The organism is Nocardioides albidus (assembly GCF_006335005.1).
Taxonomy (GTDB): domain Bacteria; phylum Actinomycetota; class Actinomycetes; order Propionibacteriales; family Nocardioidaceae; genus Nocardioides; species Nocardioides albidus.
Window position 1 is genome coordinate 49017 of sequence record NZ_VDMP01000013.1, and the last position, 55491, is coordinate 104507.

The window sequence follows — 55491 nt, forward strand, 5'->3', positions numbered from 1 at the left end:
GTGTCCTCACCGGCCCCCGGGGCGCCGTGGCCCGTGGCCTGGACGGCGACGCGCCGCCCCTCCTCCCCCGCGATCCGTACGGCGGCCGCGACGTCCGCCGCGTGCCGGGCCGCGACCACGGCGGCCGGGCGGTGCACCACCGCCGCGTTGAAGGCGGCCGACGCGGCGGCGCCGCCAGGCTCTCCGGGGGCGAAGACGTCGCCGGAGACCTCACGGGCCAGTCGTTCGCGCAGGAATGAGGTGTCCATCTGTTCCTCCTCGTTCGCCGCCGCACGGTGCGGGCGGGCTCGAGGACGACGCTCGGCCTAAGGGGGCCTCAGGGACATGAGGCATCCACGTCGATCCCCCTCAGATCTCGAGTCAGATCTCGAGTCAGATCTCGAGTCAGATCTCGATGAGGCCGCGCCGGTGTGCGACGGTGACCGCCTCGGTGCGACTGGACGCGCCGAGCTTGGCCATCACGTTGCTCAGGTGCACGCTGGCGGTCTTCTCGCTGATGTGCAGTCGTCGCCCGATCTCGCGGTTGGTCAGCCCCTCGGCGACCAGTCCGAGAACCTCGCGCTCGCGCCCGGTCAGCACGCTCGTCGTACCGCGCGCCGGCCGGTCGAGAGCGGTCCGCCGCTGGGTCGCGCAGATCGCGTCCTGCAACGGGCGCGCACCCATCCGGGCTGCGCTCTCGGCAGCGGCCGCGAGGAGCGGCGCGGCCGACTCCCGGTCGCCGCCGACGAGCCGGGCCTCGGCGAGGCGCCAGCGGCAGCGGGCCAGCTCGGGCTCGTGGCCGTACCCGAACGCCGCGAGGGCGGCCTCCCACTCCTCGACGGCGGGCTCGCCGCGGAGCCGGGCGGCCTCGGCCACGGTGCGCGCGTGCCACGCCCGGCCCTCGGGGCCCAGGTCACCGGGCCGGCCCCGTCCCCTCGCGACCAGCTGCTCGGCCCGCTCGGTCCACGCTGCTCCGGCCGCCTCGGCAGCGGCCGCACCAGCGCCGTCGCGCCGCAACCGGCAGGCCGCTGCTTCGTCGGCGAGGGCGCCGAGCGCGAGGGCTGCCAGCCAGAGCCCGCCGTACATGCGGTCGCCGACCACAGCGTCGAGGTGGGCCAGTGCCCTCCCGGCGACCGCAGCGGCCGCCGACGGCTCGCCCGCCCAGGTGAGCCGCTCGGTCTCGCAGCCACCGGCGACGAGGGCGACCTGCGGGTCGACGTCCCAGCTGTCCGCCAGCCGGTCCAGCCGCAGCGCCGCGTCGTCGCGGCCACGGGCGACGGCGGCGTAGCAGCCGACGGCGGCGAGACGGGCGGCCGCCGTGTCGGGCCGGCGTTGATCGGGGACGGCCGCGGCGGCCAGGCTGGCGTCGAGGTCGCCGCCGACGTACAGGGCGATGGCCTCGAGCACCCGCATCTCGACGCCCGGGTCGCTCCACCGCAACCCGGTCTCCTCCGCCCGCGCCAAGGCCGTGCGCAGCACCGGACGCGCCCCGGCGACGTCGCCGCCGTAGTAGTGCAGCGACGCCAGGGTGTAGTGGGCGCGCAGCTCCGCGGCCAGCTCGCCGTGCTCGCGAGCCAGGAGCACGGCGGCGCCCAGCTGGTCGGCCGCCCGCGACGGGTCGCCGCCGATCTCGTCGAGGAAGGCCACGGTGGTGAGGGCGTCGACCTCGAGGCGGGGTACGGCGGCTGCGCGGGCCCGGTGAAGGGCGCGCTCGGCCACCGGGCGGGCGGCGTCGGTGCGACGTGAGGAGAGCAGCGACCGGGCCAGCATCACCTCGGCCAGGGCGGCGGTGCCCGCGTCGACGTCCTCAGCGGCGGCGAGCGCAACGGCCTGCTCGGCCGGGACCTGCAGCTCCTCGGTGCGGTCGAGGGCGATCAGCTGCCGGACCAGCTCGGCCCGCGCCTGCACGGCTCCGGTGGCGTCGCCGACCGCGTCGGCGAGGTCGACGGCGAGACGGGCGAGGTCGACCGAGCGGGCCGGCTCCCCCGCCAGGCCGGCCGCGACGGCAGCCCGGACCGCGACCCGGCCGCGCGTCGTACCGCTCAGGGCGTCGGCCTCGTCGACCTCGGACCAGGTGTCGAGCACGTACTGCAGGTGCTGCAGTGCGGCGTCGGGCGCGGTGGCCGACAGGGCGTCGTCCGCCGCGCGCAGGGACCACGCCAGCGCCTCGGGCCGGTTGCCGGCCAGCACGTGGTGGCGGGCGACCTCGCCGGGCGACGCTCCGGCGGCGGCGAGGGCGGCGGCGTAGCGGGCGTGCAGCCGCAGGCGCACGCCGGGCAGCAGGTCGTCATGGATCGCGGCGCGGAGCAGGTCGTGCGCGAAGGCATAGCCGTCGCCCTCGGCGGTGAGCAGGCCGGCCTGGACGGCGGCGCGCAGAGCCTCGTCGACCTCGGCATCGGGGCGCCCGACGACGACGCGCAGCACGGCGTCGGGCACGGGGCCGGCCGAGCCGGACGCCGTACGGACCACGGCCCGTGCCGTCTCGTCGAGCGGTTCCAGGCGCCCGACCAGCAGGTCCGCGAGGGCGGTCGGCACGGCGTCGAGGCGGCCGGTCTCCGCGAGCTCCTCGGCCAGCGCCTGCACGAAGAACGGGTTGCCGGCGGTGCGGCGGAACACCTCGTCGGCGACGTGCGGCTCGGGCTCGACTCCTCCGACGTGCCCCAGCAGGGTGCGGACCTCGTCCGGCGCGAGCGGTGCGAGGTCCACCCGGCGGACCGGCTCCAGGCGGCCGAGCTCGCCGACCAGCCGCCGGATCCGCGGCCGTGCGGCGAGGCCGTCGGTCCGCAGGGTCGCGACGACCGCGATCCGCTCGGTGGCGGCGCGGGTCAGCAGGAACCGCAGGAAGTCGGCCGACGAGGCGTCCATCCACTGCAGGTCCTCCACGACCACGGCCACCGGGCCGTGGGCCCGGCCGGCCGCGGCCAGTCGGGTCGCCATGGCGTCGTAGGTGCGCAGCCGGCGGGCCTCGTCCGGCGCACTGTCGGCGAGCTCGGTGAGCAGCGCCTCGTCGCCGAGCGCGCGAGCCAGGTCGGTCAGCGCGAGGAGCGGAAGGCCGGGCTCGCCGAGGTCGACGCACTGGACGCGGACCACGCGTCCCTCCCTGAGACCGTCCTGCAGCGAGCGGACGACGCGGCTCTTGCCGACGCCGGCCGGGCCGGCGACGAGGACGGCTCCGGGACGGCCGTCGGCCGCGGCGGCGACGACGGCGCGGAGCAGCTCCAGCTCACGCTCGCGCCCGACGAGGGGTACCTCGCTCCGCGGCCGCACCATGGCCGCCATCATCGCAGCGGATCGGGCGGTGCGGGGCGGCTTTCAGAGCCGCTGCGGGCCCGACCGCCTCAGGCGGTCCAGTCGAGCAGGATCCCGCCGGCGGTGATCGCGACCCACCACCACACGAACGACATGATCCCGAGCGCCACGGTCCGCTTCGGGTGCGAGCTCCACCAGACGAAGCACAGCACGAGCATCGCCACCCAGGTGAGCATCAGCACCGCGACGGCCCAGGCGGGCGCGAGCAGCCCGGAGGCGGCGTACAGGAAGAACGACGAGACCAGCAGGATCAACCCCACGAACGGCCACGGCGAGATCCGTCGTCCGGTGGCAGGGTCGATCGCCACCGGACGGATCCGGCGGCGACGGGAGAGAGCCAACGGACTACTTGTCCTCGGCGTCGTCGTTCCAGACCGGGTCCTCGTCCCACGCCTCGGTGCGCTCGGCCGCCTTCTCCAGCGCGCGAGCGGCCTCGGCCTCCGTGGGGTAGGGCCCCAGACGGTCCTTGTTGGGACAGCCCTCGACACCCTCGACCCGGTGGTGGGTCAGGCAGAACCAGTACTCGTTCTCCTCGGACATGGTCCGAACCTACCGCGAGCGTCACTACTCTCACGGTCATGCGTCCGCACCCAGTCGCTCTCGTGCTGCCCACTCTCCTCACCTGTTCCGCGCTCGGCGTGCTCCCTGCGGCGATGGTCTCCGCCGCACACGCGGAGTCGGTCACCGTCGCCGATCCCGGCGGCAACGTGCCGCCGATGCTCGCCATCGAATCGGCTCGCTTCTCGAACAGGAAGAAGCGGGTCAAGGTTGTCGTGTCCGCACCCGAGTTCAGCCTGCAATGGGTGTCGTGGGCGAGGCTCGAGGTCCTGGTCGGCAAGCAGAAGGGCAATCCGGGCTACCGCTATCACTACCAGCTCTCCTGGGATCGCGACAGCGGTGGCATGACCCTGTACGAGAGCCGGGCCGGCACGGACGGCAGCCTCCGGATCAAGTGCCGCGGGAAGCGGTTCCATTCCGACGAGGCGGCCGGACGTATCACGATGTCGTTGCCTACGCGGTGCCTCAACGGTGGCGCCAAGGTGCAGATGGGATACCAGCACGGCAGCACCCAGACCCAGTACGGCTGGGACGCGGTCCCGAGCGTCGACGACGCCGTCGACGACTACGGTCTCGGCCAACTGCCGACCTTCACACGGTGGCTGCGACGCGGCTGATCCGCAAAGCAGCAGTCACGACGCGCCGAGCTTGCCGGCCAGACGCTCGACCCGCAGCACGTCGTACTCGTGCTCGGGGTCGCCCGTCATCGCCGCCGCGAGCCGCAGGTGCGGGAGCGCCTCGGCGTACCTCGACTGCCGCTCGAGCGCGCGTCCCAGCGCGTGCCGGCTCCACGCGTCGGCCGGGTCGTCCGCGACCAGCGCGGCGAGCTCGTCGACGGCCTTCTGCAGCTGCGCGCGCATGAGGAACGCCCACGCCCGCAACGACCGCAGCCCACGGTTTCCCGGCTCCTCCTCGAGCGCGGGCTCGAGGACCTCGAGCGCCTCGCGCGGGGCGCGACGGGACAGGAGGTCGTGGGCGGTGCGGTACGCCGCCTCGTGGCGCTCGGTCGTACCCGGAAACACAATCGGCGGCAGCACGTTGATCTCGGGCACGTCGCTCATGTCGTCTTCAACTGTCCCGCGAGTCACGTTGTTCCCTACAGTGGTGCGTGGACGGGCTGGCCGGGCGACCGCGTGACCCATCGCCGCGAGGCGACGGGCCCCGAGGAAAGTCCGGGCTCCACAGAGCAGGGTGGTGGGTAACACCCACCCGGGGTGACCCGCGGGAAAGTGCCACAGAGAACAGACCGCCTCGCCTCTCGTGGGCGGGGTAAGGGTGAAACGGTGGGGCAAGAGCCCACCAGTGCGCCGGGCGACCGGAGCAGCTAGGCAAACCCCACCCGGAGCAAGACCAGACAGCACACGACGGTCCGGATCAACCGGGCTGAGAGGGCTGCTCGCCCGAGTGTGCGGGTAGGTCGCTCGAGGCTGTCGGCAACGGCAGCCCTAGATGGATGGTCGCCCCTTTGGAAACAGAGGACAGAACCCGGCTTAGAGGCCAGCCCGTCCCCAAGACCGCCGACTCATCGGCTCGCGAGCAGTCCCGCGGCGAACACCGCGACCGCCACCCGCCAGACTCGATCTTGATGGGCTGCTGTCCTGCCGAGCAGTCCGTTGCGCTCCTGGACGGCGAGACCGGCGAGCAGTGCGGCGAAGGCAACGGCGTGGGGCTCGATGTCGTCGGCATCGAGCTCGGAGGTGGACCGGAGGATGTCGACAACCACCTGCCTGCATCGCAGCGCGCCGTGGCCGTCCGGTATCGGCCCCGAGACCGGCCGCATGGACATGACCTCGGCCAGAGCGGGCTCTGCGCGGGAGAAGCGTCGATAGGCGTCGGCGTACTCCCCCAGCCCTTCCCGCAAGCCTCGGTCGGCCGAGGGGAGCGAGGCCGCGAGGAGTTCGAAGCCCTCCAGTGCCACGGCGTTGACCAGGCCGTCGCGGCTCCCGAAGAGCTGGTTGAGGGCAGCGATGTTGGTGCCGGCGGCGCTCGCGACCCGGCGCGTGGTCATCGCGTCGAGGCCCTCTGTCCGGACGATCTCGAGGGCGGCTCTCCGGATCTCGTTCGCCAACTCCTCCGTGCGGATACGAGGTCGGGGCATAGGCCTCTCCTAGGTTGTGTATCACTGATACGTTTCTTGCCATGACCACTCCTCTCCCCCGTGTCTCGGATGTCATCGAGACGATGCCGATCGCGCGGTTGCTCGGATTGACGGTCGAGTCCGCCGCACCGGACCAGACCGTCATCAGCATGCCGGTGCGGCCCGATCTGACCTTCGACGGCGTTCATTGCCAGGGCGGAGTCGTCGCGATGCTGGCGGACTTCGCTGCCGTCCGCGCTGCCTTCGCCGCCGTCGTCGCGGAGGGGCGTTTCGTCGCGACCACCGCCATCGAGGCCCACAATCTCCGACCCGCCCGGGGCCAGCGGCTCGTCGCAGTCGGGCGCCTGATCGGGCGACCCGGTCGGACGATGGTCGCGGCTGCCGACGTGTACTGCGACAGCCCGGACGGCGAGCACTGCCTCACCGGGCTCTTCACCGCCACCGCCCTCGACCCGAGCGCAGCAACGCGACGCGCTGGCTAGAGACCTGCCCACCATCAAGACCGGCGCGGCGCGGGCTCAGCCAGCAGGCCCTGGGACGTCGTCGAGCCGCTGACCGAAGGACCGACATGACGACCTCTCCCGACCAGACGTTCCTCCAAGCCGCCGAGATGTTCGCCGCCTTGTGCGACCGGATCGCGGAGCCCGATTGGACCCGCCCGGGGCTGGGCGAGTGGGACGTCCGCGCGCTCGTCGGCCACACGCTGCGGGCGGTCACCACCGTCCACCAGTACCTCTCGAAGCCCCACCCGTCCGCGCCCACGTGCGGGAGCACCGGCGAATACTTCGCCCTCGCCCGGAGCATTCCCGGGGCGGACAGTCGCGCGGTGGCCGAGCGTGGTCATCAAGCGGGCCGCGACCTCGGTCCACGACCGGTCGACACCATCCGCGCCGAGATCGCCCGGACCCGGACCTCGCTCGAGGAGACTGTCGACGACGGAGCTGGGTTGGACACCGTGGTGGAGACGGTGGTCGGAGCCATGCGGCTCAGCGACTACCTGCCCACCCGCACCTTCGAGCTGACCGCGCACAGCATCGACCTCGCCACCGCCTGCGCTCTTGCGCTGGAGCCTCCCGCCTCCGTCATCGAGTCGGCGGTCCAGACCGCAGCGAGCGCGCTGACCCACAGCAGCGACGGCGTTGTCGTTCTCCGTCATCTCATCGGCCGCCCCGCCGAGGGATTCCGGCCGCTCTTCGACTGACGGGCCGCTTCCCCTTCCCCCGCTCCGTAGGCTCGGCCCCACACGTTCCACGGCAGCCCGGGAGGCGTCATGTCACGTACTGCTCGCTCCATGACGAGCCTGCCCAGGTCCGGACGTGCCGCGGTCGGCGCGACGGTCGCCACCGGCGTGCTCGGCGCGCTGGCATCCGCGCCCGAGCGGGTGCACCGAGTGTTCCGCCGGCGCTTCCCGACCGTGGCGGTGACGGGCATGACCGGCGTGGGCAAGACCCAGCTGGCCGACCGGCTCGCGCGGCGCAGCTCCGGCAGCGCCGCGGCCGAGGTGGGGTCCGCGGTGATGGAGCGGCGTACCCGTCGCTCGCGCCGGCTGCACGGCTTCCGGTTCCTGGTCGTGCCGGGTGACAACGCCGCGACCCGCCTGGGCGCGCTGGACGAGGTCTTCCACGACGAGCCGGTCGACGGCGTGATCCACGTGGTCGCCAACGGCTATGCCACGCCCCGCCGCGCCGCGGGTACGACGGGAGCCGCGAGCGCGACCCGGGAGGAGCAGCTCGCCGCCGAGCTCGAGGACTGGACGATCACCGCCCACCGCATCGCCTCGATGGCGGTCCGACGGTCCGCGCCGGTCTGGCTGGTGATCGCCGTGACCAAGGCGGACCTGTTCGCCGACGAGCTCGACGACGTCATCCGCTACTACTCCCCCGGCAGCGGCTCGCCGTTCGGCGACAAGGTCGACGAGCTGCGCGCGCTCGCCGGCGGCGCACGGCTCTCCGTCGACGTGCTCCCCGTGTCGAGCCAGCCCGAGGGCGGCTCCTCCCTCACCGCGAAGCGGGCCGGCGCGATGGTCGATGCCCTCGCCACCCGGCTCGCCCAGCTCAGCGGCCACGTCTGAGGGTCAGATCGCGCGGACGCCCCAGTAGGCGCACATCCCGGCGAACAGGATGAGGGTCAGGTTCGTCGTCCGCAGGCCGATCGCCGCGGCGACGCCCAGTCCCGCGAGCTCGGCCGCACCGACCTCGACGTGTCCGTCGCTGATCATCATCGCGACGATCAGCGCGGACAGGGTCGCGGGGCCGACGTACTCGAGCGCGTGCAGGACGGGTGCCGGCAGGGCGCGCCGGGCGAGGCCGATGATGAAGACCGCGCGGCAGGCGAAGGTGCCGAGACCGACGGCCACGATGGCGAGGAAGGCGCTCACGCGCGCCTCCGGTCGGCGAGCACGCCCGCCACGATCCCGGCCACGGCGCCCACGAGCAGACCCGCCCGGTTGGGCAGCCCGGCGCAGGCGACGGTGACCACCGCGGCGACCAGGACCGCGACCCACTTCGGGGAGCTGTCGAGGCCGGGGATCAGCATCCCGGTGAACATCACCGGGACCGCGAACTCCAACCCCCACCCGGTCGGGACCACCGGACCGAGGACCAGCCCCAGAGCGATGAAGAGGAACCACAGCACGCAGAACGAGAGGCCCACGCCGAGGTAGTAGCGCCGGAACGCCGCCGGCGGATCGTTCTTGCGCCGCTCCGCCAGCACGAAGACCTGGTCGATGAGCAGGTACGAGCCGACCCACCGGAACCACGCGGGCTGTCGCTGGAAGGTGGGCGCCAGGGCGACGGAGTACATCGCATGCCGCGCGTTGACGACCAGCGCGGCCGTCACCGCCGCCGCCCAGGCCGCGCCCGAGCCGAGCAGCGTGATCAGGGTGAGCTGGCCGGCGCCGGCGTAGATGATCGGCGCGGAGCTCCACCCGGTCACCGGGCCGATCTGCGCCTCGGTCACGGCCACCCCGATGACGAAGGCGAACGGGATCGCCGGGATCAGCATCGGGAACGCGTCGATGACGCCGCGACGTATCACGGGACGATCGTGCTGGCCGTGTCCCGCCCCACGCAAAACCGCGTCGTCCGGTCACTACGATCACCGGGTGAGCGCGAACCTGGTTGCCAAGAGCCTGGCCGGCGGTCACGCTCACCGGACCCTCTTCGAGTCCCTGGACCTGACGGTCGCACCGGGCGACGTGGTCGGCGTCGTCGGCGCCAACGGCGCGGGCAAGACGACCCTCCTGCGGATCCTCGCCGGAGCCCTGGCTCCCCTCGAGGGCACCGTGTCGACCGCGCCCAGCGACGCCTTCGTCGGCTGGCTCCCCCAGGAGCACGAGCGCGTCGAGGGCGAGACGGTCGGCCAGTACGTCGCCCGCCGCACCGGGGCCGCCGCGGCGACCGACGCGATGGAGCGGGCCGCGGCGGCGATGGGCGCCGGCGACGACTCGGCGGCGACGGCGGACGCCTACGCGCACAGCCTCGACCACTGGCTGGCCTGCGGCGCGCCGGACCTCGACGAGCGGCTGCCGCCGGTGCTGGCCGACCTGGGACTCGACGTCGGCCCGGACGCGCTGATGACCTCCCTGTCGGGCGGGCAGGCCGCGCGGGCCGCGCTGGCCGTGCTCATGCTCAGCCGCTTCGACCTGGTGCTGCTCGACGAGCCCACCAACGACCTCGACCTCGCCGGGCTGGAGCGCCTCGAGACCTTCGTCCGCGGGCTCCGCGCCGGGGTGGTGCTGGTCTCCCACGATCGCGAGTTCCTGTCGCGGGTCGTGACCCGCGTCGTCGAGCTCGACCTCGCCCAGCACCAGGTGGCCGTGTACGACGGCGGCTACGACGCCTTCCTCGAGGAGCGCGCCATCGCCCGGCGCCATGCCCGGGATGCCTACGAGGAGTTCGCCGAGAAGAAGGCCGACCTGGTCAGCCGGGCGCGGGTCCAGCGGGAGTGGAGCTCCCAGGGCGTGCGCAACGCGATGCGCAAGTCCCCCGACAACGACAAGGTCCGTCGCCGGGCGCAGTCGGAGTCGTCGGAGAAGCAGGCTCAGAAGGTCCGCCAGATGGAGTCCCGGATCGCGCGCCTGGAGGAGGTCGAGGAGCCGCGCAAGGAGTGGGAGCTGCGTTTCTCGATCGGCGCGGCGCCGCGGTCGAGCTCGGTGGTCGCGACCCTCGACCGGGCCGTCGTGCGGCTCGGGGACTTCACGTTCGGGCCCGCCTCGCTCCAGATCAGCGCCGGCGACCGGATCGGGGTCACCGGCCCCAACGGCGCGGGCAAGACCACGCTGCTGCGCCTGTTGCTCGGCCGACTCGCCCCCGACGACGGCCGGTCCGGCCTCGGCCCCTCGGTCGCCGTCGGCCAGATCGACCAGGCCCGGACCGGACTCGACGAGGACCTCCCGCTCGGCGCCGCGTTCGAGAAGGCCGTGCCCGACATGGCGCCGGCCGACGTACGCACCCTGCTGGCGAAGTTCGGCCTCAAGGCCGACCAGGTCACCAGCCTCGTCGGCCGGCTCTCACCGGGCGAGCGCACCCGGGCCGCGATGGCGCTGCTGCAGGCCCGCGGCGTCAACCTGCTCGTCCTCGACGAGCCGACCAACCACCTCGACCTGCCGGCGATCGAACAGCTCGAGGAGGCCCTCGAGTCGTACGACGGCGCGCTGCTCCTCGTCACCCACGATCGCCGGCTGCTCGACAACGTCCGGCTCGACCAGCGCTGGCAGGTCGAGGGCGGCCGGGTGACGGCCGGCCACCCGGCCTGAGCGTCCCTTCCCGGGGATCAGGCGCCGGTCGGCGTCTTGCTCATCAAGGTGACGAGGTCGAACGCCACGGTCGCCGCGGCCACGCAGGTGATCTCCGCGTGGTCGTAGTCGGGCGCGGTCTCCACGACGTCGGCACCGATGATGTTGAGCCCGTCGAGCCGGCGCAGCACGTGCAGCAGCTCCCGGCTGTTGAGACCGCCCATCTCCGGCGTTCCGGTGCCGGGCGCGAACGCGGGGTCGAGCACGTCGATGTCGATCGAGATGTAGACCGGCGCGTCGCCGACCCGCTGACGGATCGCGTCCGCGGCGCCCTCGATGCCGAGGAAGTCGAGGTCGCCGGCGCGGATGATCCGGAAGCCGAAGGAGGCGTCGTCGACGAGGTCCATCTTGTCGTAGATCGGGCCGCGGATGCCGATGTGGATCGACTTGTCCTCGGCGAGCAGACCCTCCTCGAAGGCCCTGCGGAACACGGTGCCGTGGGTGATCGGCGCCTTGAAGTAGGTGTCCCAGGTGTCGAGGTGGGCGTCGAAGTGGACCAGCGCGATCCGTCCGTGCTGGGCGTGCGCGGCGCGCAGCATCGGCAGCGCGACGGTGTGGTCGCCGCCGAGGGCGACGATCCGCCGCCCGGCCCGGCCGTGGACATCGCGGGCCATGTCCTCGATCTGCTGCATGGCCTCCTCGATGTCGTACGGCGTGCAGGGCACGTCGCCCGCGTCGACGACCTGGATCTCCTCGAGCGGCGCCGTGTCGAGCTCGACGTGGAAGCGGGGCCGCAGGTGGCGGGAGGCCTGCCGGATGCCCATCGGCCCGAACCGCGCACCCGGTCGGTACGACGTGCCGCCGTCGAACGGGACGCCGAGGATCGCGACGTCGTAGTCGGGCACCGACTCGACCAGCGGGATCCGTGCGAACGTGCCGAGGCCGGCATAGCGGGGGACCTTCGTCGCCTCGAGGGCGCCGATCGGCTTGTGTTGGCTCATGCGGAGACCTCCGTCTCGGGGGTGAGGGCGGGCGCCGGCTGCCGGCGCAGGACGCGGAGCAGGGCGAGGTAGATGAAGGCCGTGGCGATGCTCCCGACGACCCACGACGTGTCGACCGCTCCGGTCTGCTTCGCGATCGCGCCGACGTAGAGCGTCGTCGACATGAACGGGATCTGCACCAGGCAACCGAGGACGTAGCTGAGGAGGGCGGGGACGTTGAAGGCGCCGTACCCGCTGTTCGGGTCGCTGAACGACTCGGGGTCGTAGTGCCCCCGGTGCACCAGGTAGTAGTCGACCAGGTTGATGATGCTCCACGGCACCAGCAGGTAGGCGAGGACCAGGATGAAGTTGGTGTAGTCGGCCATGAAGTCGTCGGAGACGGTCGTCGAGGCCACGAACACGGCGATCGCGAGCACCACGGCGGTGGCGTGCCGGGCCGACGCGCGCGGCGCCCAGCCCAGCCGGAAGGTCTGGATGCACGTGAGCACGCACAGCGCCGAGCCGTACATGTTGATCACGCCGGCGTCGATCGCGCCCAGGAAGAACGCCAGCATCACGAAGACGAACACGGCGCGCGGCATGATGTTGTCGAGGTCCGCCAGGACGCCGTCGGCGCCGAGGCCCGCGACCAGGAACGCGCCGACGGTCATCGCCCCGATGACGCCGAGCACGGTGCCGGCGTAGGTGTACCAGAACGCCGCTCGGGTCGAGGTCGACGAAGGCAGGTAGCGGGAGTAGTCCGAGACGTAGGGCGCGTAGGACAGCTGCCAGACGCCGACCACCGACGCCATCCCGAGGAAGCCGGCCCAGGTGAAGGAGCCGCCGGACGCCGTGAGACCGGTGCCGCCGTCGGCGGCCTCGATGCCCGTGTAGACGAGCGTGAGCACGAGCGCCAGGCCCGAGAGCCAGACCATGATCCGGTTGAAGCGGAGGATGAGCTGGTAGCCGACCACGACGGCGGTCAGGGTCAGCGCGGTGCTCAGCAGCAGCCCGGGCGTGGCGCCCAGTCCGGTCCACACGGCGCTCAGGGTCTGCTGCGCCAGCACCATCAGCGACACGATCCAGCCGACGTAGATCAGCACCACGATCACGGTGATCGGGACCGAGCCGTACATCCCGAACTGCGCGCGGGCCTGGATCATCTGGGGCACGCCGAGCTTCGACCCCTGGGCCGAGTGCAGCGCCATGAACACGGCGCCGACCACGCTGCCGACGACGATCGCGAGGACCGTCGAGCCGACGTCGAGACCGAAGATGGTGGGTCCCAGCAGGCCGGTGACGACGGCCAGCGGGATGATCTGGACGGTGAACCAGAAGGAGAACAGGTGCTGGACCTTGCCGGTGCGCTGCGACTCCGGCACCGGTTGGATCGTCAGCCCTTCGACGAGCGTGCTTTCCTGCGACATGGCGGGTTTCCTTCGCTGATCGATCGTCGGGTGGTCACGCGTGGTGCTTGACCATGACGTGCTTGGTGCGGGAGTAGTCGTCGAGCGCGTACGCCGACAGGTCGCGTCCGTAGCCGGAGGACTTGAAGCCGCCCCACGGCATCTCCGTCGCGAACGCGAGGTGGTCGTTGACCCAGACGGTCCCGAAGTCCAGTCTGCTCGGAAGGCCCGCTGCCCTGCGGGCGCTCTCCGTCCACACCGAGGCCGACAGGCCGTACGGCGTGGCGTTGGCCGCGGCGACGGCCGCGTCCTCGTCGGTGAAGGTCTCCACCGTGACGACCGGGCCGAAGATCTCCTCGGTCGTGCAGGCCGCCCCGGCGGGGATGTCGACGAGCACGGTCGGCTCGACGAAGAAGCCCGGCCGGTCGAGCGCCTTGCCGCCGACGGCGGCGCGGGCTCCGTCGGCGTACGCCTGCTCGAGGGCGGCGACGACCCGGGTGTGGTGCTCGCGGGAGACCAGCGGACCCATCTCGACGTCCTCGCCCTCGGTGGGGGCGCCGACGACCATCGCCTCGACGCGCTTGACCAGGCGGGCGACCAGGTCGTCGTGCACGGCGGCGTCGACGATCACCCGGCAGGCGGCGCCGCAGTCCTGGCCGGAGTTGCCGAATCCGGCGAAGACGACGCCGTCGGCGACCGCGTCGAGGTCGGCGTCGGCGAAGACGAGGACCGGTGCCTTGCCGCCGAGCTCGAGGTGCACCCGCTTGAGGGTGGCGGCAGCGGCGGCGGCGACGGCCTGTCCGGCGCGGACGCTGCCGGTGACCGACACCAGGTCGACGTCCGGGTGGGTGGCGATCGCGGCGCCGACCACGGAGCCGTCGCCGGTGACGACGTTGAGCACGCCGGCGGGCAGGATGTCGGCGACCAGCTCGGCGAGCCGCAACGTGGTCAGGGGCGTCTGCTCCGACGGCTTGAGCACGCAGGTGTTGCCCGCCGCGAGGATCGGCCCCAGCTTCCAGGCCGCCATCAGCAGGGGGTAGTTCCAGGGCGTGATCGCGCCGACCACGCCGACCGGCTCGCGCAGGATCGTCGAGGTGCTCCCCTCGACGTACTCCCCCGCCGCCAGCGCGACCTGCGCGCGCACGGCGCCGGCCATGAACCGGAAGGTGTCGGCCGTGGCGGCGACGTCGTCGGCCGCGAGGCCCGCCGGCTTGCCGGTGTTGCGCGACTCCAGCTCGGCGAGCTCGGCCGCGTGCTCGTCGACCGCGGCGGCGATCGCGAGGAGCGCGTCGGCGCGGTCCCTCGGCGTACGCCGCCCCCAGTCGGCGCACGCTCGGCGGGCCGCGCCGACGGCTCGGTCGACGTCGGCGGCCGTGCCCCGGCGGGCGTGGGCGATCACCTGCTCGGTGGACGGATCGACGACCTCCTGGGTCGCGGGCCCGTCGCCCTCCCAGGCTGCACCGTCGATGACGTGGGCGAGGGCGGTCACGACAGGTCCGCCCCGTGGATGTCGAAGCCGCGGTCGACGACGACCTCGAGCAGGTCCACGTAGGAGTCGATGTCGTCGTTGGCCTGCCGCGGCGCCGGGCGGTAGTTGAGGGCCTGCTGCACCTGCGGGCTCTGCAGGTAGGCGCCGGAGACCAGCGTCGACAGCGCCTCGAACTCGGCGATGTGGCCGGTGGAGATCAGGTCGAGCGCCGCCTCGGCGTCGAGACCGTCGGCGAGTTCGAGGGCCCGGCCGAAGGCGGGGACCAGGTCGGGCCGGAAGCCGAGGGCGCGGTCGATCAGGTCGGTCGGTACGCCGGCCGCCGACGCGGACGGGAAGTCACCCGAGCCGGGGATGAGCACGTCGGCGAGGACGGCGAGGCGGTCGCGGGCAGTGGGATCGAGCATCACGGTGTCCTTTGCAGTCCGTCGTGGACGTCAGGAGGCGGAGACCTGGTTGTGCCGGTTGTCGGCGAGGTGACGGGCCGCGCGCAGGGCGATCGCCATGATCGTGGCGGTGGGGTTCACGCCGGTCGACGTGACGAAGTTGCTGCCGTCGAGCACGAACAGGTTCGGGATGTCGTGCGAGCGACCCCACTGGTCGACGACCGAGTCCTTCGGGTCCTCGCCCATCCGGGCGCTGCCCAGCAGGTGCCAGCCGCTGTCGCGGACGACCCGGTCGACGTGGATGCTGACCGCGCCGGCGGCCTCGTGCGCCTCGACGGCGCGGGCGATGTGGAAGTCGAGCAGCCGGTCGTTGTTCTCGGTGATCTGGTAGTTGATCTTCGCGGCCGGGATGCCGTCGGAGTCGGTGAGCTCGGGGTCCAGGACGATCTCGTTGCTCTCCTCGGGCAGGTCCTCGGTGGTGATCCCCCACTCGAGCGTGCGTCCGAAGGTGCTGCTGAGCTTGTCGTGGAAGCTGCTGCCGAAACCGTCGCGCCAGTCGGTGCCGGGCTCCCAGAGCACCCGGTTGAGCGGGCCGGGGGTCGGCATCAGGTTCCACTTGCCGCCGCGCACGAAGCCGCGCGACTCGTCGGTCTCGTAGAACTCCAGCGACTGCAGCGACTGACCGGCCGGGCCGAGGTGGCTCTCCAGGTCCTCGTCGTAGGTGCCGTAGACCGAGGCGTAGGGGTGGATCATCAGCCGCTTGCCGACCAGGCCGGAGGAGTTGGCCAGGCCGTCGGGGTGCGCCGAGGAGGCGGAGTTGAGCAGGATCCGCGGGGTGCCGATGCCGTTGGCGGCGAGGATCGTGATGCCGGCCCGCTGGTGGTGCCAGTGGCCGTCGCGGTCGACGTACTCGGCTCCGGCGACCAGGCCGTTCTCGTCGGTGGTCAGTGTGCGCACCCGGGCGCCGGTGATCAGCACCGCGCCGGCGGCGATCGCGTCCGGCCAGTAGGTCAGGTCGGCGCTGGCCTTGGCGCCGGCGGGGCAGCCGGACTCGCAGGCGCCGTACCGCTGGCAGGCGGGCCGGTTGCGGAAGGCGCGCGACGAGATCGCGTTGGGGGCCGGCCACCAGTGCCAGCCGAGCTTGTCCATGCCGCGGGCCGCACGCAGGCCGGCCTTGCCAATCGGCAGCGGCGGCAGTGGGAAGGTGTGGGCGTCGGGGTACGACGGGTCGCCCTCGAGCCCCGAGGCGCCGATGTGGTGGGTGACCTCGTCGTAGAACGGGCGGAGGTCTTCGTAGGTGAACGGCCAGTCCTCGGCCACCCCGTCGAGGGTCTTGACCCGGAAGTCCGAGGGGAGGGCGCGGACCCAGTGCCCCGAGTACAGGATGCTGCTGCCGCCGACGCCGTTGAACAGCAGCGGCTCGAGCGGGCTGTTGTCCGCGTTGATCGGGTAGTCGGCGTCGTTGCCCCGGCGGTTCGGGCTGGGGTGCCACTGCTTGAGGCGGGCCAGCTCCCAGGACGGCTTGTCGCCGGTGAAGTCGTCCGGCAGGTTCCAGTCGCCCTGCTCGAGGCAGACGACCTTGAACCCGCGCCGGGCCAGCTCGTACGCCGCGACCGCGCCTGACGGTCCGGCACCGACGATCAGGACGTCGGCATCCTCGACTGCTGACTGCACGGTGACACTTCCTCTTCCGGATCGGTGAGCGCTGCTTCCCGTGGGATCAGCCTGCCTGCGACCCAGGTCACAGGTCTGCCCACGATCCGCCACAGCCGGCACGAGAGGTTTCGTGCGATCGCACAAGGCCCGGGAGGGTCAGGAGCGGGGCGCGGCGCCCTTGGCGGGCGCGAGCAGCGACTGGGCGCGCAGCGCGAGCCACAGCTCGGCGATGTCGGCCGTCTCGCTGGTGGTGCGGCCGGTGATCTCCTCGACCTTGCGGATCCGGTAGAGGACCGTCTGCCGATGCACCCGCAGGGCGTCGGCGGTCCGCTGCCACGAGCGCTGGTTGCCGAGGAAGGAGTCGAGCGTCGCGAGCAGCGGGGTGTCGTGGACGCGCTCGTACTCCAGGAGCGGCCCGAGGACGCGGGAGACCAGCGCTGCGGCGTCGTCCAGGCCGCCGACCCCGATGATCGGGCTGGCGTCGCCGTAGTGGAAGGTCCGCCCGATGCTGCCCTGCGCGGCCCGCAACGCCCACGTCGCCTCCCTCAGCGCCTCCGGTCCGCGGTCCGGTGTGCGCATCGGCGCGCTGACGCCGATCAGCGCCTGCGGGCCCAGGTCGGCGCGCAGCACGTCCTGCACCTCGCTCGCGCCGGAGGCGAGGATGTGGAGGATCCCGGACCGGAGGGTCACGACGTGGCCGATCCCGTTGCGCCACAGCGCGATGTGGATGTCGCGCAGCCGGCCCGCGTCGTCGCCGCTGACGGCGTACAGGCGCGATCGGGCGACGTCGATGCCGGCCGCCTTGAGCTGACGACCCGCCGGACGGGACTCGGCCCGGCCCTCGAGCACCTGCGCGAGCAGCTCGGCGCCCAGCCGGCGGCGGTGCTCGACAGCCACGACGCTCTGGGAGAGCTCGAGGGCGAGCACGGTGACCGCGTGCTGCATGAGGATCGCGTCGACGGGGCTGCGGCCGTGCGAGACCAGCACCATCAGCGCACCCTGCTGCATCGGCATGTCGATCAGCCGCAGCTCGCGACCGTCCGGCAGGGGGACGACCAGGGCGCCGGCGCGCAGGTCGGCCCGCGTGCTGGCGATCTCGTGGAGCGCTCCGGCGAGGACCGGGTCGAAGCGGGGGTCGCCCGGATACCACGGCTCCCCGGACGCGCGATGGCACACGTGCACCTCGCAGCCCAGCACCTGCGACAGGGGCTCGCGGAGCACCGACGAGCTGTCGTCGGTGCTCACCATCCGCTGCACGGTCCGGTAGATCTTCTCGGTGCGCACCAGGCGGTCGGACTGCTCGAGCAGGTTGGCCGCGGCGACCGCCTGCGAGATCGCCACGAACGGCATCGGGAACTCCACCGACAGCACGCTGAGCCCGAGCCGCTCGCTGGTGGCGAGGAGCTCGTCGGTGAGGGGCGGGCAGAACATCTTGTCGCCGATCGCCAGCGCGCTGGCGCCGGCCTCGACCAGCTTCTCGATCAGATCCTGCTGCTCGGCGCCGCCCTGCGGGAAGGACATGCCGTTGGTCAGCAGCAGCTCGCCCCCGGTGAGCCATCGCCAGGGCTCGGGCAGGTCCGAGACGTGCGTCCAGGACACCGAGCGGCCCACGCCGCCCTCGCCGGAGATCAGGTGCAGTCGCAGGTGCTGCATCTCGAGCAGGTCCGCGACGGTGATCGCCATGGGCCGAGGATAGGGCTCCTCAGCGCTCCGGGATGTCCGGCTGCGGGAAGACCCGCGGGACCAGGTCGAGGCCGCGCACGTGCTCCGCGATCTCCCCGCAGGTGGTGACCCACAGCTCCGGCATCGCGGCCATCGTCTCGAGCAACGACTCCAGCGCCCGGATCCGGCCGAGCCGGCCGCTCAGGAACGGGTGGATGGTCAGCGTGAAGCACGACTCGTAGCGGTAGGCCTCGGTCAGCTCGCCGGTCCACATCGACAGCGCCTTGGCCGGGTCCTCGATGACGCCCGGGCCGAACACCTCGGGCACGAACGCGAACTGCTCCCAGTCGTCGAGCGCCCAGGAGACGGGGATCTCGACGATCGAGCGGGCTCCCTCCCCCGGCCGCTCGGCCAGCTCGTAGGGCAGGTCGGAGTCCATCAGGCTGGAGTCGTAGAGGAAGCCGCGATCGAGCAGGATCTCCGCCGTCGAGTACGACGTCTCCCACAGCGGCGCGCGATAGCCGACGGGACGCACCCCGAGCACCTTCTCCAGCGACTCGATTCCGCGGTCGATGATCGCGGCCTCCTCGGCGTACGACAGGCCGGCCATCGCCTCGTGCAGGTAGCCGTGGTGGGCGATCTCGTGGCCCGCGTCGCGGATGCGCCGGAGCAGGTCGGGATAGCGCTCCACGGTGTAGCCGGGGGCGAAGAAGGTCGCCTTGAGGTCGAAGCGGTCCAGCAGGTCCAGCACGCGCGGGACGCCGGTCAGCGCGCCGTAGGCCTGGTGGCTCATCACCGACAGCCGGTCCCGGGTGCCGGGGTCGATGGTGAGCGCGACGTCCTCGGAGTCGAGGTCGAAGCCGAGATTGGCGGCGGCGCGGAAGCCCGTCGGCCAGGCGATCGGGGCGGCGGGCAGGGTGACGTCGTTCATCACGCACGCGCCCTCGTGCTGCCGCCGTTGGCGGACAGGGTCTGGCCGACGAACGCCTTGAGGCCGGGGCGGGCGAGCAGGGCGACGGTGGCGGCGATCTCCTCGGGACGGCCGATCCGCCCGGCGGGGATCGCCCGGCCGTACTCGGCGTGCATCTCCTCCAGGCTCAGGCCGGCGTCGTCGGCGTCGACCTGCAGCTGCGGGGTGTCGATGATCCCCGGTGCGACCGCATTGACGGTGATGCCCTCCGGCGCGAGCTCACGGCCGAGTGACTTGGTGAGCGCGATCAGGCCCGCCTTCGAGGAGGCGTACGCCGTGGCGTTCGGCCAGCCGATCACCCCCCACTCGGAGGTGATGATCACGATGTTGCCGCGCCCCTGTCGGCGCATCCCGGGCAGCACCGACTGCACGCAGCGGTAGGTCCCGGTCAGGTTGGTGTCGATGTTGCGCCACCAGTCGTCGAGCGACTGGTCCAGCAGCGGGCTCATCGACATGTACGCCGCATTGCAGACCAGGACGTCGACCGGGCCGTGCTCCTGCTCGACCTTCGCGAACGCCGTCCGCACGGAGGTGGCGTCGGCCATGTCGGCCACCACCGGGAAGCCACCGGTGAGCTCGACGACCTCGCGCATCTGCTCGGTGTCGGCGCGGCCGTTGACGCCGACCGTGGCACCCTCGGCGGCCAGCCGCAGGGCGATGGCGCGGCCGATGCCCTGGGTGGCGCCGGTGACGACCGCGATGCGGCCCTCCTGGTGGCGCGGGGGCTGGAAGTCGGTCATCAGATCACTGCTCCCATGTTGGGGGAGATGACTTCGCCGAAGCAGAAGCCACCCTCGTCGACGAGGAACTGCACCGCCTGCGCGATGTCCTCGGGCTGGCCGAGGGCGCGGGCCGGCAGCGAGGCGAGGTACTCCGGGGTCCGTTGCGGCGCGGGCAGGAGCGGAGTGTCGGTCGGTCCCGGCGCGACCGCGTTGATCCGTACGCCGTGCCGGGCGACCTCCGCGCCGAGGCTGCGGACGAAGCCGAGGATCGCGCCCTTGGCGGCCGAGTAGTGCGCCTCGCTGTCGGTGCCGCCGATGCCGAGCTCGGAGGAGATCGCGACGATCGCGCCCTCGCCGCGCTCGATCATGCCGGGCAGCACCTCACGCACCGGGTTGAGCAGTCCGCCGACGTGGACCCGCATCATCCGGCCCCAGCGGTCCTCGTCGATGTCGGAGAACGGGACCAGCTCGTAGTGGCCCGCCGCGGTGACGAGGGCGCCGATCGGCCCCACCTCGGCCTGCACCCGGGCGAGCGCCGCCCGGACGATGTGCGGGTCCGAGACGTCGCAGACCACGGCGTGCTCCAGGTGGTCGGCGCGGCGCATGTCGATGCCGACCACCGTCCAGCCGGTCTGCTCCAACGCCCGGCACACGGCCGCACCGATGCCCGAGGCCGCGCCGGTGACGACGGCGACACGCGCGGTCACGACCGCTCCCCCACGGGCCCGCTGATCCTGTTGCGCCGGCTCGCGTAGACCGCGACGCCGACGATGCCGAGCGCTACCAAGCTGATCACCATGCTCCAGTTGATGTACCAGGGTTGACCGGGCTGCGTGCGCGGCCAGAGGACGTTGACGATCTCGAAGGCGAGCCAAGCCGCGGCGGCGTACGTGACGATCCCACCCCAGCGGCCCAGGGAGAAGGGCCCGGGCACCCAGCGACCGCTCAGCCGCAGCAGCGCGGCAGCGAAGACCGGCACGGCGAAGGCGATATAGGGCCCGAGGACCGAGAAGTTCACCAGCACGTTGTAGAGGTCGGAGCCGGCGAACAGCAGGAACAGTCCGGAAACGACGGCGGTCAGGCCGATCGCACGGATCGGCATCCGCTCCGGGCCGGCGAGCTTCGCCAGCGCCTCGGCGCCGGGGAGGGCACCGTCGCGGGCCATGCCGTAGACCGCACGCGAGACCGCGGACTGCACCGCGAGGAACGCCGAGACGAAGCCGATCACGAACATGATGAGCAACGGCTTGGCGATCGAGGCGCCGAGCTGCGCGGTCAGCGTCGCCGAGACCGGGTCGCCGCTCTGCGCGCTGAGGACGGCGGGCAGGTCCGGGATCGCGAGGATGACCGCCACGGCCGAGAACATCACGATCGAGCCGACCAGCAGCAGGCCGAACACGATCGCCTTCGGCACGTTGCGCTCCGGCTCCTCCACCTCCTCCGCGATCGACCCGGCCGACTCGAACCCGAGAAAGGCCCAGCCGACGAAGGCCATGGCGAGGAGCATCGTGCTCACCGTGCCGCCCTCTGCGTCCGGCAGGCCCTCGAAGAGGGTGGAGACCGGGTTGACCCGGTGGAAGACGAGAAGCACGATGCCGAGCACGACCGAGCCGACGATCTCGCACAGGATGCTGGCGATGATCATCACCTTGAGCACCTGGCGCCCGATCATGTTCGCCGCAGTGCCGAGCCCGATGATGCCCAACGAGACCGCCGCGAGCTGCAGCCGGGTCGGTTCGACGACGTCGAGCACCCCGAGCAGGAAGCCCGCGGCGGCGTACGCCATCGTCGAGAGGGTCAGCGTCAGGCCCCACAGGTAGGCCCACGCGGCGGTCCAGCCCCACGCGGTGCCGCGGGCGTGGCGGGCCCACTGGTAGACGCTGCCGGCGTACGGCCAGCGCGAGGCGAGCTCACCGAAGACCAGCGCCACCAGCATCTGGCCGGCCAGCACGATCGGGAACGCCCAGAAGAACCGCGGGCCGGCGGCGAACAGGCCGAGCGCGAAGATCGCGTAGAGCGCCACGATCGGCGAGATGTCCGCGAAGGCCAAGGACAGTGCGGAGCGGAAGCCGAAGCCGCGGTTCAACGTGTCGTGGGACGCGCCGGGCGCTCCCGCTGCTGCGGCGGCGGGGCGCTGCGAGGTCTCTGGTCCCACGATGTCCTCCTCCGTGGCGCCCGCGGCGGGCACCAGGTGGCGCCATCATGGCGACGGAGGGCAGGACGGGGCAGCCTCGGTCAGGTAACAGATCGCACGCCCGAGTTCATACATTCGCACAACCGGCGGATCGTGCCCGGGCCTGCTCGGAACGCACGAGGCCCCCGGCACCCAAAGGGTGCCGGGGGCCTCGCGAAGCGTCAGACTGATGTCAGACGGCGCGGACGTTCTCCGCCTGCGGGCCCTTCGGGCCCTGGGTGACGTCGAACTCGACCTGCTGGTTCTCGTCCAGCGACTTGTAGCCGTTGCCCTGGATGGCCGAGAAGTGGACGAAGACGTCCGGGGTGCCGTCGGCTGGGGCGATGAAGCCGAAGCCCTTCTCGCTGTTGAACCACTTGACGGTGCCCTGAGCCATGATTTTCTCCTTGGTGTTCGGTGTTCACCCGACGACGTGTCGGGCTTGGTGCTGAAGACATCCGTCTTGCCTGATGCCCAGCTGAACCGAAGACCAAGAGCACAAGATGAACTGCATCCACTGTGGCTGCAGAAGGCTCCCCGAGAGGAACCACTTCAACACTGGGAACTCTAGCACCGGATCGCGTCACGTCTAGGATCGAGACACGGTCGGCGATTCGACCGCCGGACGAGGGAGCCGTACCCGGAGCGCGACAAGACGGCCACGAGAGGTGTGGCTGCCATGGCGTGGCTGGTGTTGATCGTGTCCGGCGGACTCGAGGCGGTGTGGGCCACGGCCCTGTCCCGCTCGGAGGGATTCAGCAGACCGGTGCCCGCCGGTGTGTTCGTCGTGGCCCTGATCGCGAGCATGGTCGGGCTCGGCTACGCGATGCGCACCCTGCCCGTGGGGACGGCGTACGCCGTGTGGGTCGGGATCGGCGCGGCGCTGACGGCGGCGATCGCGATGGTCAGCGGCGAGGAGAGCGCGAGCGCCGTGCGGATCCTGCTGCTGCTCGGGCTGGTCGGCTGCGTGGTCGGGCTCAAGCTCGCGCACTGAGCCCCCGCCCGCCGGGCTCGGCCCGGCGTCCGGAGCCGAATGCGGCGCTGCGGCTCGGGTACCACCAGGTCTCAGCAGAACAGTGGCAGGACAGACGACCGCTCACCTGGGGGAACCATGACGACCAACGTGCCGGATCTGGAGGACACCGACGAACACGAAGGGGCGGGCCTCGTGCTCATCCTGGCGCTGCTCGCGCTGTCCGCGGTGCTGGTGATGCTCTTCACCTGAACGCCCTGCCGGGACCCGTCCGCGCGGCGGTAGCGTTCGGCTCCATGAGCGCCCTCGCCGCACCCGACCCCGCCGTCCGCACCGCCGCCGCCGAGCGGCTCGCCGGGCTCGCGACACCGGCCGGCGCACTGGGCCGGCTCGGGGAGCTGGGCGTGTGGCTGGCCGCGACCCAGGGCGCGGTGCCGCCGCCGCTCCTCGACAACGTGCGCCTGGTGATCTTCGCCGGCGACCACGGGGTCGCGCAGCACGGCGTGTCGGCCTATCCGCCGGCGATCACGCCGGCGATGGTGCGGACCTTCGTCATGGGCAAGGCCGGCGTCTCGGCCCTCGCCGCCGCGCACGGCGTGCAGGTGCGGGTGCTCGACATCGGCGTCGACGACGACCTCGAGGGCGTGCCGGCGCACGTGCAGGCGCACAAGGTACGACGCGGCAGCGGCGCGATCCACGTCGAGGACGCGCTGTCCGCGGACGAGGCCGCCCGCGCGTTCGAGGCCGGCCGGGCCGTCGCCCGCGAGGAGATCGCGGCGGGTGCGCAGCTCCTGCTCTCCGGCGACATGGGCATCGGCAACACCACGCCTGCCGCGGCCATGGTGGCCGCGGCGCTCGGCCTGCCCGCCGTCGAGGTGACCGGGCGCGGCACCGGCGTCGACGACGCCGCCCTCACGCACAAGCAGGTCGTCGTCCAGCAGGCCCTCGACCGCGCGGGCGACCGTGTCGAGGACCCGCTCGACGCACTGGCCGCGCTCAGCAGCGCCGACCTGGTGGCGACCGTCGGCTACCTCGTCCAGGCCGCGGAGAGCGGCGTACCCGTCCTCCTCGACGGGCTGATGTCGGTGGCCTGCGCGCTCTACGCCGAGCGGATCGCGCCCGGTGCAGCCGCCTGGTTCGCCGCCGGGCACCGCTCGACCGAGCCGGCCCAGGCCCTCGCGCTCGAGAAGCTCGGCCTCGAGCCGGTCCTCGACCTCGGGCTGCGGCTCGGCGAGGGCTCCGGTGCCGTCGCCGCCGTCCCCGTCCTCCGCTCCGCGGTCGCCCTGCTGCGCGACGTCGCCCTCCTCGCCGACCTGATGCCCCCGGAGTGAGCGTCGCCGTGGCCGGTCGCAGCCTGCGGCTCTCGATCGGGATGCTGACCGCGCTGCGGGTGCCCGCCGTCCTGAGGGTCTCCCCCGGCGTCGCGACCGGCGCGCTGCTGCTGGCGCCGGTCGCGGTGCTCCCGCTGGGCGCACTGGTCGGCGGTGTCGCCTGGGCCGGTGGCCGTCTCGACCTGCCCGCGCTGGCGGTCGCCTTCGTCGCGCTCGCAGCCCTCGCCGTCGGCAGCCGCGCGCTCCACCTCGACGGGCTCTCCGACGTCGCGGACGGGCTGACCTCGTCCTACGACCGCGAGCGGTCGCTGGCCGTGATGAAGAGTGGTACGGCGGGCCCGGCCGGCGTGGCCGCCGTGGTGGTCGTGCTCGGAGCCCAGGCCGCGGCGCTGTCGTCCTATGTGTCTGTCGCCGATGGGCTGCGTCCCGCCGTGATCGCCGGCGGTGCGGTGTGCGCGTCGCGGGCCGCCCTGTGGATCACCGGCTGCACCCTGGCTCCTCCGGCCCGGCCGGACGGACTGGGAGTCACCTTCACCCGACGGGTGCCCGTGCTGGTCGCCGTCGTCGGCTGGGCCGGCCTCGCCGGCCTGGCCGCGCTGGTCGACCCGGTGCGGGGGCCCGTCACGGTGGCGACGGCTGCCCTGGTGGTCGCCGCGCTGACGGCCCACGCCGTACGCCGGTTCGGCGGGGTCACCGGTGACGTCTTCGGCGCCGCGATCGAGCTGGCGCTCGCTGTCCTCCTGATCGGGCTCGCGGGCGCCTGACGGACCCCTGAATGAGGCGACGGCCCCGCCCCCAAGAGGGGGACGGGGCCGCGCCGGAGACCTGCAGGTCACTTCGTCTTGAAGTGCGCCTCTCCCAGCAGGGACGCACCGTCGAGGGTGGTCACGCTCACCTTGTAGCAGACGCCCGCACCGGCCGGGGTCTTCCAGTTCTGGATGAACTGGCCGCCCGTGGTGTCGTAGCGCAGCGCCGTCGCGCCCGCGTTGGAGACGGTCTCGACCGCGTCCTCGGCGCCGGTCGAGCAACTCTCCCTGACCACCACGACCGACGGCACGGCCGAGCCGGCCGGGGTGGTGATGACCGAGAGGCTGGTCTGCTCGACGCTGCCCTCGAACACCTCGAACTTCAGCGGCACCGTGCTGCCCGCCTTCACCGTGTTCCACACCCGTGCGGCGCCGACCGGGGTCATGTCCGCCGGCGCCGAGAAGCCCTGGAGGCTCCACTTGGCGGTGATCCTCGCCTTGGCGCTCGACGTGAGGACCGCCGAGGCGAGGCTGTAGTTGCCGGCGTCTGCGCCGCTCAGCTCGAAGCTGCCCCGGACGTCCCAGCTGCCCATCAGCGCCGTCGGCGTGCCGTCGGCCTTGACGAAGTCGAGCGTGGTGCCGTCCTTGACCACGACGGCCACCGTGTCGCCCGCGACGGCGTCGGAGAGGTCGCTGCCGGCCAGGGTCGCGGTCGCCGTACCGTCCCAGACCTTGTCGTTCGCGGTGAAGCTGCCGGTGACCGGACGCGCGGTGATGTCGGCCGCCGAGGAGAGCGTCGCGGCGTTGGCCAGGACGTAGTTGGCCGCGCCCGCTCCGGTGAGCGTCGCCGTGCCGGTGACCGGCTTGTCGTCGCCGACGTTCTCGTCGGCGAAGCGGGCATCGGTGATCGTCAGGTCGATGTCGCCCTCGATCGGTCCGGAGTCGGGGATGCCGACGACCGCCGCCAGGGCGGTGCCCGTGACCGTGGCGTCGGCGTTGCCGTCGTACACCTTGTCGTCGACCGTGAAGGATCCGTCGACGTTGCGGGCGGTGATGCTCGCCGCGTCGGTCACGGTCGTGCCGGACAGGACGTAGTTGCCCGCGTCGTCGCCGACCAGCGCGATGGTGGCGGTCACCGTGATGTCGGCGCCGATGCCGGCCTGCGCGAAGGACGCGCCCGTCACCTCGATCGCGACCTGGTCGCTGCCGACCTTGCCGGCGAGCGCCAGCGGGGTGACCGCGGTGGCGGCCGTCGTGGCGTCGTAGACCTTGTCGCCGGCCTGGATCTCGCCGGTGAGCACCTTGGGCGCGATGACGGCGTCGTCCGTCCCGACACCGGTGAGGACGTAGTTGGCCCGGTCCTCGCCGGTCAGGGTGCAGCCGGAGGCGGTCGCGGTGCGGGGGCCGGCGTCGTCGCTGTCGAAGCTCGCGCCGTCGCAGGCCAGCGCGACGTCGTCGCCGTCGACCACGTCGGTGAGCCCGGCGGACGTGATGGTGGCCGTGGCGAAGCCGTCGTACTCCTTGTCGGACACGACGATCGATCCGGTCACCGCTCGCTGCGCGATGACCATGGTGGCTGTGGTCGATCCCTCGTAGTCGGCGTTGTCCAGGGTCGCGGTCACGTCGTAGTCGCCCGCGGCGGTGGGGGCGACCACGTCGGAGCCCGCCTGCCGGTAGCCGATCGTGACGGTCGCGAGGTCGGCCGGGCTGGTCGTGGCGCTCGCCTGCTTCGCGGTGCCGTCGTAGACGTGGGACAGGCCGCCGAGCGTCACGGTCGCTGTCGCCTTGGCGATCGAGAACGTGCGAGTCTCGGACGGCGCGGCGAGGTGGTCGGCGTCGCCGGCCTGCGCCGCGGTCACGCTGCAGGTCCCGGCGCCGGTGATCGACAGGGTGCTGCCGCTGACCGAGCAGGCGCCCGTCGTCGAGTAGGACACGGCCAGGCCCGAGCTCGCCGTGGCGGTGAGGGTCACGTCCGGGTCGCCGTACACCTTGGCGGGGAGGACGCCGAAGCTGATCGTCTGCCCGGCGCGGGCGACCGTGAAGGACCGGGTGACCGGGTCCGCGGCCGAGTAGCCCGCGCCGCCGGCCTGCTCGGCGACGATGGTGCAGGTGCCGGCGGCGGTGAGGGTGATGGTCGTGCCGCTGCTCTCGCAGGCGCCCGACGCCATGAAGGTGACCGGCTGGCCGGAGGCGCCGCCGGTCGCGTCGACCGTGAACGGTTCGTCGCCGAAGGTGCGGTCGGGGGGCTGCGGGAAGTCGATGGTCTGGGTGGCCTGAGCGACCTTCACCGTCGCCGAGACATCCGGTCCGGAGCTGAGCCCGGCGCCCTCGCCCTTGTTGTTCTTGCACGATGAGGCCGTCCACAGCCGCGGTCCGGCCGGGGTCTGCGCGACGGCCGCCTGGACCCGCACCTGGAGGTGCTGGGAGGAGCCGAGGTTGTCGTCCTTGCTGGCCGCCTCGAAGGCGAGCCGGCCACTGCCGTCGATCTGGGCACTCCAGACTCCGGGGGCGTCCTCGTCGATGGCTCCGACCACACTCGGGGAGGCGAACGATGCCGGCAGGAGGATCCGGACGGATGACACGTCGGGGTAGGTCGCGCTCCCGTCGATCCTGACGGTGAACGTCTGGAGGCCGGGGAGGACGGTGTCCGGCTCGGCCGCCGAGACGGGAGTCAGCGGGGTGACCGACAGCCCGAAGGCGGTGGCCGCGTGCGCTGCGGGCGGCTGGAGCACGGTCAGCCCGGAGAGGGCGACCGCGGCCGTGAGCACGGCCGCTGTGGACGGCCGGCGGAGGCTCGAGCGTAGGAACTTCATGGGGGGTCCGATCGTCGGTGGCTGCGAGGCACGACGGATCCGGAGCTGTCGTCCGGCACGGGTGCTTCCGACCGGGCAACGACCCCCGAGGGCCCGCGACGCGGGCGTTCCGGACAGTCACCAGAACGCTAGCCGACCGGCTCGGACGAGCTGGGCGTTTTCCGACAACTCGGGCCATGCCGACCAGGATCTTGTCCTTCCCCGGTCCCGGATCGTCTCGGCGAGCCCTTGGCCTCAAGGCCGCGTCACAGCCGCAGGACGCGCCCCGCGATGACCAGGTGAACCTCGTCGCAGGCCTCGGCGACCCGCTGGTTGATCGTGCCGAGCAGGTCGCGGAACAGGCGCGCGGAGCGGTGCTCGGGCACGACGCCGAGGCCGACCTCGTTCGTCACGAGCACCACCCGCTCCCCCGTCGTGCGTAGCGCGGCCAGGATCCCGTCGAGCCGGTCCAGCACGTGCGCCTCGACCTCCTCGACCGGGGCCTCCCACAGCCCGGCGTCGTCGATCACGCCGGTGAGCCAGGTGCCGAGACAGTCGACGAGCACCGGTGCGGACGCGACCGCGAGCACCCGGGCGATGTCGCGGGTCTCCTCGGTCGACCAGGTCGCCGGGCGGCGGGCGCGGTGGGCGTCGATGCGCGCGGCCCAGTCGGCGTCGTCGTACGCAGGCCCGGCCGCGACATAGGTGACGGTGGGGGCGGCGGCGAGCAGGGACTCGGCGTGGCGGGACTTGCCGGAGCGCACGCCCCCGGTGACGAGGACCTTCGCGGGGCTCACGGGAGCGTGAAGGCGACCTTGCGCGCCGCGATGTCGGCGGTGGCGAGGGTGACCCGCACGTCCTCGCCGAGCGGGAGCGCCTGTGCGGAGGTCACCGGCGCCTCGACGCCGACCTCGGCGAGCATGACGACCCCCGACCTCCCGTCGTTCTCGTGCACGCTGGTGACGACGCCGTCGAACGTCTCGCCGACCCGGTCGGCGAGGATCGCGGCCTCGATCAGGTCGAGGACGGCCCGCTCGTAGGCACCCGCTCGGCGCGCGGAGTCCTGCAGGGTCTTCGGGAGGCCGGGCAGCGCGGCGCTGACCCAGTCGGGGACGGGCGTGCCCGCGCAGATCGCGAGGCAGACCTCACCGACGTACCGGTCGCCGAGGCGACGCAGCGGGGCGGTGACGTGGGCGTACTCGGCGGCGATGGCGGAGTGGCGGGTCTGCTCGGGCAGCTCGCCGTCGAAGGCGGCGTACCCGCTGCCGCGCAGGAGCCGGGTGCAGGCGACGACCATCGCCTGGTGCTGGGAGACCGACGGGTCGAGCGAGCGGATGAACGCGGGATAGTCCATGTCCTCGGGCCAGTCGATGCGCAGCCCCTTCGCGACCCGGCGCAGCCGCGCCACGTCGCGCGGGTCGGCGGGCGGGAGGGTGCGGAGCATGCCGACCTTCGCCTCGACCATGAGCGAGGCGGCGCTCATGCCGGTGAGCAGGGAGATCTGGGCGTTCCAGAGCTCGACGGGCAGCTGCTGGCGGAACACCAGCCGGAAGCCGCCGTCGGTCTCGTCGACCTCCTGCTCCGGCAGCGGCAGGGAGACGCCGCCGCGAGCGACCTCCTGCTTCTCGCGCAGCCTGCCGACCTCGCGGAGCAGCTCGAGCACCTCGGTCCCCTTCGTCGGCTCGCCGGCGGACCGTGCGTCGAGCGCCTTCTGCGCGTCGACGTACGACCACCGGGCCATCGAGCGCACCCTTGCCCGCTCGACGCGTACGTCGGTGGGGGTGCCCTCCGCGTCCAGCGTGATCGTCCACAGCAGGGCCGGCCGGACCTGGTCGGGCAACAGGGACGCCGCGCCCTCCGAGAGCTCCGGGGGGTGGAGCGGGATCCGCGTGCCGGCGCCGTAGAGCGTCTCGCCCCGCTTGTTGGCCTCCAGGTCGACCGGGTCGCCCGGCGTGACGAACGCGGCGACGTCGGCGATCGCGTAGTGGACGACGTAGCCGTCCGCTCCGGAGCGCTCGATGTGGAGGGCCTGGTCGAGGTCCATCGAGCCCTCGGGGTCGATGGTGAGGAACGGGATGTCCGTGCGGTCCAGGTCGGGGAGGACCACGTCGGCCGCGGCGCGCTCGGCAGCCGCCGTCACCTCGGCGGGGAACTCGCCGGGGAGCTCGAGCTCGGCGGCGATCGCCGCCAGGCCCTCCTGGATCTCCGGGGAGCTCGCCCTGACCCGGACCACGAGATTGCTCGGCATGGCCTCGACCCTATCGTTGGCGCCGTGCTGATCCTCCTGCCGCCGAGCGAGGGCAAGGCCGTTCCCCGGCGCGGCCAGCCGCTCGACCTCGACGCCCTGTCCTCGCCCGCGCTCACCGACGCGCGACGCGACGTGCTCGACGCTCTGGTCGCGCTCTGCCGCGACGACCAGGCGAAGGCGGCGGAGGTGCTGGGCCTGTCCCCCGGCCAGGCCGACCTGGTCCAGCGCAACGCCGCGCTGACCGCCGCACCGACCGCGCGGGCGGACCGGATCTACACCGGCGTCCTGTACGACGCCCTCGACGTCGCCACCCTGTCGGCCGCGGCCAAGCGGCGCGCCACCGCGCGGGTCGCGGTCGCCTCCAGCCTGTTCGGGATGGTCCGGCTCGCCGACCGGATCCCGTCGTACCGCCTCTCCGGCGACGCGTCCCTCCCCCGGCTCGGCCCGGTCGCGGCGGTGTGGCGCGAGGCGCTGCCGTCGGTCATGACGGAGGCGCTGGGCCGCGGGCTGCTCGTGGACCTGCGCTCGGGGATGTACGCCGGCTTCTGGAGGCCCGGGCCGGACCTGGCCCGGCGGGTCGCGACGGTGCGCGTCCTGCACGAGCACAACGGCACCCGCAAGGTGGTCAGCCACTTCAACAAGGCGACCAAGGGCCGGATCGTGCGTGCCCTCCTCGAGGACGGCGCGGATCCGCGCACCCCGGCCGCCCTGGCCGAGGTGCTCGAACGGCTCGGCTGGACCGTCGAGGTCGGGGCGCCCGGCAAGGCGGGCACGCAGCTCGACGTGGTCGTCAGCGAGCTCTGAGCGTCACCAGCGGCCGGTGTCGCGCAGGGTGCGCCGGCCGGGCGCGAGCGCGTTGAAGAACCGCATCGAGCCCTTCTGCTCGCCGGTGCGCGGGTCGGCGTAGAACGCGAGGACCGAGACCGCCGCGGGCGCGAGCTCCATCCGGAACAGCGTCTCCAGCGGGGCGTCGAGGGCGTGGGCGACGAGGGTCTTGATCGGCGTCACGTGACTGACCAGGACGACGGTCCGGCCCGCATGGTCGTCGAGCAACCGGGCCAGACCGGCCAGCACCCGCTCCTGCACGGTCACGAACGACTCGCCGCCCGGCGGTGGTGCGGCCATGTCGGAGAACCATGCGTCGAGGCGCTCCTTGTCGCGCTCGGCGACCTCGGTGAAGCTCAGCCCGTCCCACTCGCCGAACTCCATCTCGGCGAAGGCAGGCTCCTCCTCGACGGCCAGGTCCAGGGAGGCGGCGATGATGTCGGCGGTCTCGCGGGTACGCCGCACGGGCGAGGCCACGACGACGTCGACGCTGCCCTTCAGCTCGGTGAGCCACTGCGCCACCTCGGCGGCCTGGGCCCGGCCCTCGTCGGAGAGCGGCGGGTTGTCGCCGCCGAGCCCGCCGGAGAAGCGGCGGCCGGTGGTGTGGGCGGTCACGCCGTGGCGGACCAGCACGATCGTGGTCGGCTGCCCGGGCCCGAAGGACGGCGACTCCGCCTCCTCGACCGCGGAGTCCGGCTCGTCGGCCACCTGGTCGCCCGGGACGCTGACGCCGGACCGCCTGCCGTCGAGGGCCTCGTTGGCGAGCCGGTCCGCGTGGGAGTTGTCGGCGCGCGGCACCCAGGTGTACGTCGTACCGGCGGGCGCGATCTCGCGTGCCTGCGCCGCGAGCACGGCCATGTCGGGATGCTTGATCCGCCAGCGCCCCGACATCTGCTCGACGACCAGCTTGGAGTCCATCCGCACCTCGACCCGGGCGCCGGGCGCGAAGTCGGCGGCGAGCTTGAGCCCGGCGACGAGACCGGAGTACTCCGCGACGTTGTTGGTCGCCACGCCGAGGGTGCGCGCGTCCTCGGCGAGCACGGCACCGGTGGCCGCGTCCCGCAGCAGGGCGCCGTACGCCGCGGGCCCCGGGTTGCCGCGGGAGCCGCCGTCGGCCTCGACGACGACCCGCTCCGGGCCGCTCCGAGCGGTCACAGCCCGCTCTCGGGCGTGCGGACCAGGATCCGCTGGCACTCCTCGTGGCGCAGCACGGTGTCGGCCGGGGTGGCGCGGATCTCCGCGAGCTCGCCCGCGTCGAGGCTGAGCTGACAGCCGCTGCACTGGCGCGCGCGCAGGGCGCCGACGCCGATGCCGCCCTTGTTGGCGCGCAGCTTCTCGTAGAGCGCGACGAGGTCGTCGGGGATCTCGGCGACGATCGCCGCGCGGCCCGCGGACACCTCGGCGATCTGTGCGTCGAGGGCGCCGACCTTCTCGTCGCGGGCGGTGGTGAGCGTGCCGAGGCGGGCGTCGAGGTCGTCGATCGCCGAGGTCAGCTCGGCCAGCGCGGACTGCGCCTCCTCGAGCTGCTCCATCACCTCCAGCTCCTCGTCCTCGAGGGTGGAGATGCGCCGCTCCAGCGATGCCAGCTCGTGCTGCATCCGCTCCAGGGCCTTGGGGTCGGCGATGGCACCGGAGTCCATCCGCTCACGGTCGCGGGTGCGACGGGCCTTGACCTGCTCCACGTCGGCGTCGGCCTTGGCCTGGGCGGCGGCGAGGTCGTCGACCACGATGCGCTGGTCGCGCAGCCGGCCGTCGACGTCGACCCGCTTGCCGAGCAGCTCCTTGATCTCCGCGGCCTCGGCCGGGTTGTTGCGCTGGTGGCGCAGGTGGTCGACCTGGGCGTCGAGGGCCTGCAGGTCGAGCAGGCGGAGCTGGGCGGCGGGATCGGCGTTCACAGGGACATCCTCACAGGTCGCATTCTCACAGGCGCATGGTCCACGGATCGGTGGAGATCGCGCTCACCCGGGTCTCGACGGCGTCCTCGAGGGACTCGCGCAGGAGCTGGTCGAGCACCGGGAGCCAGGTCCACTCCGCGGCCCAGTGGGCGACGTCGATCAGGGCTGGGCCGCCCTTCTCGAGGAACTCGGCGGCCGGGTGGTGGCGCAGGTCGCTGGTGACGTAGACGTCCGCCTCGGAGCCGGCGAGCCGGTCGAGCAGGAAGTCGCCGGCGCCGCCGCACACGGCGACGGTGCGCACCGGGCGCTCGGGGTCGCCGGCGACGCGGACGCCGTGCTGGGTCGCCGGGAGGGCGGCGGAGACGGCCTCGGCGAAGCCGGCGAGGGTCGTCGGCTCGACCGTGCCGATCCGCCCGGTGCCCGTGCTGGCCAGCTGCGGGTCGGCGAGCTCGACGACGTCGTACGCCGGCTCCTCGTAGGGATGGGCCGCCAGCAGCGCGCGCACCACCGCGGCCCGGCGTGCGCGCGGGAGGACCACCTCGATGCGCACCTCCTCCACGGTCTCCAGCTCGCCGACGGTGCCGATCATCGGGTTCGACCCCTCGAGCGGACGGAACCGTCCCTCCCCCGGGGCGCTGGTGAAGGAGGCGAAGTCGTAGTCGCCGATCTTCCCCGCGCCGGCCTCCGCGACGGCGGCGCGCACCGGGGCGGCGGCGTCCGCGGGGACGAAGACGGTCAGCTTGTCCAGCTCGCCGGAGGGTCCCGTGGGCGCCGGCACGATGGGGGCGAGGTCCTTCAGCCCGAGCGCGATCGCGAAGGCCTCGGACACCCCGCCGGCGGCCTGGTCGGCGTTGGTGTGGGCGGTCAGCAGCGCGCAGTCGGCCTTGGCCAGGGTGTGCAGGGTGCGCCCCTTGGGGGTGGTCGTGTCGAACCCGTGGACGCCCTTGAGGAAGAGCGGGTGGTGGACCAGCAGGAGGTCCGCCTTCCACTCGGCGGCCTCCGCAGCGACCGCGGGACTGGGGTCGACGGCGAGCAGGACCCTCTTGACCTGCTGCTCGGGGTCGCCGTACACGAGCCCGACGGCGTCCCAGCTGTCGGCGGTCGCGGGCGGGTACCAGCCGTGGACCAGGTCGATGACGTCCTTCAGCGCGGGCATGGCGGTCAGGCTAGTGGCGAGGTCCAGGCGGAGGGACCGCGGCTCGTCCGGGGGCCCGGCGGTTGCTATGGTGCCGGTGCCAGCGAAGGGAACCCGGTGAGACGCCGGGACTGACGCGCAGCGGTGTGGGTGACGGCCGGAGCACTGATCGGCAGGACAGGTCAGAGTCACTGGACCTCGAGGGGTCTGGGAAGACGCTTCGAGCCGGATGATCCCGAGTCCGAAGACCTGCTGGCCCTTGCGACCATCCGTCGCGAGGTCGACAGGGGGCGATCGCGAGGAGCCCCGGCCTCGAAGGACCCACCGATGGCAACGAGGGCGCAGACCGCGCGGAGCCGGCCGGACCGGTGTCCCGGCATCGTGCACCCCTGGCCGGCCGACGACGGCGGCCTGGTCCGGGTCCGGGTGCCCGGCGGACAGGTCCGCCTCGACGCGCTGCGCGCGCTGGCCGCGGTCGCGCAGGAGTACGGCGACGGGCGGGTCCGCGTGACCGGCCGGGCCAACCTGCAGGTCCGTGCGATGCCGCTCGACGCCGACGGGCTGCTGGCCGCGCCCGCGCTCGACGCCCTCGAGCGCACCGGGCTGCTCCCCTCCCGCGCCCACGACCGGGTCCGCAATGTGCTCGCCTCGCCGCAGACCGGTCTCGCCGGCGGCCGGGCCGACCTCCGTCCGGTCGTCGCCCGTCTCGACGACCTGCTCCTGGCCGACGCCCCGCTGGCGGCGCTGCCCGGCCGCTTCCTCTTCACCCTCGACGACGGGCGCGGCGACCTCGCCGACAAGCACCTCGACCTGGGCCTGGTCGCCCTCGACGACGCCCGCGCCCAGCTGTGCGTCGGCGAGGCGTACGGCGACGTGGTCGCCCTGGCCGACGCCGCGGACGCCCTCGTGGAGCTGGCCCGCTCGTTCCTCGCCACCCGCGGCACCGGACCCCAGGCGCCCTGGCACGTCCCCGAGCTGCCCGAGCCCCTGCTCGCACCGGTGCCGCCCGCGCCGGGCGCCACCGTCACGTCCGGGCCGCTGCCCTTCGGCGAGGTCGCCGGAGGCCACCACGTCGCCGTACCGGAGGATGGGCTGGACCTGCCGGCCATCGCATCCTGGACGGCAGCGACCGTCGTCGTCACGCCCTGGCACGGCGTGCTCATCCCGTCGACCTCCGAGGAGATCTCGTGACCGAGCTGTTGAGCGCTCCCCCGCGCCGGTACGACTACATCGCCGACGGACCGGCGATCTACGTCGACTCCTTCGCCACCATCCGCCGCGAGTCGGACCTGTCCGGGATCCCGGCCGAGGCCGAGAAGGTCGCGGTGCGGATGATCCACGGCAGCGGACAGACCGACCTGGTCCGCGACCTGGTGGTCCACCCGCGGCTGGTGGGCGCCGCGCGGGCCGCGCTCGACGCCGGCGCACCGATCCTGTGCGACGCCCGGATGGTCGCGATGGGCATCACCGCCGGGCGCCTCCCGGCCGACAACCCGGTGCACTGCTTCCTGACCGACGAGCGGGTCCCCGAGCTCGCCCGGCGCTGGTCGACGACCCGCACCGCCGCGGCCGTCTCGCTGTGGGAGCCCCTCCTCGAGGGAGCGGTCGTGGCGATCGGCAACGCGCCCACCGCCCTCTTCCACCTGCTCGAGATGATCCTCGACGGCGGCCCGCGGCCGGCCGCGATCGTCGGCTGCCCGGTCGGCTTCATCGGCGCCGCGGAGTCCAAGGACGCGCTCGCGGCGTTCGCCGACGACCACGGCATCGACATCCCGTTCGTCACCGTGCGCGGACGACGCGGCGGCTCGGCGATGGCCTCCTCCGCCGTCAACGCGCTGGCCCAGGAGGCGGAATGACCGCCCCGAGCGCACCCGGGCGTTTCTTCGTCGTCGGCATCGGCCCCGGCGACCCCGAGCTGATCACCCGCAAGGCCGAGCGCCTGATCGGCGCCGCGCCGGTGATCGCGTTCCACGCCGGCGTCAGCAAGGACTCCCACGCCCGCCGGATCGCCGCCGAGCTGATCCCGGCCGGCGTGGTCGAGGAGGAGCTGCGCTACCCGGTGACGACCGGCACCACCGACCACCCGCGCGGGTACGTCGGCGCGCTGGCCGACTTCTACGACGACTGCGAGGCCCGCCTCGCCGCCCACCTCGACGCCGGGCGCGACGTGGTCCTCCTCGCCGAGGGCGACCCGCTCTTCTACGGCTCGTCGATGTATCTCCTCGACCGGTTCCGCGACCGCTTCTCCGTCGAGGTGGTGCCCGGCGTCCCCGCCTTCGCCGCCGCCACGGCGACCGTCCCGGCCCCGCTGGTGCGCCAGACCGACGTCCTCACCGTGCTGCCCGGCACCCTGCCCGAGCCCGAGCTGGCCCGCCGCCTCGCCGACACCGACGGCGCCGTGATCATGAAGCTCGGCCGCACCTTCCCCGCCGTCCGCTCCGCCCTCGCGGCGGCCGGGCGGCTGGAGGGGGCGCTGTACGTCGAGCGCGCCTCCCAGCCCGAGGAGCGCTGGCTCCCGGTCGCCGACGTGGACCCCGACTCGGTGCCGTACTTCTCGCTCATCGTCGTCCCCGGCGACTCCGCCCGCCCGGCTTCCGCCGAGCGGCTGCGTGGGCGTGCGGTGTGGTCCCAGACCGCAGGTTCCGAGCCCGAGAAGGTGCGGTCTGGGACCAGACCGCGGCCCGCGGAGCTCCTCGTGATCGGCCTCGGCCCCGGCCCGGACGGCTGGCTCACCCCGGAGGCGAGCGCCGCGCTGGCCGAGGTCGAGCACGTGGTCGGCTACGCGCCGTACGTCAACCGGGTCCCGCAGCGCGCCGGTCTCCAGCGGCACGCGTCGGGCAACACCGTGGAGGTGGACCGGGCGCGGTTCGCGCTCGACCTGGCCCTGCGCGGCGAGCGGGTCGCCGTGGTGTCCGGCGGCGACGCCGGTGTCTTCGGGATGGCGGCGGCGGTGTTCGAGGCCGCGGCCGACCCGGCGCACCCCGAGCACGCGGGCGTCCCGGTCCGGGTGCTCCCCGGCGTCAGCGCCGTCCAGGCGGTCGCCGCCCGGGCGGGCGCACCGATCGGCGCCGACTTCGCGGTGCTCAGCCTGTCCGACCGGCTCAAGCCGTGGTCGGTCGTGGAGCGCCGGCTGCACGCGATCGGCGAGGCCGACCTCGTGCTCGGCATCTACAACCCGGCCTCACGCTCCCGGCGCGAGCAGGTCGTCGAGATGCAGAAGATCCTGCTCGAGCACCGCTCGCCGGAGACCGTCGTGGTCGTCGGGCGCGACGTCGGCCGCGACGAGGAGTCGCTGACGGTGACGACCCTGGGTGCGCTCGACACCGACACCATCGACATGAAGTGCCTGCTCATCGTCGGCGCCTCCGCGACCCGGGCGGAGCCCAACGGCACGGTCTGGACGCCTCGGTGGGTGGAGTGATGGGTGGCGTACGCGTCACCGTCGTCGGCATCGGCGCCGACGGCCACCTGCCGCCGGCGGCCCGCGCCCTGGTCGGCGCCGCGGAGGTGCTGCTCGGCGGCGAGCGCCACCTCGCCCTCGTCCCCGCTGTCCCGGGGCAGGTCCGCCGCCCGTGGCCGCGCCCGCTCGCCGTCCTGCCGGACGTCCTGCGTGAGCACGCCGACCGCACCATCGTGGCCCTCGCCTCCGGGGACCCGCTGCTCTCGGGGATCGGTACGACGCTGATCGGGCTCCTCGGCCCCGACGCCGTCGACGTCGTGCCCGCGGTCTCGTCGGTGTCGCTGGCCCGCGCCCGGATGGGCTGGTCGGCCGAGGAGTCCGCGGTCGTCACCCTCGTGGGGCGCGACGTCGACGCTCTGCGGCGCGAGCTCGCTCCGGGACGTCGCCTGCTGGTGCTCTCCTCGGACGAGAGCACCCCCGCCGCCGTGGCGGACCTGCTCGCCGACGCCGGCTTCGGCGCCACCCGGATGACGGTGCTCGGCGACCTGGGCGCCGCCTCCGAGTCACGCGTCGACCTCGTGCCCGGCACCTCGGTCCCCGACGACCTGCCGCGCCTGCACGTCCTCGCGCTCCAGGTCCACGGCCCCGGCGCCGCCTCCTGGACGCCCGGCCTGCCCGACGACGCCTTCGAGCACGACGGCCAGCTGACCAAGCGCGACGTACGCGCCAGCGCGCTCTCCCGCCTCGCGCCCCGCCCCGGCGACCGACTGTGGGACGTCGGCGCGGGCGCCGGGTCGGTCGCGATCGAGTGGCTGCGCGCCCACCCGCTCACCACCGCCGTCGCCGTGGAGGCCGACCCGGAGCGCGCGGCCCGCATCGCGACCAACGCCCGCCGGCTCGGCGTACCCCGCCTCGAGCTCGTCACCGGCCGCGCCCCCGACGCGCTCGCCGACCTGCCCACGCCCGACGCGGTCTTCGTCGGCGGCGGCGCGACGGCCGACGGGCTGCTCGAGCGTTGCCGCGACGCCCTCGCGCCCGGCGGCAGGCTCGTGGTCCACGGCGTGACCCTGGAGACCGAGCGGCTGCTGGTCGACGCCTTCCATGCGCACGGCGGCGAGCTGACCCGCCTGGGCGTCGAGCACGTCACGCCACTCGGCGGCCGCTTCACCGGCTGGACGCCGGCGCGCGCCGTCGTGCAATGGGCCTGGACCAAGGAGACGACGCGATGACGGTCCACTTCGTCGGCGCCGGCCCCGGCGCGGCCGACCTGATCACCCTGCGCGCCGCCGCCCTGCTGCGGACGGCGGACGTCGTGCTCTACCCCGGCACCTACATCGACACCGAGGTGCTCTCCCACTGCCGACCCGACGCTCGCCTGGTCGACACCCAGGACCTCGACCTCGACCGGATCACGGCCGCGATGGTCGAGGCGCACGCCGACGGCGGCGACGTCGTCCGGCTGACCTCGGGCGACCCGTCGCTCTACTCCGCGCTCCACGAGCAGACCCGCCGCCTCGACGCGGCCCGGGTGCCGTGGGACGTGACCCCGGGCGTGCCGGCGTACGCCGCCGCGGCGGCCGTCGTCGGCCGCGAGCTCACCGTCCCGCTGCTGGCGCAGTCGGTGGTGCTGACCCGCACCCAGGCCCGCTCGACCGCGATGCCGGAGCGCGAGTCGCTGTCGGCGTACGCCGCGACCGGCGCGACGCTGGTGCTGCACCTGGCGATCACCCGCACCCGCGAGCTGATGGCCGAGCTCGCCCCGTTCTACGGCGACGACTGCCCGGTGGCAGTGGTCTCCCGCGCGACCCAGCCCGAGGAGCTCGTGCTGCGCGGCACCGTCGGCACCATCGCCGGCCTCGTCGAGGACGCGGGACTGCGCCAGGCGGCGGTCATCCTGGTCGGCCCCGCGCTGGCCTCGGACGAGCAGCGGTCCGACGCGGAGTCCTACCTCTACTCCCCCGAACGAGTGCAACGGAAGGCCCGTCTGCGATGACCGTCCCCGCTTCGATCCAGCACTTCCCCTTCAGCGCGGTGGTCGGCGCCGACGGTCCCGACGGTCCCGATCCGATGGCGCTGGCCCTCATCCTCACCACCATCGCCCCCGACGTGGGCGGGGTCCTGGTGCGCGGCGAGAAGGGGACCGCCAAGTCGACCATCGTGCGCGCCCTGGCCGCCGTGCTGCCCCCGGTCGACGGCGGGCCCGTGCCGCTCGTCGAGCTCCCGATCGGCGCGACCGAGGACCGGGTCACCGGCTCCATCAATCTCCAGAGCGCGCTGTCCGAGGGCCGCGCCGAGTACGAACCGGGCCTGCTGGCCAAGGCCCACCGCGGGATCCTGTACGTCGACGAGGTCAACCTGCTGCACGACCACCTGGTCGACCTGCTGCTCGACGCGGCGGCCATGGGCCGCGCCACCGTGGAGCGCGACGGCGTGTCGATGACCCACGACGCGCGCTTCGTGCTGGTCGGCACGATGAACCCCGAGGAGGGCGAGCTCCGCCCCCAGCTCCTCGACCGGTTCGGGCTGACCGTGGAGGTCGCCGCCCCGCGGGACCCGGCGCTGCGCGCCGAGGTGGTCCGGCGCCGGATGGCCTACGACGCCGACCCGGACGGGTTCGCGGCGCGCTACGCCGACGCGGAGGACGCGCTGCGACAGCGGATCTCGTCGGCGCAGAAGCTGGTCGGCTCGGTCCGGCTCACCGACGCGGCGCTGTTCAAGATCGCCGAGGTGTGCGCCGCGTTCGACGTCGACGGCCTCCGCGCCGACATCGTCACCGCCCGCGCCGCGCTCGCCCACGCCGCGTGGTCGGACCGGTCCCAGGTGACCCTCGACGACATCCGGGTCGCGGCTCGACTGGCCCTGCCCCACCGGCGCCGCCGCAAGCCCTTCGACGCGCCCGGCCTCGACGAGGACCTGCTCGACCAGGTGCTCGGCGAGGACGAGCTGCCCCCCGAGCCGGACGGGCCCGACGACGGTGGGCCTGACGACGGCGGCGGCTCCGACGGTGGCCCTGACGACGACGGCGGCTCCGACGACGCGGGGACGTCATACGAATCCGAGGCTGGAGACCACGATCCGTATGACGCTACGCGGGACGCGGAGCCACCCCAGCTCCCCGACGCGGGGACGTCATACGAACCGGAGGCTGGAGACCACGATCCGTATGACGCAACGCGGGACGCGGAGCCACCCCAGCTCCCCGACCCCGGGACGTCATCCGAAACGGGGTCTGGAGACCACCGTTCGTATGACGTCGCCGCGTCGGCGGGAGCCACCTACCGCACCCGGCTGCTGACCGTGCAGGGTGTCGGGATGGGTACGGCGGGGCGCCGCAGCCGGGCGCGCACGAGCAGCGGGCGGCGGGTCGGCGCGGCCGCTCCCGACCGGCTGGGAGGCCAGGGCGGCAGCATCCACCTGACCGAGACCATCCGGGCGGCCGCTCGGCACCAGCAGGCGCGCGGGCGGACCGGCGGCCGGCTGCTGCTGCAGGCCGCCGACCTGCGCGTCGCCGTACGCGAGGGACGCGAGTCGAACCTGGTGCTGTTCTGCGTCGACGCGTCCGGGTCGATGGCCGCGCGGCGGCGCATGGAGCAGGTCAAGACAGCGGTGCTGAGCCTGCTGCTCGACGCCTACCAGCGCCGCGACAAGGTCGGCCTGATCACCTTCCGCGGCGCGCACGCCCAACTCGCGCTGCCGCCGACGCACTCCGTCGACGCGGCCGCACAGCGGCTCGAGGAGCTCCCCTCCGGAGGTCGCACGCCCCTGGCCGAGGGCCTCCTCGAGGCTGCCCACCTGCTCGCGGTCGAGCGCACCCGCGACCCGCAGCGACGCCCGCTGCTCGTCGTCGTCACGGACGGGCGGGCGACCTCGGGCCCCGACGCCGTGGCGCGCTCGCGGCTGGCCGCGGCGCTCCTGGCCGAGACGGGCGTGAGCAGCGTGGTCGTCGACTGCGAGTCCGGACCGATGCGGATGGGCCTGGCCGCGACCCTCGCCGAGCACCTCGGCGCCGACCACGTGCCGATCGCCGAGGTGAGCGCGGAGGTGCTCGTGGACGTCACCCGGCGCGCGGCATGAGCTCCGCCGACGCCCTCTACGACGTCATCGAGCGGCGGCGCGACGTGCGGGCGGAGTTCACCGGCGAGCCCGTGCCCGAGGACGTGCTGCTGCGGGTCCTCGGCGCCGCCCACCGCGCCCCGAGCGTCGGGATGAGCCAGCCGTGGGACTTCGTGGTCGTCCGGGATCCCGCCCTGCGGCGTACCTTCCGCGAGCATGTGGCGACCGAGCGCGACGTCTTCGCCGCGTCCCTGCCGCCGGAGCGCCGGGCCACCTTCGACCGGATCAAGGTCGAGGGGATCTGCGAGTCGTCGATGGGCGTCGTGGTGACCCACAGCCAGGACCGCGGCGGTCCGCACGTGCTCGGCCGGCACGCGATCGCCGACGCCGGCCTCTACTCCACCGTGCTCGCCATCCAGAACCTCTGGCTGGCCGCGACCGCCGAGGGGCTCGGCCTGGGCTGGGTCTCCTTCTACCGCGAGGACTTCCTGCGCGAGCTGCTCGGGATCCCCGCCGGGGTACGCCCGATCGCGTGGCTGTGCCTGGGCACCGTCAGCCACCTGGAGACCGTGCCCGACCTCGAGCGCCACGGCTGGCGGTCCCGCCGCCCGCTCGACGACGCCATCCACCACGACCGCTGGAGGAACGATGCCTGAAGGCAAGCCGACCGTCGTACCCGACGACGGACTCACCACCCGCCAGCGCCGCAACCGGCCGCTGGTCATGGTGCACACCGGTGACGGCAAGGGGAAGTCGACCGCGGCCTTCGGGCTCGCGCTGCGCGGCTGGAACCAGGGCTGGGACATCGGGGTGTTCCAGTTCGTGAAGTCGGCGAAGTGGCGTCTCGGCGAGCAGACCGCGTTCGAGCAGCTGCCGTCCGGGTTCGGCACGATCGAGTGGCACAAGATGGGCTCCGGCTGGTCCTGGTCGCGCAAGGCCGGCTCCGAGGAGGACCACGCCGCCGACGCCGCCGAGGGCTGGGCGGAGATCAAGCGCCGGATCGCCGCCGAGCAGCACGACCTCTACCTGCTCGACGAGTTCACCTACCCGATCAACTGGGGCTGGGTGGACATCGACGACGTCGTGGAGACCCTCGCCAACCGGCCCGGCCGCCAGCACGTGGTCATCACCGGCCGGCGCGCCGACCCGAAGCTGATCGAGATCGCCGACCTGGTCACCGAGATGACCAAGGTCAAGCACCCGATGGACGCCGGACAGAAGGGCCAGAAGGGCATCGAGTGGTGATGGCCCTGCCCCGTGTCGTCCCCCGTGTCGTCGTCGCCGCCCCGGCCACCGGCCAGGGCAAGACGACCGTCGCGACCGGACTGATGGCCGCCCTCGTCGCGGCGGGGCACGCGGTCAGCGGGCACAAGGTCGGTCCCGACTACATCGACCCCGGCTACCACGCGCTCGCCTGCGGCCGCCCGGGCCGCAACCTCGACCCGCACCTCGTCGGCGAGGACCTCGTCGCCCCGCTGCTCCTGCACGGCGCGCACGAGGCCGACGTCGCGGTCGTCGAGGGCGTCATGGGCCTGTACGACGGACGCATCGGCGGCAACGGCTTCTCCTCCACCGCCCACGTCGCGGCCCTGACCCGCACGCCGGTCGTGCTGGTGGTGGACATCTCCCGCTCCTCGCGCTCGATCGGCGCGGTCGTGCACGGGATGGCCACCTGGGACCCGTCGGTCGAGGTCGCCGGGGTCATCCTCAATCAGGCCGGCTCGGCCCGGCACGCCGACGAGGTCCGCTCCTCGATCTCGCTCCCCGTGCTGGGCGTCATCCCGCGCGACGCCACCATCGCCACCCCGTCGCGCCATCTGGGCCTGGTCACCGCCGCCGAGCGCGGCGACTCCGAGGCCGTCGTCGCCCGGCTCGGCGAGGTGATCGCCGAGCACGTCGACCTCGACGCCGTGCTCGACATCGCCCGCTCCGCCCCCGCCCTCGACGCCGCCCCCTGGTCCCCCGCTCCCGCCGCGCCTGTTGCGTCGAAGGCCCGTGTCGCGGTCGCGGCCGGCCGTGCCTTCACCTTCCGGTACGCCGAGACGGCCGAGCTCCTCGCCGCCCAGGGCTGCGAGGTGGTGGAGTTCGACCCCGCCACCGACCACGCCCTGCCGGACGGGACCGCCGGGCTCTACCTCGGCGGCGGCTTCCCGGAGGTCCACGCCGCCGACCTGGCCGCCAACCTCCCGCTGCTGAAGGAGATCCGCACCGCGGTGCTCGACGGCCTGCCGACCGTGGCCGAGTGCGCGGGCCTGCTCTACCTGTGCCGCACCCTCGACGGCACCCCGATGGCCGGCGTGCTCGAGGCCGACGCGGTCATGTCCGAGCGGCTCACCCTGCGCTACCCGGTCGCCACGGCGGCTGCCGACACCCTGCTGACCCGGGCCGGCGACCGGGTCACCGGGCACGAGTTCCACCGCACGACCGTCTCCCCCGTCGCCGGACCGACCGCCGCGTGGCAGGTCGACGGCGACGCGGTCGGCTTCGCGTCGCCGACCCTGCACGCGTCGTACCTCCACACGCACTGGGCCGGCCATCCTCAGCTGGCCGCCCGCTTCACCGAGGCGGTGCACCGTGGTTGACCTGCGCCACCACGGCGACGTCGAGGCCCGCGGGATGCTCGACCTCGCCGTCAACGTGTACGACGGCCCGCGGCCGAGCTGGCTCGACGAGGCCCTGCGCGCCTCGCTGGAGGCGGTCGGCTCCTACCCCGACCCGAGCGCCGCGCGCGCTGCCGTGGCCGCCCACCACGGACGCGACGAGGACGAGGCGCTGGTGACCGCGGGCGCCGCGGAGGCGTTCACCCTGGTGGCGCGGCTGCGGTCCTGGCGGCGCCCGGTCGTCGTGCACCCGCAGTTCACGGAGCCGCACGCCGCCCTGGAGGAGGCCGGACGCGAGGTCACGCCGGTGGTGCTGGCCGAGCCGTTCGTCCTCGACCCTGCGCTCGTGCCCGAGGACGCCGACCTGGTCGTGGTCGGCAATCCCACCAACCCGACGGGCGCGCTGCACCCGGCCGCCACCCTGCGCGCGCTGGTGCGTCCGGGGCGGCTGGTCGTGGTCGACGAGGCGTTCATGGACTGCGTGCCCGGCGAGACGGAGTCGCTGGCCGGCGTACCCCTTCCCGGTCTCGTCGTGCTGCGCTCCCTGACCAAGCACTGGGGCATCCCGGGCATCCGCGCCGGCTACGCCGTGGGCGACCCCGAGGCCGTGGCCGGCCTGGCCCGCGTCCAGACCCCCTGGTCGGTCGCCACGACCGCCGCAGCCGCGGTCGTCGCGTGCCTGTCCCCCGAGGCGGCCGCCGAGTCCCTCCGGCGGGCCGAGGAGATCCGCGACTGGCGCGAGCACCTGGAGAAGGGCCTGGCCGACCTCGGCATCCGCCATCTGCCGTCCGCGGCCTCCTTCGTGCTCGCCCGCGTCGGCGAGGGGGTGCACGCCCGGCTCCGCGGCGCCGGCATCGCCGTACGTCGCGCCGACACCTTCCCGGGACTCGACGGCGCCTGGGTGCGGATCGCCGTCCGGCCGCCGGCCACCGCGGACGTGCTGCTGAGCGCGCTCGCGCGGTGATCGCCGCCTGATCCCGGTCCCCGGAGTCGTGTGCCCAAGACCCCGGATATTCGGGTTCTCAGGCACACGACCCGACCGGGCGCGGACCGAGAGGAACCGATCCGGTCCGCTCCCGCGATCCCCCTGCCCGAAAGGGCTCCTCATGCCCTAGAGTCCTGTCAACAGGCATGAGGAAGCCGGTGGGAGTCCGGCACAGTCGCGCTACTGTGACACCGCCTCCGGTCCTCACGGACGGTTGCGGTGGAGTCAGGAACGAGTGCCTGCACCACCTCACAACCACAGACCGGGGACGCTGAATCCCTGAGGAGGCAACACATGTCGCAGACAACCGCCGCTCCGCTCGCTCCGGCCGTCCAGGTCCCCGTCGTGCCGCTGCTCCAGCTCGGCACGTGGGTCGTGTTCTTCGGCCTGCTGGCGATGCTGGCGATCTTCTTCGTGAGCGCCGACCAGGGTGCGCTCTCCCTGGTGGCCGGCAACGGCGTGCACGAGTGGGTGCACGACGCGCGCCACCTGCTCGGCTACCCCTGCCACTGAGCGCCGGCGTGGGCACCGCCTCCGGGGACAGGTCCGTCCCCGGCCTCAGCCCGGCCGCCTTCCTCCTGCGCGGGCTCGCGGTGGGCCTGGCCGCCGGCCTGATCGCCTTCGTCGTCGCCTTCGCCTTCGGTGAGCCGTACGTCGACGACGCCATCGCGCTCGAGGAGTCGGCCGCCGCGCACACCGACGCCGACCACGCGAAGGACGACGCGGACAAGGCCGACGAATCCGCCGACGACGCAGGCATGGTCGAGGTCTCCCGCGACAACCAGAGGAGCTGGGGCCTGCTGACCGGGACGCTCGCCATCGGCGCCGCCCTGGGCGGCCTGGCGTCGCTGGCCGCCGCCGCGGTCCTCGGCCGGCTCGGCAACCTGTCGGCGCGCGGGTCCACGGCGCTGGTCGTGCTGATCGGGTTCGTCGCGGTCACGCTGGTCCCGTTCACGAAGTACCCCGCCACCCCGCCGGCCGTCGGCAGCGGCGAGACGATCGGGGGCCGCACCGCCTCGTACTTCGGGCTGCTGCTCATCTCCGTGCTCGCCGCGATCGCCGTCGTCGTCCTGGCCAACCGGCTGTGCGCCCGGCTCGACGGCTGGACCGCCGCGTTCATCGGCGCCGGTGTCTACGTCGCGGTGGTCTCGGTCGCGGCCGCGCTGCTGCCGAGCGTCAACGAGCTCGGGGACTTCCCCGCCGACACGCTGTGGTACTTCCGCCGCTCCTCGCTCATCACGCTGGCCGCCCTGTGGGCGAGCATCGGCGTCGGCCTGACCCTGCTGGTCGGCCGGATGCACGACCGCGTCGCGGCGGACCTCGCCCGGCGCGCGCTCGCAGCGAGTCTGTGAGGTCGGGCGGGCGGACTGCCGGCCTGCTGCTCGGGTACGCCGCGGACCGGGTCCTCGCCGACCCGCGCCGTGGGCACCCGGTGGCCGGCTTCGGCCGGGTCGCCGGCGCGCTGGAGCAGCGGGCCTGGCGCGACGACCGGGCCGCCGGTGCGGCGTACGTCGCCGTGCTGGTCGGCGGCGCCGTCGCGCTCGGCATCGCCGCGGAGCGCTCGCTCCCCCGCCCCCTCGCCACGCTCACCACGGCCGTGGCCACCTGGGCCGTCCTGGGTGGCACCTCCCTCGACCGCGAGGCCGCCGAGGTGGACCGGCTGCTGGCGGCCGGCCGGCTCCCGGAGGCTCGGGTGCAGCTGACCCATCTGGTCGGCCGCGACACCTCGCAGCTCTCCGCGCAGGAGGTGGTCCGGGCGACCCTGGAGTCCCTGGCCGAGAACACCTCCGACGCCGTGGTCGCGCCGCTCGTGTGGGGTGCCGTCGCCGGCGTTCCGGGACTGCTCGGCTACCGGGCCGCCAACACGCTCGACGCGATGGTCGGTCACCGCAGCCCGCGCTACGAGCGGTTCGGCTGGGCCGCGGCGCGCTTCGACGACCTGCTCAACCTCCCCGGATCACGCCTCACCGCGGCCCTCGCCACCCTCCTGGGGCCCGACCCGCGGGGGGCGTGGCGGGCCTGGCGCCGCGACGCCGCCGGCCACCCGAGCCCCAACGCGGGTCCGGTGGAGGCGGCCTTCGCGGGAGCCCTCGGCATCCGACTGGGCGGCACCAACGACTACGCCGGCCGCATCGAGCACCGCGCCGTGATGGGCGACGGGCCGCCGCCCGAGCCGGCCGACCTCGACCGGGCCCGCGTCCTGGCCCGCCGGATCGGCCTGACCGCCACCCTCGTCGCGGCGGGCGCGGCCACCGTGCGAGCATCGTCGCGATGAGCACCCGAACCCCCCGGACCGACCTGCTGCGCACGCCACTCCTCCAGTCCCCGCGCGCCCGCGTCGCCCGGCTCACCCGCGCCCTCACCGGTGCGCCGAGCCCGCTGGTGGGGCGGACCGTGCTCGTCACGGGCGCGAGCTCCGGCATCGGCGAGGCGACCGCGCACGCGGCCGCGCGCCGCGGCGCACGGGTCCTGCTCGCCGCGCGTCGCGAGGCGGAGCTGGCCCGCGTGGAGCAGGCGATCCGCGCCGAGGGCGGCGAGGCGTCGTCGTACGTCGTCGACATGACCGACGGCGCGTCCGTCGACGCCCTCGTCGAGCGGCTGCTCGACGAGCACGGTGCGGTCGACTACGTCGTCAACAACGCCGGGCGCTCGATCCGCCGCTCGCTGGAGCTGACCCACGGTCGCCTCCACGACTTCGATCGGATGATGGCCGTCAACTTCCTCGGGCCGGTGCGGCTGACGATGGGGCTTGTGCCGGCGATGCGCGCGCAGCGCTTCGGGCACGTCGTCAACATCGTCACCTGGGGCAACCAGATCCGGGCGCCGAAGTTCGCGGCGTACATCGCCTCGAAGACCGCCCTCGACGTGTTCGGCCGGATCCTCGGCCGCGAGCTCTTCTTCGACAACGTCACCTGCACCAACATGCGGATCGCGATCGTGCAGACCCCGATGATCGGCCCCACGGCAGAGTACGCCGGCCGCGGCGAGACCGCCGAGGAGTGCGCCGAGCGCGTGGTCCGCGCCCTCGAGGACCGGCCGATCACCGTCGACGGCACGTTCGGCACGTTCTACGCCGCCTTCAACGTCCTGGCGCCGCGCCTCTCGGACCTGGTGATGGCGTCGGCCCACCGGCGCGAGCCGGACTCGCCGGCCGCGCGCGGTGCCGCTCCGGGCCCCCGCTGACCGGACTCGTCACTTCCGAGGTATCACGCGGGCCCGGTTCCGACTCCGAGGGATGTCAGCAATACCCCTCGGAAAGGAACTGACATGCGTCTCCAACCCCCCAGCACCCTCGCCCGGGCCATCCCGGTCGGGCTGCTCTCCGTGGCCCTCGGCGCCGCGGCCACGGTCGCCGCCGTCGGCGACCCGGGCGTCAGCCCGCAGCACTACACCGACGCCCTCGCCCCCGGCGGCTCGGTCACCATCACCAAGACGGTGGAGACGCCGCCCATCCCCCCGAACCCCGACATCGTCTTCCTCGCCGACACCACCACCAGCATGACCGCGAGCATCGGCAACGTGCAGGCCAACGCCACCAGCATCGTCGACCAGATCCTCGCGGCCCAGCCGAGCGCGCAGTTCGCCGTCGCCGACTACAAGGACACCGACGACGCGACCGGCTACTTCCTGCTGCGCCAGCAGCTGACCGGCGACACCACCGCGGTCACCAACGGGATCGGCGCCTGGACGCCGCTCTCCGGCGGCGGCGATGACGCGGCGGAGGATTGGATCGGGGCGCTGGCCCAGGTCCCGGGCGCTATCGACTTCCGCGCCGGAGGCACCCCGATCGTCGTGATGTTCGGCGACTCGACCAGCCACGACCCGTCCGACGGCCACACCCTGGTCTCCGCGACGGCAGCGCTGCAGGCCGCGGGCATCCGGGTGATCGCGATCTCGGTCCCCGGCGCCGACGGCTACCTGTGGAACGGCCTCAACTCCGCCATGCAGGCGTCGTACGTCACCTCGCAGACCGGCGGCACGCTGACCAACGCCGACCCCGACGAGGTCTCCGACGTGATCCTCAGCCAGTTGCAGAACCTGCCGGCCGAGGTCACCCACGAGGTGTCCTGCGACCCGGGCGTGAGCGCCACGCTCACGCCGGCGTCGCAGACCGTCACGAGCGGGCAGTCGACCACCTTCGAGGAGACCATCACCCTCGCCGCCGACGCACCCCAGGGCGAGACCGTCTCGTGCACGGTGTCGTTCAAGGTCAACGGGATGGTCCCCGGACCGGAGTTCGTGCAGACGATCGACATCGACGTCGAGGACGTCACCCCGCCGGTGGTGACGGTCGAGAGCAAGACCGTCGAGGCCACCAGCCCCGCCGGCGCCGTCGTGGAGTACGACGCCAGCGCGGTCGACAACGTCGACGGTCCGCTCACGCCGACCTGCGTCCCGCCGTCGGGCTCGCAGTTCGCGCTCGGGGTCACGCCCGTCGACTGCCAGGCCACCGACGCCGCCGGCAACACCGGCCACGGCTCGGGCACGATCGAGGTGGTCGACACCACCCCGCCGAGCGTCGCCTGCGCCGAGTCCACCAACCCCGGCGGCAACGTGCCGAAGGCGGGCGACACCCGACCGAACCCCCAGGGCCAGAACCAGGACGGCTTCTACCGGCTCGACGCGACCGACATCGTCGACACCGACCCGGACGTCTACCTGCGCGACACCGGCAGCGGCCACGTCTGGGGCCCGTTCGCCAGCGGCCAGCGGATCAAGTACACCGAGGCCGCGTCCGGTCCCTCGCAGAAGCAGCTGGGCGACAGCGACATCGTGCACCTGACCGGGACGGGTGACGCCGAGCTCTACGCCGAGGACTTCTCGGGCAACGTCAGCGCACCCGTGGCGTGCCTGGTCCCGGCGCCGCCGATGTAGTCAGCTCACCGTTGTCGGGCCGGTCACCTCGTGGCCGGCCCGATGACCGTGTCGGCGTTGCGTCCGACCCAGCGCAGCAGGGGCACCATGACCTCGGCCAGCTCCTCGCCGAGCGGGGTCAGGCTGTAGTCGACGCGGGGCGGCATCACGGGCTGCTGCTCGCGGTGCACCAGGCCGTCGGCCTCGAGGGTCCGCAGCGTCTGGGCCAGCATCTTCTCGCTGATCCCCTGGGCCCGGCGGCGCAGCTCGCTCCAGCGCTGGGGTCCGTCGGTGAGCGAGACCAGGACCAGCACTCCCCACTTGCTCGTCACATGGTCGAGCAGCACCCGGCTCGAGCACGCCGCGGGGAACACGCCGCCGGGGAACTGCTCGAAGATGCTCTCGGCACTTTCCGTCACGGAAGTACCTTACTTCGAAGTGCGTACTAACTCTTGGGAAGCAACTTCCCGGACGGCCCGTTGAGGAGGACGACAAGCACGATCCCACCGTCACGGAAGGTCCCACCCATGTCTCTCGTCGTCACCGGAGCCACCGGCCACCTCGGCCGTCTCGTCGTCGCTGCCCTCCTCGAGAGGGGGGTCCCGGCCGCCGAGGTCGTGGCCCTCGGCCGCGACGAGGCCCGCCTCGCCGAGCTCGACGCCCTCGGCGTCACCACCCGCCGCGTCGACTACGCCGACGCCGACGCGCTCTCCGACGCACTCGCCGGCGCGGACCGCGTGCTGCTCATCTCCGGCAGCGAGGTCGGCCAGCGCCTCGCCCAGCACGAGAACGTCATCGCCGCCGCCCGGGCGGCGGGCGTGGGCCTGCTGGCCTACACCAGCATCGCCAACGCCGACACCAGCACGATGATCCTCGCCGCCGAGCACCGCGCCACCGAGGAGGCCGTCGTCGCCTCGGGCCTGCCCCACACCTTCCTGCGCAACAGCTGGTACACCGAGAACTACACCGGCCAGCTCGCGACGTACGCCGAGCACGGCACCGTCCTCGGCGCGGCCGGCGACGGTCGGGTCAGCGCCGCCACCCGGGCCGACTACGCCGAGGCGGCCGCCGCCGCGCTGCTGCTCGACCAGCCGAGGCGGGTCTACGAGCTGGGCGGAGCGGCGTTCAGCCTCAAGGAGCTCGCCACGACCGTCGGCGACGTCCTCGGCAAGGACGTCACCTACACCGACCTCCCCGCGGACGAGCTGACCCGGGTCCTCGTGGGCGCGGGCCTGCCGGAGGGGTACGCCGCCGTCCTCGCCGACGCCGACCTCGGACTCGGCCGGGGCGATCTGCACGTCGAGCCGACCGACCTCGAGGCCCTCCTGGGCCGTCCGGCGACCTCGCTCGCCGACGCGGTCAGGGCCGCGGCCGCGCCCCGAGGCTGAGCACCCACGCCAGCGCGGCGTCGGCGTCGGGGACGGTGTCGACGCCGGCGGGCGGGCGCGGGCGTCGTACGACGACCACGGGCAGGCGCCGCTCGGCGGCGGCCTCCATCTTGGGCCAGGTGAGCTCGCCGCCGGAGTCCTTGGTGACGAGCACGTCGCGGTCGGCCAGCAGGTCCCGCTCGCCGTCGAGCGTGTAGGGCCCGCGCGAGGTCAGCAGGTCCCAGGCCGGGGGGATCTCGATGTCCGGCGGGTCGACGACCCGGGCGAGGACCTGGAGCTCGGCCAGGGCGGGGACGAAGCGGGCGAGCTCCTGGCGTCCGACGGTGAGGAAGGGCCGGCTGCCGAGCTCGCCGGCGACGGTCGCGGCCTGCTCGTGGGTGTCGACCCAGATCCACGACGGCGTGGCCCGCTCGGCCCAGCCGGGGCGCTCCAGCCGGAGCAGCGGGACGCCCTCGGCGGCGCACGCCTCGGCGGCGTTGCGGGTGATGCCCTGCGCGAACGGATGGGTGGCGTCCACCACCGCGTCGAAGCCGGTGAGCTCCGTCCGCAGTCCCTCGACGCCGCCGAAGCCGCCGATCCGGACCTCCCCGACGGGGAGCCGGGGCCGGGCGACCCGGCCCGCGAGCGAGGACACCACGGCGACGCCCTCGTCGACGAGGAGCGCGGCGAGGGCGCGGGCCTCCCCCGTGCCGCCGAGCAGGAGCACCCTCATCGTGTGAGCTCCAGGAGGGCGTCGAGGTCGAGGTGCTCCTCGACCAGGTCCCCGAGCAGGTCGAGGCGCGCCGCGCGGGCGGCCGGGAAGGACGCGCCCGAGGTGACGCCGAGGCTGGCCTCGAGGTACGCCGCCCGGGTGGCGTCGTCCTCCAGGCTGCCGTGCACCATCGTCCCGGTCACGGCACCGTCGGTCGCCGAGCCGGCGATCCGGCCGTGGTGGATCTCGTAGCCGGCGGGCTCGTGCAGGACCAGGCGCTTGTCCGCAGCAAAGGTGGTCGTGAGGTCCAGCAGGCCGAGACCGTCGACCGACTCCCCCGCCCGGCCCTCGACCCCCTCGGGGTCCTCGATCCGCTGCCCCAGCATCTGGCAGCCGCCGCAGATCCCCAGCACCGGCCGCCCCGCACGGGCGTGCCGCTGGATGGCCAGGTCGAGCCCGCGCTCGCGCAGCCACGCCAGGTCGGCCAGCGTGGCCCGGGTGCCGGGCAGCACGACCAGGTCGGCGTCGGCGAGGCGGGCCGGATCCGAGACGAACTCGACATCCAGGCCCGGCTCGAGCCCGAGCGCGTCGACGTCGGTGAAGTTGCTGATCCGCGGCAGCCGCACGACCGCGACCCTGCGCACTCCTGAGCCGACCTCTGCTCGCCGACCCGCGAGGTCGAGGGCGTCCTCGGAGTCCAGCCACACATCGGGGTGCCACGGGAGCACGCCGTACGTCGGCCGTCCGGTGCGCTGCTCGAGGTCGGCGAGACCGGGGCGCAGCAGGTCGACCTCGCCGCGGAACTTGTTGACGACGTACCCCTTCACCAGGCGCTGGTCCTCGGCGTCGAGCAGCATGAGCGTGCCGTAGGCCGCCGCGAACCAGCCGCCGCGGTCGATGTCGCCGACCACGATCGTCGGGACGTCGCCGTGCCGGGCCAGGCCCATGTTGACGTAGTCGCTCGCGCGCAGGTTGATCTCGGCCGGACTGCCGGCGCCCTCGGCGACGACGAGGTCGTAGCGCTCGCGCAGGTCGTCGAACGCCTCGAACGCGGTCGCGGCCAGGCGGGCGCGCCCGTCGTTCCAGTCGCGCGAGGACACCTCGCCGTCGGGTCGGCCCATGAGCACGACGTGGCTGCGCCGGTCGCTGCCGGGCTTGAGCAGCACCGGGTTCATCGCGACCTCGGGCTCCGCCCCCGCCGCGACCGCCTGCACCCACTGTGCCCGCCCGATCTCGCCGGGCACACCGTCGGATCCTCGCACGACCATCGAGTTGTTCGACATGTTCTGCGCCTTGTACGGCGCCACTCGGATCCCGCGCCGCGCGAACGCCCGGCACAGCCCCGTCGTCACCACACTCTTGCCCGCGTCCGAGGTCATCCCCGCGACCAGCAGGGCGGCGCCGGTCATCCGCGCTTCCCCCGGAAGACGTGACGCTGCAGCGGGGCAGGCACCGGCCCGCCCTCCCGCACCCAGTCGACGACCGCCTCGGTGGCCGAGGACGACAGGACGCCGCCCAGCCAGGTGTCCTTCGGACGCCGCCCGCCGGGGAACCAGGTGAAGTCCCGGACGAGTACGACGTTCGACCGGTCGCACTCGTCGAGGCAGTCGACGACGCGGACCCGCACCCGCGGGCCGCGCCGGCCGGCCGGGTCGTCGAGCGCCTCGATCTCGTCGCGCTGGGCCCGGTGGTCGGCGTCCGGGTGCTTCTTGACCGTGCCGCAGCAGCAGTCGCGGCACAGCAGCACGTCCCGCTCAGGCAGCGCCATCGTCGCTCCCCTCGGCGTCGCCCCCGTCGCCCCCGTCGGACCCGTCGGACCCATCGACGGGCGCGCGCAGCAGGAACAGGTCCATCACCCAGCCGGCCTCGGCCTTCGCCGCGACCCGCGCGGCCCCGATGTCCTCGACGACGTCACGGACGAGGCCGGACACCAGCCGCTCCCCGGCGCCGCCGAGGTTGGCGCCCCACCAGATGGTCCAGTCCTCGAACCCTTCCAGGTCCACGCCCCCGGTCAGCATCACGACCACATTGCGCTGACCGGCCGCCACATCGGCCCGCAGCCGCCGCGCGGTCGTCACGTGCACCGGTTGCCCGACGTCGTGCAGCACGATCCCGTGCCGCGCGGCGAGCATCTGCGGCGCGCTGATGCCCGGCAGCACGTCGTAGGGCACGGCCAGGTCGCGCACGATCCGGATCGTGCCGTCGTAGAGCGACGGGTCGCCCCAGACGAGGAACGCGCACACCCCGCCGCGCTCGGTGAGCACCGATCGGTAAGCCGCCAGCCGGGCGGCGTACCAGTCCGCGACGGCGCCCTCGTAGCCCGCCCGGTCCAGTCCCGGCGAGCGATCCCGCTCGGGGTCGGGTACGACGACCAGCTCGACGCCGTGCGCCTCGCACACCGCGCGCCGGACGGCCAGCAGCGGGTCGTCGTCGCGCTTGGACACGGCCAGCGCGTAGTCGCACCCGGCCAGGGCCCCGGCCGCCTCGGGCGTCACGTGCTGCGGGCCCATCCCGAAGCCGACGACGCGGACCTCGACCGGCTCGATCACCGGGCGTCGTCCTCGAGGTCGCCCTCGACCTCCAGGTAGGCCGCCTGCAGCGCCGCCATCAGCTCCGGGTCGGGCGACTCCCACAGGCCGCGGTCGGCGGCCTCGTGCAGCCGCTCGACGATGCTGCGCAGCGCCCACGGGTTCGACCTACGCAGGAACTCCTGGTTGGTCTCGTCGAGGACGTAGGACCGCGCGAGCGACTCGTACATCCAGTCGTGCACGACGCCCGCCGTGGCGTCGAAGCCGAACAGGTAGTCGACGGTCGCGGCCAGCTCGAAGGCGCCCTTGTAGCCGTGACGCTGCATGGCGCCGATCCAGCGCGGGTTGACGACGCGCGCGCGGAAGACCCGGTTGGTCTCCTCCTGCAGGGTCCGCGTCCGTACGGCGTCCGGCGTGGTCGAGTCGCCGACGTAGGCCTTCGGTGAGGAGCCGGTGAGCGCGCGGATGGTGGCGACCATGCCGCCGTGGTACTGGAAGTAGTCGTCGCTGTCGGCGATGTCGTGCTCGCGGGTGTCGATGTTCTTGGCCGCGACCTTGATCCGACGGTAGTTGGCGCGCATGTCGTCGGAGGCCGGGACGCCGTCCAGGTCCCGCCCGTAGGCGAAGCCGCCCCACGCCGTGTAGACCTCGGCCAGGTCGGCGTCGTCGCGCCAGGAGCCCGACTCGACGGCCTGCAGGATGCCGGCGCCGTAGGAGCCGGGCTTGGAGCCGAAGATCCGCGTCGTCGCCCGCCGCTCGTCGCCGTGCTCGGTCAGGTCGGCCTGGGCGTGCGCGCGCACGAAGTTGCGGTCCGCCGGCTCGTCCAGCTCGGCGACCATGCGCACCGCGTCGTCGAGCATCGCCACGACGTGCGGGAAGGCGTCCCGGAAGAACCCGGAGATCCGGACGGTGACGTCGATCCGCGGA

55 protein-coding genes, 1 other RNA gene, 1 pseudogene and 2 riboswitches (1 of these 59 cut by a window edge) are annotated in these 55491 nt (G+C 73.5%); of the genes and pseudogenes, 26 read left to right on the top strand and 31 right to left on the bottom strand.

Translation table 11 applies throughout. The features are described from left to right. From FHP29_RS01870 to FHP29_RS01885, 4 genes and pseudogenes are all read right to left on the bottom strand, one after another. Positions 1-248 (bottom strand): annotated as a pseudogene (locus tag FHP29_RS01870) (FAD-binding protein); the annotation flags it as partial. A 136-nt stretch (positions 249-384) separates the two neighbouring features. After that, positions 385-3249, bottom strand: a complete 2865-nt coding sequence (locus FHP29_RS23055; RefSeq protein WP_158296445.1) for a helix-turn-helix transcriptional regulator — start codon at positions 3247-3249, stop codon at positions 385-387. 68 nt (positions 3250-3317) lie between these two features. Next, positions 3318-3596 (bottom strand): hypothetical protein, encoded by a 279-nt coding sequence (locus FHP29_RS01880; RefSeq protein ID WP_139621180.1) that lies wholly within the window; start codon positions 3594-3596, stop codon positions 3318-3320. A gap of 37 nt (positions 3597-3633) precedes the next feature. Further along, positions 3634-3828 carry a hypothetical protein gene (locus FHP29_RS01885; protein ID WP_139621181.1) on the bottom strand — a complete coding sequence of 65 codons (195 nt, stop codon included), beginning with the start codon at positions 3826-3828 and terminating at the stop codon, positions 3634-3636. A gap of 38 nt (positions 3829-3866) precedes the next feature. Here FHP29_RS01885 and FHP29_RS01890 point away from each other — a divergent pair, with 38 nt between their 5' ends. Further along, positions 3867-4463 (top strand): hypothetical protein, encoded by a 597-nt coding sequence (locus FHP29_RS01890; RefSeq protein WP_139621182.1) that lies wholly within the window; start codon positions 3867-3869, stop codon positions 4461-4463. 15 nt (positions 4464-4478) lie between these two features. Here FHP29_RS01890 and FHP29_RS01895 read toward each other — a convergent pair whose 3' ends face one another. Then, on the bottom strand, positions 4479-4907 hold the full coding sequence (locus FHP29_RS01895; RefSeq protein WP_139621183.1) for a tetratricopeptide repeat protein: 429 nt from the start codon (positions 4905-4907) through the stop codon (positions 4479-4481). 52 nt (positions 4908-4959) lie between these two features. Between FHP29_RS01895 and rnpB the strand changes: the two genes are divergently transcribed. Continuing rightward, positions 4960-5355, top strand: an RNA gene (gene rnpB / locus FHP29_RS01900) — RNase P RNA component class A. Between the two features lie 13 nt (positions 5356-5368). Here rnpB and FHP29_RS01905 read toward each other — a convergent pair. Beyond that, complete coding sequence (locus tag FHP29_RS01905) at positions 5369-5944, bottom strand: TetR/AcrR family transcriptional regulator (protein WP_139621184.1); 576 nt, start codon at positions 5942-5944, stop codon at positions 5369-5371. A gap of 41 nt (positions 5945-5985) precedes the next feature. Here FHP29_RS01905 and FHP29_RS01910 point away from each other — a divergent pair, with 41 nt between their 5' ends. The 3 genes from FHP29_RS01910 (at position 5986) to FHP29_RS01920 (ending at position 8015) form a co-directional block, all read left to right on the top strand. Further along, complete coding sequence (locus FHP29_RS01910; RefSeq protein WP_139621185.1) at positions 5986-6426, top strand: PaaI family thioesterase; 441 nt, start codon at positions 5986-5988, stop codon at positions 6424-6426. An 86-nt stretch (positions 6427-6512) separates the two neighbouring features. Next, a complete protein-coding gene (locus tag FHP29_RS01915; RefSeq protein WP_139621186.1) occupies positions 6513-7145 on the top strand; it encodes a maleylpyruvate isomerase N-terminal domain-containing protein in 633 nt (210 codons plus the stop codon). A gap of 90 nt (positions 7146-7235) precedes the next feature. After that, positions 7236-8015, top strand: coding sequence for a hypothetical protein (locus FHP29_RS01920; protein ID WP_205013797.1), 780 nt, complete (start codon positions 7236-7238; stop codon positions 8013-8015). A gap of 3 nt (positions 8016-8018) precedes the next feature. Here the strand turns inward: FHP29_RS01920 and FHP29_RS01925 are convergent, their stop codons facing one another. Together FHP29_RS01925 and FHP29_RS01930 are read right to left on the bottom strand one after the other, a co-directional pair. Continuing rightward, on the bottom strand, positions 8019-8321 hold the full coding sequence (locus FHP29_RS01925) for an AzlD domain-containing protein (protein ID WP_139621188.1): 303 nt from the start codon (positions 8319-8321) through the stop codon (positions 8019-8021). Further along, positions 8318-8980, bottom strand: a complete 663-nt coding sequence (locus FHP29_RS01930; protein ID WP_205013798.1) for an AzlC family ABC transporter permease — start codon at positions 8978-8980, stop codon at positions 8318-8320. The genes FHP29_RS01925 and FHP29_RS01930 overlap by 4 nt, the downstream gene beginning before the upstream one ends. 67 nt (positions 8981-9047) lie before the next feature. Here FHP29_RS01930 and FHP29_RS01935 point away from each other — a divergent pair, with 67 nt between their 5' ends. Beyond that, positions 9048-10700, top strand: coding sequence for an ABC-F family ATP-binding cassette domain-containing protein (locus tag FHP29_RS01935; protein ID WP_139621189.1), 1653 nt, complete (start codon positions 9048-9050; stop codon positions 10698-10700). 17 nt (positions 10701-10717) lie between these two features. Here FHP29_RS01935 and speB read toward each other — a convergent pair whose 3' ends face one another. The 11 genes from speB to cspE form a co-directional block, all read right to left on the bottom strand. Continuing rightward, positions 10718-11680 carry an agmatinase gene (gene speB / locus FHP29_RS01940; protein ID WP_139621190.1) on the bottom strand — a complete coding sequence of 321 codons (963 nt, stop codon included), beginning with the start codon at positions 11678-11680 and terminating at the stop codon, positions 10718-10720. Continuing rightward, entirely contained in the window at positions 11677-13086 is a 1410-nt protein-coding gene (locus FHP29_RS01945; protein ID WP_139621191.1) for a purine-cytosine permease family protein, read from the bottom strand. Before FHP29_RS01945 ends, speB begins: the two co-directional genes overlap by 4 nt. A gap of 34 nt (positions 13087-13120) precedes the next feature. Continuing rightward, complete coding sequence (locus FHP29_RS01950; RefSeq protein ID WP_139621192.1) at positions 13121-14554, bottom strand: aminobutyraldehyde dehydrogenase; 1434 nt, start codon at positions 14552-14554, stop codon at positions 13121-13123. Continuing rightward, positions 14551-14958 carry a gluconate 2-dehydrogenase subunit 3 family protein gene (locus FHP29_RS01955; RefSeq protein WP_139621193.1) on the bottom strand — a complete coding sequence of 136 codons (408 nt, stop codon included), beginning with the start codon at positions 14956-14958 and terminating at the stop codon, positions 14551-14553. The genes FHP29_RS01950 and FHP29_RS01955 overlap by 4 nt, the downstream gene beginning before the upstream one ends. A 30-nt stretch (positions 14959-14988) precedes the next feature. Next, positions 14989-16611 carry a GMC family oxidoreductase gene (locus tag FHP29_RS01960; protein ID WP_139621194.1) on the bottom strand — a complete coding sequence of 541 codons (1623 nt, stop codon included), beginning with the start codon at positions 16609-16611 and terminating at the stop codon, positions 14989-14991. A gap of 138 nt (positions 16612-16749) precedes the next feature. Continuing rightward, on the bottom strand, positions 16750-18276 hold the full coding sequence (locus FHP29_RS01965; RefSeq protein ID WP_139621195.1) for a PucR family transcriptional regulator: 1527 nt from the start codon (positions 18274-18276) through the stop codon (positions 16750-16752). Positions 18277-18295: 19 nt separating this feature from the next. Next, on the bottom strand, positions 18296-19186 hold the full coding sequence (locus FHP29_RS01970) for a polysaccharide deacetylase family protein (RefSeq protein WP_139621196.1): 891 nt from the start codon (positions 19184-19186) through the stop codon (positions 18296-18298). Further along, positions 19186-19965, bottom strand: coding sequence for an SDR family NAD(P)-dependent oxidoreductase (locus FHP29_RS01975; RefSeq protein WP_139621197.1), 780 nt, complete (start codon positions 19963-19965; stop codon positions 19186-19188). Before FHP29_RS01975 ends, FHP29_RS01970 begins: the two co-directional genes overlap by 1 nt. Continuing rightward, positions 19965-20654 (bottom strand): SDR family NAD(P)-dependent oxidoreductase, encoded by a 690-nt coding sequence (locus FHP29_RS01980; protein WP_139621198.1) that lies wholly within the window; start codon positions 20652-20654, stop codon positions 19965-19967. The genes FHP29_RS01975 and FHP29_RS01980 overlap by 1 nt, the downstream gene beginning before the upstream one ends. Further along, positions 20651-22102 carry an APC family permease gene (locus tag FHP29_RS01985; RefSeq protein ID WP_139621199.1) on the bottom strand — a complete coding sequence of 484 codons (1452 nt, stop codon included), beginning with the start codon at positions 22100-22102 and terminating at the stop codon, positions 20651-20653. Before FHP29_RS01985 ends, FHP29_RS01980 begins: the two co-directional genes overlap by 4 nt. Positions 22103-22313: 211 nt before the next feature. Further along, positions 22314-22517 carry a transcription antiterminator/RNA stability regulator CspE gene (gene cspE / locus FHP29_RS01990; protein ID WP_139621200.1) on the bottom strand — a complete coding sequence of 68 codons (204 nt, stop codon included), beginning with the start codon at positions 22515-22517 and terminating at the stop codon, positions 22314-22316. 203 nt (positions 22518-22720) lie between these two features. Then, positions 22721-22784, top strand: a riboswitch (guanidine-III (ykkC-III) riboswitch). 15 nt (positions 22785-22799) lie between these two features. On the opposite strand from cspE, the gene FHP29_RS01995 reads away from it, so the two are divergent. The 3 genes from FHP29_RS01995 (at position 22800) to FHP29_RS02005 (ending at position 25188) form a co-directional block, all read left to right on the top strand. After that, positions 22800-23114, top strand: coding sequence for a DMT family transporter (locus FHP29_RS01995; protein WP_139621201.1), 315 nt, complete (start codon positions 22800-22802; stop codon positions 23112-23114). A 275-nt stretch (positions 23115-23389) separates the two neighbouring features. After that, positions 23390-24424, top strand: a complete 1035-nt coding sequence (gene cobT, locus FHP29_RS02000) for a nicotinate-nucleotide--dimethylbenzimidazole phosphoribosyltransferase (protein ID WP_139621202.1) — start codon at positions 23390-23392, stop codon at positions 24422-24424. Next, positions 24421-25188 (top strand): adenosylcobinamide-GDP ribazoletransferase, encoded by a 768-nt coding sequence (locus FHP29_RS02005; RefSeq protein WP_240044242.1) that lies wholly within the window; start codon positions 24421-24423, stop codon positions 25186-25188. Before cobT ends, FHP29_RS02005 begins: the two co-directional genes overlap by 4 nt. Before the next feature lie 68 nt (positions 25189-25256). Here FHP29_RS02005 and FHP29_RS02010 read toward each other — a convergent pair whose 3' ends face one another. The 3 genes from FHP29_RS02010 to FHP29_RS02020 all read right to left on the bottom strand — a co-directional run bounded on the left by FHP29_RS02010 (position 25257) and on the right by FHP29_RS02020 (position 30210). Continuing rightward, positions 25257-27983, bottom strand: a complete 2727-nt coding sequence (locus tag FHP29_RS02010) for a YDG domain-containing protein (RefSeq protein ID WP_139621203.1) — start codon at positions 27981-27983, stop codon at positions 25257-25259. Positions 27984-28228: 245 nt separating this feature from the next. Continuing rightward, a complete protein-coding gene (cobU, locus tag FHP29_RS02015) occupies positions 28229-28759 on the bottom strand; it encodes a bifunctional adenosylcobinamide kinase/adenosylcobinamide-phosphate guanylyltransferase (RefSeq protein ID WP_139621204.1) in 531 nt (176 codons plus the stop codon). Further along, positions 28756-30210 carry an RNB domain-containing ribonuclease gene (locus tag FHP29_RS02020; protein WP_139621205.1) on the bottom strand — a complete coding sequence of 485 codons (1455 nt, stop codon included), beginning with the start codon at positions 30208-30210 and terminating at the stop codon, positions 28756-28758. The genes cobU and FHP29_RS02020 overlap by 4 nt, the downstream gene beginning before the upstream one ends. A 24-nt stretch (positions 30211-30234) precedes the next feature. On the opposite strand from FHP29_RS02020, the gene yaaA reads away from it, so the two are divergent. Then, positions 30235-31014 (top strand): peroxide stress protein YaaA, encoded by a 780-nt coding sequence (yaaA, locus tag FHP29_RS02025; RefSeq protein ID WP_139621206.1) that lies wholly within the window; start codon positions 30235-30237, stop codon positions 31012-31014. Between the two features lie 3 nt (positions 31015-31017). On the opposite strand, the gene FHP29_RS02030 is transcribed toward yaaA, so the two are convergent. The 3 genes from FHP29_RS02030 to FHP29_RS02040 are packed head-to-tail and all read right to left on the bottom strand — an operon-like array spanning position 31018 to position 34086. Then, positions 31018-32190, bottom strand: coding sequence for a bifunctional RNase H/acid phosphatase (locus tag FHP29_RS02030; RefSeq protein WP_139621207.1), 1173 nt, complete (start codon positions 32188-32190; stop codon positions 31018-31020). Further along, on the bottom strand, positions 32187-32930 hold the full coding sequence (locus FHP29_RS02035; protein ID WP_240044243.1) for a zinc ribbon domain-containing protein: 744 nt from the start codon (positions 32928-32930) through the stop codon (positions 32187-32189). Before FHP29_RS02035 ends, FHP29_RS02030 begins: the two co-directional genes overlap by 4 nt. Before the next feature lie 25 nt (positions 32931-32955). Next, complete coding sequence (locus tag FHP29_RS02040; RefSeq protein ID WP_139621208.1) at positions 32956-34086, bottom strand: Nif3-like dinuclear metal center hexameric protein; 1131 nt, start codon at positions 34084-34086, stop codon at positions 32956-32958. Positions 34087-34149: 63 nt separating this feature from the next. Next, a riboswitch (cobalamin riboswitch) is annotated at positions 34150-34336 on the top strand. Positions 34337-34392: 56 nt separating this feature from the next. Here FHP29_RS02040 and FHP29_RS02045 point away from each other — a divergent pair. The 15 genes from FHP29_RS02045 (at position 34393) to FHP29_RS02110 (ending at position 49978) form a co-directional block, all read left to right on the top strand. Beyond that, complete coding sequence (locus FHP29_RS02045) at positions 34393-35256, top strand: nitrite reductase (RefSeq protein WP_139621209.1); 864 nt, start codon at positions 34393-34395, stop codon at positions 35254-35256. 5 nt (positions 35257-35261) lie between these two features. Further along, complete coding sequence (locus FHP29_RS02050) at positions 35262-35921, top strand: precorrin-8X methylmutase (RefSeq protein WP_139621238.1); 660 nt, start codon at positions 35262-35264, stop codon at positions 35919-35921. After that, on the top strand, positions 35918-37486 hold the full coding sequence (gene cobJ / locus FHP29_RS02055; protein ID WP_139621210.1) for a precorrin-3B C(17)-methyltransferase: 1569 nt from the start codon (positions 35918-35920) through the stop codon (positions 37484-37486). The genes FHP29_RS02050 and cobJ overlap by 4 nt, the downstream gene beginning before the upstream one ends. Then, positions 37486-38694 (top strand): precorrin-6y C5,15-methyltransferase (decarboxylating) subunit CbiE, encoded by a 1209-nt coding sequence (cbiE, locus tag FHP29_RS02060; protein WP_139621211.1) that lies wholly within the window; start codon positions 37486-37488, stop codon positions 38692-38694. The genes cobJ and cbiE overlap by 1 nt, the downstream gene beginning before the upstream one ends. Beyond that, positions 38691-39458 carry a cobalt-precorrin-4/precorrin-4 C(11)-methyltransferase gene (locus tag FHP29_RS02065; protein ID WP_139621212.1) on the top strand — a complete coding sequence of 256 codons (768 nt, stop codon included), beginning with the start codon at positions 38691-38693 and terminating at the stop codon, positions 39456-39458. Before cbiE ends, FHP29_RS02065 begins: the two co-directional genes overlap by 4 nt. Continuing rightward, positions 39455-41539, top strand: coding sequence for a VWA domain-containing protein (locus tag FHP29_RS02070; RefSeq protein WP_240044244.1), 2085 nt, complete (start codon positions 39455-39457; stop codon positions 41537-41539). Before FHP29_RS02065 ends, FHP29_RS02070 begins: the two co-directional genes overlap by 4 nt. Then, positions 41536-42174, top strand: a complete 639-nt coding sequence (bluB, locus tag FHP29_RS02075) for a 5,6-dimethylbenzimidazole synthase (protein ID WP_139621213.1) — start codon at positions 41536-41538, stop codon at positions 42172-42174. The genes FHP29_RS02070 and bluB overlap by 4 nt, the downstream gene beginning before the upstream one ends. Further along, complete coding sequence (gene cobO, locus FHP29_RS02080) at positions 42167-42763, top strand: cob(I)yrinic acid a,c-diamide adenosyltransferase (RefSeq protein ID WP_139621214.1); 597 nt, start codon at positions 42167-42169, stop codon at positions 42761-42763. Before bluB ends, cobO begins: the two co-directional genes overlap by 8 nt. Further along, positions 42763-44100 (top strand): cobyrinic acid a,c-diamide synthase CobB, encoded by a 1338-nt coding sequence (locus tag FHP29_RS22395; protein WP_240044245.1) that lies wholly within the window; start codon positions 42763-42765, stop codon positions 44098-44100. The genes cobO and FHP29_RS22395 overlap by 1 nt, the downstream gene beginning before the upstream one ends. Next, positions 44093-45082 carry an Rv2231c family histidinol phosphate aminotransferase CobC gene (gene cobC / locus FHP29_RS22400; protein WP_240044246.1) on the top strand — a complete coding sequence of 330 codons (990 nt, stop codon included), beginning with the start codon at positions 44093-44095 and terminating at the stop codon, positions 45080-45082. Before FHP29_RS22395 ends, cobC begins: the two co-directional genes overlap by 8 nt. 315 nt (positions 45083-45397) lie before the next feature. Next, the gene (locus FHP29_RS02090) at positions 45398-45616 is read left to right on the top strand and encodes a CbtB domain-containing protein (protein WP_139621215.1); all 219 of its coding nucleotides are present in this window, start codon (positions 45398-45400) and stop codon (positions 45614-45616) included. Positions 45617-45624: 8 nt separating this feature from the next. Next, positions 45625-46455, top strand: a complete 831-nt coding sequence (locus FHP29_RS02095) for a CbtA family protein (protein WP_139621216.1) — start codon at positions 45625-45627, stop codon at positions 46453-46455. Beyond that, positions 46452-47378, top strand: a complete 927-nt coding sequence (locus tag FHP29_RS02100) for a cobalamin biosynthesis protein (RefSeq protein ID WP_139621217.1) — start codon at positions 46452-46454, stop codon at positions 47376-47378. The genes FHP29_RS02095 and FHP29_RS02100 overlap by 4 nt, the downstream gene beginning before the upstream one ends. Further along, positions 47375-48286: an SDR family NAD(P)-dependent oxidoreductase gene (locus FHP29_RS02105; protein ID WP_139621218.1), complete on the top strand. Its 912-nt coding sequence runs from the start codon at positions 47375-47377 to the stop codon at positions 48284-48286. The genes FHP29_RS02100 and FHP29_RS02105 overlap by 4 nt, the downstream gene beginning before the upstream one ends. A gap of 84 nt (positions 48287-48370) precedes the next feature. Further along, positions 48371-49978, top strand: a complete 1608-nt coding sequence (locus FHP29_RS02110) for a vWA domain-containing protein (protein WP_139621219.1) — start codon at positions 48371-48373, stop codon at positions 49976-49978. A 23-nt stretch (positions 49979-50001) separates the two neighbouring features. Here the strand turns inward: FHP29_RS02110 and FHP29_RS02115 are convergent, their stop codons facing one another. Beyond that, a complete protein-coding gene (locus FHP29_RS02115; protein WP_139621220.1) occupies positions 50002-50376 on the bottom strand; it encodes a winged helix-turn-helix transcriptional regulator in 375 nt (124 codons plus the stop codon). A 108-nt stretch (positions 50377-50484) separates the two neighbouring features. Here FHP29_RS02115 and FHP29_RS02120 point away from each other — a divergent pair, with 108 nt between their 5' ends. Next, positions 50485-51345 carry an SDR family oxidoreductase gene (locus FHP29_RS02120; RefSeq protein WP_139621221.1) on the top strand — a complete coding sequence of 287 codons (861 nt, stop codon included), beginning with the start codon at positions 50485-50487 and terminating at the stop codon, positions 51343-51345. On the opposite strand, the gene FHP29_RS02125 is transcribed toward FHP29_RS02120, so the two are convergent. The 5 genes in view from FHP29_RS02125 to cobN are tightly spaced (each overlapping or abutting the next) and all read right to left on the bottom strand, a layout consistent with a single transcriptional unit that may run on beyond the window. Then, positions 51317-52057: a cobalt-precorrin-6A reductase gene (locus FHP29_RS02125; RefSeq protein ID WP_139621222.1), complete on the bottom strand. Its 741-nt coding sequence runs from the start codon at positions 52055-52057 to the stop codon at positions 51317-51319. The genes FHP29_RS02120 and FHP29_RS02125 overlap by 29 nt on opposite strands. After that, entirely contained in the window at positions 52054-53445 is a 1392-nt protein-coding gene (locus FHP29_RS02130; protein ID WP_139621223.1) for a cobyric acid synthase, read from the bottom strand. Before FHP29_RS02130 ends, FHP29_RS02125 begins: the two co-directional genes overlap by 4 nt. Then, positions 53442-53804, bottom strand: a complete 363-nt coding sequence (locus FHP29_RS02135; protein ID WP_139621224.1) for a (2Fe-2S) ferredoxin domain-containing protein — start codon at positions 53802-53804, stop codon at positions 53442-53444. The genes FHP29_RS02130 and FHP29_RS02135 overlap by 4 nt, the downstream gene beginning before the upstream one ends. Beyond that, positions 53791-54585 (bottom strand): precorrin 6A synthase, encoded by a 795-nt coding sequence (locus FHP29_RS02140; RefSeq protein ID WP_139621225.1) that lies wholly within the window; start codon positions 54583-54585, stop codon positions 53791-53793. The genes FHP29_RS02135 and FHP29_RS02140 overlap by 14 nt, the downstream gene beginning before the upstream one ends. Further along, positions 54582-55491, bottom strand: partial view of a cobaltochelatase subunit CobN gene (gene cobN, locus FHP29_RS02145; RefSeq protein WP_139621226.1) — the 3' portion only. It continues 2696 nt past the right edge of the window; only the last 910 of its 3606 coding nucleotides appear in the window; the start codon falls outside the window, past its right edge; the stop codon is at positions 54582-54584. The genes FHP29_RS02140 and cobN overlap by 4 nt, the downstream gene beginning before the upstream one ends.

Excerpts from the sequence above, each read along its gene's own strand:
- FHP29_RS23055 (WP_158296445.1), bottom strand. The coding sequence starts at position 3,249 with ATGGTGCGGCCGCGGAGCGAGGTACCCCTCGTCGGGCGCGAGCGTGAG.
- FHP29_RS01885 (WP_139621181.1), bottom strand. The coding sequence starts at position 3,828 with ATGTCCGAGGAGAACGAGTACTGGTTCTGCCTGACCCACCACCGGGTC.
- FHP29_RS01890 (WP_139621182.1), top strand. The coding sequence starts at position 3,867 with ATGCGTCCGCACCCAGTCGCTCTCGTGCTGCCCACTCTCCTCACCTGT.
- FHP29_RS01895 (WP_139621183.1), bottom strand. The coding sequence starts at position 4,907 with ATGAGCGACGTGCCCGAGATCAACGTGCTGCCGCCGATTGTGTTTCCG.
- FHP29_RS01905 (WP_139621184.1), bottom strand. The coding sequence starts at position 5,944 with ATGCCCCGACCTCGTATCCGCACGGAGGAGTTGGCGAACGAGATCCGG.
- FHP29_RS01910 (WP_139621185.1), top strand. The coding sequence starts at position 5,986 with ATGACCACTCCTCTCCCCCGTGTCTCGGATGTCATCGAGACGATGCCG.
- FHP29_RS01915 (WP_139621186.1), top strand. The coding sequence starts at position 6,513 with ATGACGACCTCTCCCGACCAGACGTTCCTCCAAGCCGCCGAGATGTTC.
- FHP29_RS01920 (WP_205013797.1), top strand. The coding sequence starts at position 7,236 with ATGACGAGCCTGCCCAGGTCCGGACGTGCCGCGGTCGGCGCGACGGTC.
- speB (WP_139621190.1), bottom strand. The coding sequence starts at position 11,680 with ATGAGCCAACACAAGCCGATCGGCGCCCTCGAGGCGACGAAGGTCCCC.
- FHP29_RS01945 (WP_139621191.1), bottom strand. The coding sequence starts at position 13,086 with ATGTCGCAGGAAAGCACGCTCGTCGAAGGGCTGACGATCCAACCGGTG.
- FHP29_RS01955 (WP_139621193.1), bottom strand. The coding sequence starts at position 14,958 with ATGCTCGATCCCACTGCCCGCGACCGCCTCGCCGTCCTCGCCGACGTG.
- FHP29_RS01965 (WP_139621195.1), bottom strand. The coding sequence starts at position 18,276 with ATGGCGATCACCGTCGCGGACCTGCTCGAGATGCAGCACCTGCGACTG.
- FHP29_RS01970 (WP_139621196.1), bottom strand. The coding sequence starts at position 19,186 with ATGAACGACGTCACCCTGCCCGCCGCCCCGATCGCCTGGCCGACGGGC.
- FHP29_RS01975 (WP_139621197.1), bottom strand. The coding sequence starts at position 19,965 with ATGACCGACTTCCAGCCCCCGCGCCACCAGGAGGGCCGCATCGCGGTC.
- cspE (WP_139621200.1), bottom strand. The coding sequence starts at position 22,517 with ATGGCTCAGGGCACCGTCAAGTGGTTCAACAGCGAGAAGGGCTTCGGC.
- FHP29_RS01995 (WP_139621201.1), top strand. The coding sequence starts at position 22,800 with ATGGCGTGGCTGGTGTTGATCGTGTCCGGCGGACTCGAGGCGGTGTGG.
- cobT (WP_139621202.1), top strand. The coding sequence starts at position 23,390 with ATGAGCGCCCTCGCCGCACCCGACCCCGCCGTCCGCACCGCCGCCGCC.
- FHP29_RS02010 (WP_139621203.1), bottom strand. The coding sequence starts at position 27,983 with ATGAAGTTCCTACGCTCGAGCCTCCGCCGGCCGTCCACAGCGGCCGTG.
- FHP29_RS02020 (WP_139621205.1), bottom strand. The coding sequence starts at position 30,210 with ATGCCGAGCAATCTCGTGGTCCGGGTCAGGGCGAGCTCCCCGGAGATC.
- FHP29_RS02040 (WP_139621208.1), bottom strand. The coding sequence starts at position 34,086 with ATGCCCGCGCTGAAGGACGTCATCGACCTGGTCCACGGCTGGTACCCG.
- FHP29_RS02045 (WP_139621209.1), top strand. The coding sequence starts at position 34,393 with ATGGCAACGAGGGCGCAGACCGCGCGGAGCCGGCCGGACCGGTGTCCC.
- cobJ (WP_139621210.1), top strand. The coding sequence starts at position 35,918 with ATGACCGCCCCGAGCGCACCCGGGCGTTTCTTCGTCGTCGGCATCGGC.
- cbiE (WP_139621211.1), top strand. The coding sequence starts at position 37,486 with ATGGGTGGCGTACGCGTCACCGTCGTCGGCATCGGCGCCGACGGCCAC.
- FHP29_RS02065 (WP_139621212.1), top strand. The coding sequence starts at position 38,691 with ATGACGGTCCACTTCGTCGGCGCCGGCCCCGGCGCGGCCGACCTGATC.
- FHP29_RS02070 (WP_240044244.1), top strand. The coding sequence starts at position 39,455 with ATGACCGTCCCCGCTTCGATCCAGCACTTCCCCTTCAGCGCGGTGGTC.
- bluB (WP_139621213.1), top strand. The coding sequence starts at position 41,536 with ATGAGCTCCGCCGACGCCCTCTACGACGTCATCGAGCGGCGGCGCGAC.
- cobO (WP_139621214.1), top strand. The coding sequence starts at position 42,167 with ATGCCTGAAGGCAAGCCGACCGTCGTACCCGACGACGGACTCACCACC.
- FHP29_RS22395 (WP_240044245.1), top strand. The coding sequence starts at position 42,763 with ATGGCCCTGCCCCGTGTCGTCCCCCGTGTCGTCGTCGCCGCCCCGGCC.
- FHP29_RS02090 (WP_139621215.1), top strand. The coding sequence starts at position 45,398 with ATGTCGCAGACAACCGCCGCTCCGCTCGCTCCGGCCGTCCAGGTCCCC.
- FHP29_RS02105 (WP_139621218.1), top strand. The coding sequence starts at position 47,375 with ATGAGCACCCGAACCCCCCGGACCGACCTGCTGCGCACGCCACTCCTC.
- FHP29_RS02110 (WP_139621219.1), top strand. The coding sequence starts at position 48,371 with ATGCGTCTCCAACCCCCCAGCACCCTCGCCCGGGCCATCCCGGTCGGG.
- FHP29_RS02120 (WP_139621221.1), top strand. The coding sequence starts at position 50,485 with ATGTCTCTCGTCGTCACCGGAGCCACCGGCCACCTCGGCCGTCTCGTC.
- FHP29_RS02125 (WP_139621222.1), bottom strand. The coding sequence starts at position 52,057 with ATGAGGGTGCTCCTGCTCGGCGGCACGGGGGAGGCCCGCGCCCTCGCC.
- FHP29_RS02130 (WP_139621223.1), bottom strand. The coding sequence starts at position 53,445 with ATGACCGGCGCCGCCCTGCTGGTCGCGGGGATGACCTCGGACGCGGGC.
- FHP29_RS02135 (WP_139621224.1), bottom strand. The coding sequence starts at position 53,804 with ATGGCGCTGCCTGAGCGGGACGTGCTGCTGTGCCGCGACTGCTGCTGC.